We start from the raw sequence: 56,800 nt of genomic DNA, 5'->3' as shown, positions 1-56,800 counted from the left end.
CGTGTGCGGGCACCGGCTCTGTGCGGGACGGTCAGATCAGGTCGTCCCTGGTGATCTGCCGGTCCTCGATCTGCCAGGCGCCGTCCACCCGGACGATGCGGTCCTGGCACAGCGTGCTGGCCTTGATCTCGGGGCGGCCGCCGCGCGGGGTCTCGATGACCAGCGCGTAGCAGCGGGCATTGACGACTCCGTCGGTGACGCCCTCCACCGAGACCATGCCCAGCCAGTGACGGCGCTGGACGCCGGCCGCGGCGTACGCGTCGGTCGCGGCCTGCGCCGCCGCGGTGATGGCCGCACGGCCGACGGCCGGGACGGGCTGGGCGTTGGCGGCGAATACGCCGTCCGCGGTGAAGGTGTCGGCCCATTCCTCGACCCTGCCGTCGTCGAGCAGATGCATCTGCTGCGCGTAGTACTGCTGGATCTCCGTGTACAGCGCGGCGGTCGGGGCGGTCTGCGGCAGCTCGGTGACGCTCATGGGGGTCCTCTCCTCCTGGGTCCTTCTGCACCTAGAGGCTGGCGCCGGTCACTTGATCCCCGCTGGTGGGCGGCTGGGGCAGGCACCGAAGGCACCGCTTCCAGCCCGGCTCGACAACCGTTCGAGTGGGGCTCGGCATTTTGGGCGCGTACACCTACTCATTGAGGAGATTCGTATGACTCAGCCCAAGGACGCGAGCGAGCGCCGGGTCGCGCTCATCACCGGTGCGACCAGCGGTATCGGCCTGGCGTCGGCGCGGGCGCTGGCGGGGGCGGGGCTCGCGGTGTTCATCTGTGCCCGCAGCGCCGAGTCGGTGGAACTCACCGTCAAGACGCTCCGCGAGGAGGGCCTCGACGTCGCCGGCACCACCGCCGACGTTCGCAGCCCGGAGTCGGTCAAGGCGCTGGTGGCGGCAGCGGTGGAGACGTACGGGCGCATCGACGTGCTCGTCAACAACGCCGGCCGCAGTGGCGGAGGTGTCACCGCGGATGTCTCCGACGAGCTGTGGGACGACGTCATCGCCACCAACCTCAACAGCGTCTTCCTCACCACCCGTGAGGTCCTCAACCAGGGCGGCATACGGGAGCGGGGCTGGGGCCGGGTCATCAACATCGCCTCGACCGCCGGCAAGCAGGGTGTGGTGCTCGGCGCCCCCTACTCGGCGTCCAAGCACGGTGTCGTCGGCTTCACGAAGGCGCTCGGCAACGAGCTCGCGCCGACCGGGATCACCGTGAACGCGGTCTGCCCCGGCTATGTCGAGACGCCGATGGCGCAGCGCGTACGCCAGGGATACGCCGAGGCGTACAACACGTCCGAGGACGCGATCCTCTCGAAGTTCACTTCCAAGATCCCGCTCGGCCGCTACTCCACCCCGGAGGAGGTCGCCGGTCTCGTCGGTTACCTGGCCACCGACACCGCCGCCTCCATCACCGCGCAGGCGCTCAACGTCTGCGGCGGCCTCGGCAACTTCTGAGCCCGACGGCTCCCGCGCACCCCACCCAGCAGAGAAGGAATGTCCCGTGTCAGTGACCGGAACCAAGCACCACACCCTCCACAGCGTCGCCGTCGCCGCCCCTGCCGGGGTCGTGTACGGCATCGTCGCCGACGTGGCGAAGTGGCCGCAGTACTTCGCCCCCAACGTGCATGTCGAGCACCTCGAGCAGGACGAGTCGAGCGAGCGCATCCGGATCTGGGCCACCGCCAACGGCGCCGTCAAGAACTGGGTTTCGCGCCGCACCTTCGACGCCGAAGGGCTGCGGATCGACTTCCGACAGGAGGTCTCCGCTCCGCCGGTCGCCGGTATGGGGGGCGCCTGGGTGGTCTCCCCGGTGGACTCCGGGACCTCCCTGCTCGAACTCCACCACGACTTCGCGGCCGTCGGCGACGACCCGGAGGGCGTCGAGTGGATCAAGGCCGCGGTGGACCGTAACAGCGCTGCGGAGCTGAACAACATCAAGGAACTCGCCGAGCAGCACGCCGAGCTGGACGAACTCGTCTTCACCTTCGACGACACCGTCCACATGAAGGCGGACGGCGGCGACGTCTTCGACTTCCTCAACCGGGCGGACCTGTGGCCCGAGCGGCTGCCGCACGTGGCCCGCCTCGATCTGACCGAGGACGAGCCGGGTGTCCAGGTGATGGCCATGGACACCAGCACGGCGGACGGTTCGGTGCACACCACCGAGTCGATCCGGGTGGTCTTCGCCCCGGACCGCATCGTCTACAAGCAGACCACCGTGCCGGGCCTGATGACCGCGCACACCGGCCGCTGGACCGTCGTCCCGGCCGGGGACGGTGTCGATGTGACCTCGCGCCACACCGTCACGCTGAAGCCGTCCGCCGTGGAGAAGTTCCTGGGCGAGGGCAAGACCGTCGCCGACGCCCGTGCCTATGTGCACCGTGCGCTCTCCACCAACAGCACCAACACCCTGAAGCTGGCCCGCGGTTATGCGGAGGCGCTCCGTGGCTGAGTCCCTTCCCGAGGTGCCGGACCGGCTCGATCAGCTCCTGTCGCGGGGCGCGGCCGCCCATCCGGCCCGCCGCGCCGTGGTGACCGATGACATCGAGCTGGACTACGCCACGCTCGATGCCCGGGTGGACACCGTGGCAGCCGCGCTGCAGGGACTCGCCGCCGAGCCGTCGGTCGTCGCGGTCGGTTCCGTACTGCACCCCGACTTCGCCGTCGCGTACTACGCGGCCGTCCGCGCCGGACACACCGTGGCCGTGGTCAATCCGCTGCTGCGCGAGGACGATCTGCTCCATGTGCTCACGCTGAGCGGCGCCCGGGTCGCCCTCGTCGACCCCGCCCTGAACACCCGGCTGGAGCAGGTCCGCGACCGGCTTCCCGAGCTGCGCGACGTCGTCCTCATCGGCGCCGGCACCGACGGCCTCGCCGGGCTCACCGCCGGGGCCGCGCCGGCCCCCGTGGACAGCGGCCCGCAGGACACCGCGGCCCTCCAGTTCACCAGTGGCACCACCGGCCGGCCGAAGGCGGTCCGGCTCAGCCACCGCAATGTGACGGTGAACGCGGCGCAGATCGCCCGGGCGCACCGCCTCGACAGCGAGACGGTCACCCTCAACCACCTGCCGACGTACCACCCGATGCACCTCAACTCGGCGATCGCCGCCGGCGCCACCCAGGTGCTGTGCGCATCGCCGGAACCGTACGCGGCGCTGATGACCGCCAACCGGCACCACGCGACCATCCTCTACAGCCTCCCGGTGCGTCTCGCCCGGCTGGCGGCCGACCCGGACCTCGATTCCGTACCGATGACCAGCGTGCGGAGGATCGCGTCCGGCGGATCGGGGCTTCCGGTCCCGGCCGCCAGGCGGCTCTCCAAGCGGTTCGGCATCCCGGTCTTCCAGGGATACGGGCTTGCCGAGACCTCGCCGCTGACCCACAGCGACGACCCGGACAACCCGGTGCACGGCTCGGTCGGCACCCCGGTCGCCGGGACGCGGTGCCGGATCGCCGACATCGACACCCGGGCCGTGCTGCCCGCCGGCTCGGTCGGTGAGGTGCAGCTGTTCGGTCCACAGGTGATGCAGGGCTACGTCGGCGGTCCCGACGGCACGGGTCTGGAGCCGGACGGCTGGCTGAGCACCGGCGACGTCGGCCGGATCGACGAGGACGGACGGCTGTTCCTGGTGGACCGGCTCAAGGACGTCTTCAAGTGCGACAACTTCCTGGTGGCCCCGTCCGACGTGGAGCGGGTGCTGCGCCGTGACCCCCGGGTCGCGGACGTGGTCGTGGTCGAGGTGCCCGATGTCACGCACGGGGCGGTCGCCGGCGCACTGGTGGTCCTCGCCGGGACCACGCTGCCGGACGACCTCCCGGACATCGTGGACAAGGCCAACGAGGCGCTGCCGTACTACCAGCACACCCGGGATGCCATGACGCTGGACAGCATCCCGCGGTCCGGCAACGGCAAGGTGCAGCGCCGCCATCTGGCAGAAATCCTGACGAACCGTCAGCTTGTTCGCTGACCGAGGAGAGGCCCGCATGTCCTTCACCGTCATCAACACGTTCACGCTCAAGGACCCCGCGGACGCCGCGGCGTTCGAACGCCGCTTCCTCTCCCATGTGGAGTGGATGCGTTCCCAGCCGGGCTTCCAGGCGCACCAGGCGGTCCGTTCCGCCGACCGCCCGGATGTGTACGTCAACCTCGGCTGGTGGGAACGGCCCGAGGACTTCCAGAAGGTGCTCGCCAGTGCGACCTTCCAGGAGCACGCGGAGGAGTTCCATCTGATCGTCGACGTCGAGGCGGACCCCTCGATGGGCCTGGTGCGCACGGACGGCGTCGCGGGTGAGCCCGGGGACGCCCTGTTCGTCGACTTCTTCACCGTGAGCGGCGACACCGAAGCCTTCGTGGGCGCCTATCGCGCGTACGCCGCGGCCGCCGCGGCGGTGGACGGCTTCGTCGCCGCCGACCTCGCCACCTCGCTGTTCGCCCGGCCCGGCGGATTCACCGCGGCCACCCGCTGGCGGACGGCGGAGGCCGCCCTCACGGCGACCCAGCTGCCCGCATACGCGGCCGTCGCCGCGCTCGCCGATGTGCGCACCGTGCCCGCCTCCCATGTCGCCGGAAACCGCGCGGAGTTCGCGCCGGCCGGCGCCTGACCGGCGCGGCAGCAACCCCTCCCCGGAGGGACAGAAGGGATTCGCCATGGAGTACCGCCGTCTCGGCGCTTCCGGACCGGTGGTGAGCCGCGTCGCCTTCGGGAACTCGCTGACCGCGGGCAACCAGCTGGAGGACCGGGCAGCCACCGCCTGTGTACGGGCCGCGCTCGACGCGGGCATCACCACGTTCGACACCGCGGACGCCTACGCAGGGGGCCGGGCCGAGGAACTCCTCGGCCGGGCCCTCGGCGGGGTGGACCGTGATTCCGTCGTGATCTGCACCAAAGTGGGCAGGGGCGGAAAACCGGGCCCCGGCGCGCTGTCACGAGCCAGGATCGCCGAAAGCCTGGACGGTTCGCTGCGCCGGCTCGGCACCGGGCACATCGACCTGTACCAGGCTCACCTGTACGACGACTCGACGCCGCTCGACGAGACCATGCGGGCCTTCGCCGACGCCGTGGCCGCCGGCAAGATCCGCTACGTCGGGGTCTCCGAGTGGGCCGCAGACGAGATCGCACGCGCGGCCGTGCTCGCCCGCGAGCTCGGCATCCCGCTGGTCGCCAACCAGCCCCAGTACTCGATGCTGTGGCGGGTCATCGAGGCCGAGGTGGTCCCGGCCTGCGAGGAGTCCGGCATCGGGCAGATGGTCTGGTCCCCGCTGGCCGGCGGCGTACTGACCGGCAAATACAAGCCGGGCCTGCGGGCACCGGCCGGATCGCGTGCGGTGGCCGCCAAGGGCGGCGAGATCTCCATCCAGCGCTACAGCTTCCTGTCCGACGAGGTCCTGAGCGCCGTCGAACGCGTCGGCGCGCTGGCCGACGAGGCCGGACTGACACTTCCTCAGCTGGCGCTGGCCTGGGTACTGCAGAACTCGCAGGTCGCCACGGCGGTGATCGGCGCATCCGCACCCGAACAGATCGGGCGCAACCTCGCCGCCGCCGGGAAGACCCTCGGCCCCGAACTGCTCCGCCGCATCGACGACGCACTCGGCGCCGTCGTGGTCCGCGACCCCGGGCTGACCCTGAGCCGGATGCTCCGGGCCAGGGCGGCCACCGCCGCGTCGTCCCCCGCCACCCCCATCTCCTCCCCCGCCATCCTCTGAGAGGTACTGCTGTGAGCACTTCCACGACCGACAGGGAGATCCACCGCACCCGCGCCGGAATCGACGTCGACGCCCCGGCGGAGTCCGTCTACCGGGCGCTGACCGATGTGTCCGGGTGGCCGGTGCTCTATCCCTGGATCGCACACACCGAGGTCGTCTCCCGGGACGGTCAGGACGACGAGGTGAAGTTCTGGGCGGTGCGCCCGGGGCCGGAGGGCGGGCTGCGCATCTGGACCTCCAGGCGCACCCTCGACCCGGATGCGCTGCGCATGGACTTCACGCAGCAGGGTTCGGTCGGCCCGATCAAGGAACTGGGCGGCACCTGGGACTTCCTGGCGCGCCCCGACGGGGGCTGCCGGGTGGAGTCGGGGCACTGGTTCACCACCGACGCCGACCCGGCGGAGACGGCCGGCGAGCTCGACCGGCACGGCGGCCTCCAGATGCGCACCCTCAAGTCGCAGACGGAGCACAGGACCGCGCTGACCTCCGATGTCATCCGGGTCGAGGACAGCGCGGTGTTCACGGGCACGGTGGCCTCGGTGCACGCCCGGCTCCTGGACACGCTGCCGGCGCGGGACAGCGACGAGAGCGCCTGGTTCGGCGCCGTCGACGGCGTCCGGACCGTGCAGATCGGGCACGGCGGGCACACCCTGGTACAGAAGCTGCTCACCCCGCCCGACCCGGCCGCGCTGTACCGGCGCCGGTGGCGCATCACCGAGGCGCCGGGCGGCGTCCTGGTGACGGCGGACGTGCTGGCGGTGGCGTCGGCCGGCCAGGAACGGGTGACCGAACTGGCAGCCGCGGACGTGCTGTCGGCGCTCGCATCGGCCGGGCAGCGATGACCGCCGCAGCCGAGGAGCTGACAGCGGCGCCCGCCGATTCGGAGGACCGCTCGGAGGTGTGCATCGTCGGGGCCGGCCCCGCCGGTCTGACACTGGCGCTGCTGCTTCTGAAGTCCGGGCTGCGGGTGACGGTCGTGGAGCGGTCCCGATCCCATCAGCGGGAGTTCCGCGGCGAGATCATCCAGCCGGGCGCCATGACGGTCCTCGACCGGCTCGGGGTGCTCGCCGGGGCCCGGGAGCGCGGCTGCCACGAGCACTCCCGTTTCCGGCTCCTGGAGCAGGACCGGGTGCTTCTCGACATCGACTACCGTGCGCTGCCCGCCCCGTACGACCATCTCCTCTCCATCCCCCAGTCGCACCTGCTGACCGAACTCCTGCTGCACTGCGCCAGGTTCGCGGACTTCCGCTATGTGGACGGCTGCCGGGTGAACGGGCTGCTGCGGGACGAGCAGGGCCGGATCACCGGGGTCACCGCCGACGGCCACACCTTCCACAGCAAGGTGGTGGTCGGCGCCGACGGGCGGTTCTCGAAGGTGCGCAGGCTCGCCGGGATCGAGGCCGGCCGCAGTGAGGCGTTCGACCAGGACGTGCTCTGGTTCAAGCTGAAGAAGGACGCACCCGACGCCGCACACGACGTGCGGGTGTTCAGGAGCAGGGGCACCAGCCCGGTGCTCGCTTACGGGTCCTGGCCGGACCGGATACAGGTCGGCTGGACGCTGCCCCACCAGGGCTACAAGGCGGTCGTGGCCCAGGGTCTGGGGCATGTGAAGGAGCAGCTGGCGAAGGCCGTACCGGCCTACGCCGACCTGATCGACGACCAGATCACATCCCTTCGCGACCTCAGTCTGCTGGATGTGTTCTCCGGCCGCGCCGAGCGCTGGGCCGACGACGGCCTGGTCCTCATCGGCGACGCCGCGCACACCCACAGCCCGATCGGCGCGCAGGGCATCAACCTGTCCGTGCAGGATGCGGTCGTCCTGCATCCGCTGCTGGTCGAGGCATGCGCTCTCGGGGACACGAGCGCCGCGTTCCTGTCCCGGTTCGAGGAGCGGCGGTCGCCGGACATCGCGACGATGATGCGGATCCAGGGCATCCAGAGCAAGGCGATGCTCTCGACGGGCACCTTCGCGACGCGCGTGCGCCCGAAGCTGGCGGCCGTCGTCAAGCACACGCCGCTCTACGGCAAGGTGCTGCGCACGATCGCCTTCGGCAATCCGTCGGTGGCGGTGGCCGAGGAACTCTTCTCCGGCCGCTGAGCCCATCACCCGCACAACGCGGCACAACGAGAGGCGGGCCGGGTCCTGTGGACCCGGCCCGCCTCTCGTTGTGCGCCGGTCAGACGGCCGCCACCTCGGTGCGGGCGGAGTCGACGACGGCCGTGAAGAGGCCGCCCTTGACCTCGGCGTGCACCGCCATGGTCTTGGCGTCGGCGGCCATCTCAGGACTCTGCAGGACCGGCAGGTAGGCCTGGGGGCCGCTCCACCAGCCGATGTTGACGTACGCGCTGGTCTCCCGGTTGGAGTGCACCAGCTGGTGGCCGAGGAAGCCGTCGTGTCCCTTCACGAAGGAGAGGTGGCCGAGGAACGAGCTCTCGAAGGCCTGCTGATCGGCGCCCTCCCGCAGAGTGAACGTGGTCAGCGCGACGGCCGCGTCGGCCGACGGCACGGCGAGGTCGCCGATCCCGTCCGCCGCGGTCTCGCCGGCCAGCACCGGGCCGTGCACGCTGGTGATCGAGGCGAGGTAGACGAACCGGCTGCTGACGGCCGTGAAGAACTGCCAGTCGCCGACGACCGTGCGGTGCGCGTCCGCGTCCCGCCACCAGGTGAGGATGACGAAGGAGTCGGGCTCCCTGATGCCGCGCAGCAGCGCGGTGCGCAGCAGTCCGTCCTTGGTGGAGACGGCCTGCTTGTACTTGCTGTACGCCTTCTCGAACTCCGCGCCCTTGGTCTTGTGCTTCTCCTTGAGGACGAAGTGCGCGACGGCGACGACGGGGGTGTTCGGCTCGCTCATGGGGTGGGCCTTCCGCTTCTTCGGATGGAGGTGCTCGGGATGGACGTGCTGGGAACGTGCTTCGGGCGGTTCGTCACGCGGAGACCGGCTGGGGCCGGTCCGCGTAGGCGTGTACGTACTTGTCGAGGACCCCGCGGTAGTAGCCGGGGCCGAAGCCGAGCCCGTACACCGGTGGGACGAGACGGCAGAGCTTGTCGATCGAGACGGGCTGGGCGCCGGAGGCCTCCACATAGGACTTCTCGGCGCTGGTGCCGAGCAGGCCCTCCATGTGCGTGACGATGTCCTCGATGCGCGGCGCGTGGCCCGACGCGACGTTGACCACGTCACGGGTGCGGCCGTCGACGAGCAGCGTGTGCACGATCTTGATGACGTCCTCGACGTCGATCAGGTCACGCTGCGCCCCTCGGTAGACCTGGAGTCGCCCGGACACCAGCTGCCGGACCAGGGCGGGCAGCAGCTGGTGCGCCGGCTGGTTGAAGCCGACGACGTGCGACAGGCGCAGGATCAGGTACTCGACGTTCGAGGACTTGACGACCGCTTCGAGGGAGAGCTTGTGGCGGCCGTAGAGGGTCGCCGGGTAGACCGGGCCGTCCTCGCGCCCGGGCGAGGCGTCGGGCACCGAGTACATTCCGGCGGACGCCGTCGAGAAGAACACCAGGCGCTTGCCGTGTTTCTCGCAGTACCTCAGTACCTCGTACAGGCGGGCGGACTCCCGGGTGTACTGCTCGGGCGGGATGTCACCGGCGGCCGAGACTCCGGCGGCCAGCGCCACCACATCGGGGTGGTGGTCGCCGATGCCTGCCAGGTGTCCGGCCAGGAAGCCCCTGCCTACTATCTCCATGGGGTGTGCCAACTCCTTTTGTGGGGGGCGCGGTTCAGGAAGCTGTGGCCGGAGCAGGCTGGGCCGCCCAGGCGGGGATCTCGAGGATTTCCAGGACGGCGGTGGTGATGGTGTAGCCGGCTCCGCCGCCGTAGAGCATCACGTGGTCACCGGCCTTCAGAGCTCCGGTGAGCAGCAGGTTCTCCAGCCCGGCTGCCCAGTCACCGGCGCCGATGTGGCCGCTGCGGCGGGCGAATTCCCAGGTGGTCTCGGATTCGTCGACGCCGAGCAGATGGTGGATCTGGTACGGGCCCTTGATCCGCCCGGTGGACGGGATGATGACGTACGCGATGTCGTCCATTTCCAGGCCGGCGTCGTCGAGGACGGCCTGTTTGGCCTCCTGCATCACCTTGCCGAAGCGGATGTTGGTGAGGGTCTCGTCACTGACCGCCTTCTGGGCGTCACCGCGCGCCGTGAGGTCGATCTGGCGCTCGGCGGCGCGGGAGACCGGGCCGAAGGTCTCGTCGCCGCGGGCCATCGGCTCCAGCGAGTTGTCGGCGATGGTCGCCGTGGCGACGAGCCGGGCGAAGCCTCGTTCGGTGGAGAGGACGGTGGCCGTGGCGCCGTCGGCGTAGGCGTTGCCATGCCGCAGCTGCCAGCGGTTGGCACCGGGGCCGCCGAAGCGGTCGGCGGTGGTGAGCATGACCGCGCTGCCCTTGCCGTAGCCCACCCGCAGGTGGGCGGCGGCCAGGTCGAGCCCGCTGATGCCGATGTTGCAGCGCTGCTGTACATCGAGTCCCGGCACGGTGGCGCCGACGGTCCGCTTGGCGATGTAGGAGGCGGCCGGCCAGATGTCCAGGCCCTGGAACCAGGTGCTGCCGTGCAGCAGCAGGGAGTAGGCGGACTTCTCAAGACCCGAACGCGCGTGTGCGGTTCGCCCGGCGGCCACGGCCATGTCCGGCGGCGCCGTCCAGCCCTCGTCGGCGCTCTCCCTGGCGATCCGCACGGACTCGTACCCGAAGTCGTCGATCCACTCCTGGCCGCATTCCCCGGCCGCGACAGCTTCGGCGACCGGGACGGGGTCGGGCAGCCAGCTGCCCAGACCGGCGACATAGATCTCGTTCCAACGCATCCAGCTACTCCCCTGTTCGGCGGTTCCGGCGATTCCTTCGGGCACGCGGCATGGGCCCAAAGGTCGCCACCGGCTCTCGAATAGGACTTGAGTACGGCCGGGGGATCACCGCACGACGGCGGCTCGAGCGGGATTCGAGCGGCGGCCGTCACGCTGTGGCCCATAACCGAACGGGCTGCCCATCGGGCTGCCCCCGCCCCGATTCGGAGACCCGTCGTGCGCATCCTGTTCACCGCCCATGCGGGCAAGTCGCATCTGCGTCTGCTGATACCTCTGGCCCAGGCCGCCGTCCGGGCCGGGCACACCGTTGCCGTCGCCGACGACGAGTCCATGCGAGCGGAGAGCGTGAGCTACGGGCTCCGGTTCTTCCCGGCCGGCGTGGACTGGGCCAAGGACCCCTTCTGCGTCGAGGCCATCGCGCTTCCGCTGTTCCGCGGCGACCAGGAAGCGTACGAGGACGGTCTGGTCGACTGTGTGCTCGGCCCGCCCGCTCTCGTCGCCGCCCGGGACATCCTGCGCATCGCCGAGGAGTGGCAGCCCGACCTGATCGTCCGTGAGGGCGAGGAGATGGGCGGCTACCTGGCCGCCGAGGCGCTCGGCATCCCGCATGTCGCGGTGGCCGGCGGCTCCACCCATCTGCTGCCGCCCGCGGTGACGCACCAGCGGCTGAACGCACTGCGCGCCGAACTGGGACTGCCCGCGGACCCGGCCGACAACACCGCCTACAAGCACCTCCTGGTGAGCTGGCTTCCGGCCCGCTGCACCGGCGACGACCTGGACCCGCGCACACTGCGCCACTACCGCCAGACCGTCCCGTACCGCAGCGACGACAAGGTGCTGCCCTGGCTCGCCGGGCTGCCGGAGGACAAACCGGTGGTGTACGCGTCGATCGGAACCATGGCGCCCTCGATGCCGTGGCAGTCCAACGACCTGCTGCACGCCGTGATCGAGGCGGTGTCCGGCATCGACTGCACCGCCCTCGTCTCGATCGGCGTGGGCCGCGACCCTGCGGAGTTCGGCCCGGTGCCCGCCCATGTACGGCTGCTCACCGAGTGGGTGCCGCAGGACGTGCTCCTGGAGACCGCCGACGTCTTCGTCACCCATGGCGGCCACAGCAGCATCCGTGAGGGACTGCGCAGCGGCATCCCGATGCTCGTCACCCCGATGTACGACGACCAGCCGCATTCGGCCGAACACTGCGCCGAGATGGGCAACGGCATCAGCCTGCCCTCCTACTGGGCCACCGGAGAAACCGTCGGCGAGGAGTTGCGGAAGCTGCTGACCGACCCGGCGTACCGGCAGCGGGCGGCAGCCGTTCAGCGCGAGATCCTCGCCACCCCGCCGGTCGAGCAGCTCGTCGCCGACCTCGAAGAACTCGTAGCCGCCACGGCGGACCAGGAGGAGACATGCGCGTCCTAGTGACGGCCCTCGTGCCCAGCCACCTCGTGCCGATGGTGCCGCTGACCTGGGCACTCCGGGCTGCCGGGCACCAGGTTCTGGTGGCCGGCGACAAGGACCTCGTGTCGTTTGCCGCCGCCGCCGGTCTGGACACCCGTCTGGTCGGCGGCGGCGAGACCCGGCAGCGGCTGACCAGGCCCGGGGCCGTGGCGATGCCCGACCGCGCGGCGATGGACCAGCGGGCGGACTCCGAGTGGGACGCGGTCGGCGAACGCTGGCGCACCCGGCTCGGCGGCTACATCGACGACCTGGTGCGTCTCGGCCGGGTCTGGGAGCCCGACCTGGTGATAACCGACCCGGTGGAGTTCGGCGGTCTCGCCGTAGCGGGTGTACTCGGCGTGCCCGGCATCGTCCACCGCTGGGGGCCAGACGACTTCACCAGTCCGCTGCTGGCCCGGGCCACGGTGCAACTCCACGACCTGTGCACCGGTTTCGGCGCCGACGGCTTCCCCGACCCGGCGCTGATCATCGACCCGAGCCCGGCGTCCCTGCTGCCCGGTGGCGACAACACCCCTGGTCTGCTGTCGCGTTACGTCCCGTACTGCGGCACCGCCGAGCTGCCCGACTGGGCGGTGGAACGTCCCGGCCGGCCGAGGGCGCTGCTGTGTCTCGGCATGTGGCACGGCAGGGTTCTCGCCGAGACCGGTGAACTGCCGCTCGGCTTCCGGCACGTGCTCGACGCCTGCACCGAGGAGGGCGTCGACGTTCTCTTCCCGATCGACGCCGTGTACCACTCTGCGCTCGACGGCATCCCGTCGTCGGTCAAGGTCGTCGACCGCTTCCCGATCGGGCCGCTGATGCGGCACACCGACGTCGCCGTCCACCACGGCGGCAGCGGAACGAGCATGACCTCCTTCGCATCGGCGGTACCGCAACTGGTACTGCCCGGCGACAAGCCGTTTCTTCAGACCACCGGCCGGCTCGTACAGGAGTCCGAGTCCGGGCTCAGCCTCGCCACCGAGGCCGAACAGCACGACCCCCGTCGTGTCAGGGAGGCCCTGGCGGGCCTGCTCGGCGACGAGCGTCACGCCAAGGCCGCACGGGAGATCCGTGCGGAGATCGAGAACCTGCCGGCCCCCGCGGACCTGGTCAACACCTTGGAAGGGCTGATCTGACATGCGTTCACTCACACAGGAAAGGGAACAGGTGCCACCCCCCATGGCAGAACAACACGGCCCGCCCGCGGTCGTTTTCCAGGGCGTCGTCAAGGAGTACGGCAGCGTCCGCGCGGTCGACGGAATCGACCTGACGATCGCCCGCGGCGAGACGGTCGCGCTGCTCGGCCCGAACGGCGCCGGCAAGTCGACGACGATCGGGATGCTCCTCGGTCTCTTCCCGCCGGACCAGGGCACCATCGAGGTGTTCGGCAAGAAGCCCGAACTCGCCATGCGAGCGGGCCACCTGGGAGCCATGCTCCAGGAGGGGAAGATGATTCCCCGGGTGTCGGTACGTGAGCTGGTCGACTTCGTGCGCCAGACCTACCGCAAACCGCTGCCGCTCAAGGAGATCCTGCAACTCGCCGAGCTCACCCAGCTCGCGGACCGCAAGGTGGACCGGCTGTCCGGCGGCCAGGCCCAGCGGGTGCGCTTCGCCCTCGCCCTGGCCGGCGACCCGGACCTGGTGGTGCTCGACGAGCCGACGGCCGCACTCGACGTCGAGTCGCGGCGCGACCTGTGGGCCGCCATGCAGCGCTACGCCGAGCGTGGCAACACCGTGCTGTTCTCGACGCACTACCTGGAGGAGGCCGACGACAGCGCCGACCGGGTCGTCGTGATCGCCTCCGGTCGGGTGGTCGCCGACGGCACCACCTCGCAGATCAAGTCCATGATCGAGGGCCGTACGGTCAGCTTCGTGCCGCGCGGTGCGTCCCGCGACGGCTTCGACCTCCTGCCGGGGGTCAGTTCCGTGGAGCACCACGGCGGCCGGATCCATCTGCGGACCAGTGACTCCGACTCGACGGTGCACGCACTGTCGCGTGCCGACGCCTTCACCGATCTGGAGGTGTCCGGTGTCGGCCTGGAAGAGGCCTTCATCGCACTGACCCACCAGTCGCGCCACGCGCCCGCTCCGGAAGGGCAGACCACCTGATGCTCGGATACATCCGTCTCGAAATCCTGCGGCTCGTCCGCAACGGCGGCTACCTCATGATGAGTCTCGTCATGCCGGTCGGCCTCTATGTCACCCTCGCGGGGGGCGGCCCGGACCAGGAGTCGCTGATGCGGTCGATGGTCGGCGCTGCCGCGTTCGGCGCGCTCGGCGTGGTCATCACCAACGGCACCGGCATCGCAGAGGACCGTTCGCTCGGCTGGCTGCGCCAGCTGCGGCTCACACCGCTGTCGCCCGTGCAGGTCGTCATCGCCCGCGGCGCCGTGGCCACCTGCCTCGGCATCCTGCCCATCGTCGTGATCGGCCTGATCGGGAAGTTCTACCGGGGTGTCGACCTCGGCCCGGGCACCTGGCTGGAGATCTTCCTGCTGCTCTGGGTCGGCATCGCCCCGCTCGCCATGCTCGGCATCGGCATCGGCTATCTGTTCAAGGCACAGCTCGCACAGATCGCCGGCACCGTCTCGTATCTGACGCTGACGCTGCTCGGCGGCCTGATGATGCCGACCGACAGCCTGCCCAAGTGGCTGCAGCCGCTGTCCACCGAGACGCCGGTCTACCGGTACGCCCAGCTGTCCTGGGACGCGGCGGCGCATTCCGCGCCGAGCGGCACCGGGCTCGGTGTACTCGCCATCTGGACGGCGCTGTTCGCCGCCTTCGCGGCCTTCGCCTACCGCAGGGGCGGCCGCCAGGCCTGACCGGAACCGGCAGCCGCAGTACCTCTTGAGGTGCCCGCAGGGACAACTCCCTGCGGGCACTTCCGTGTTCGCTCCGAACCCGAGCCGCATTCGAGCGGGCGCCCCGATCCTTGGCCTGCCACTGACCCTACGCGATGGAGTGAGGCACCTGAATGCGCGTGTTGTTCGTGGGGCACGGCCCGGCCCATGTCCCCTGGATCATTCCCCTCGCCTGGGCATGCCGCCTGGCCGGCCATGAGGTACGGGTGGCGGTGCGGCCCCAGTGCGTGGCCCCGGTCACCCGGGCCGGCCTGGTCGCGGTGCCCATCGGCGACGAGGCCCGCACGGGCGCCGCCGCGGCCAGGAAACTCGCCCTGGGTCCCGGCAGGCTGCGGGCTCCGGCGGACTCCGTCGCGGTGCTCGACGCCGATCTGAGCGAGGCACTCATCGAGAAGATGATCGCCGTCGCCGACACCCTCACCGACGATCTCGTGGACTTCGCCCGCTTCTGGCGCCCGGACATCGTGGTGCACGACACCGCGGCCGCGGCCGGGCTCGTGGCCGCCGCCGCGGTCAAGGTCCCCGCTGTGGGCCACACCTGGGGTGTGTCCCTCGGCGTTCACTGCGAGGCCGAGTCCGCGCTCAGCCCCTCCTACGCCCGGCTCTTCGAGCGCTTCGGCGCCGACCCGGTGGTCGGCCCTTCGGTGTGGATCGACCCCTGTCCGCCGGGGCTGCGCCCGCCCCACGGGGTGCGCCGCGCGGACATGCGCTACATCCCGTTCGCCGGCCCGGCAGCGCTGCCCCGGTGGCTGCGCGGCGACCGCACCTCCGGCCGGCCGCTGGTCTGCGTCACCGGCGGGGTCACCACGAGCGCCCTGGACGAGGTCCGCGATCACGTGGTCGCCGGGCTGCGCGGTCTCGGCGCGGACGTGGTCCTCGCGGTCACCCCCGAGCAGGCCGCGAACACCGGCCTGCTGCCGGACGGTGTGCGGATGGTGGAGTCGTTCCCGCTCGACGTGCTGCTCGCGCACTGCGACGCGCTGGTGCACCACGGCGGTGTGGGCAGTGGCCTGATCGCCGTCACCCACGGCCTCCCCCAGCTGCTTCTGCCGCAGAACGCGTTCCAGGAGCACTGGTCCCACCTGGTCCGCGCGTCGGGCGCGGGCATCGCCCTGCCCGCCGGCGCCGAGGAGGGAGCGGCCGGCGCGGCCGTCCAGGACCTGCTCGCCCGGGCTTCCTACCGCAAGCGCGCCGAGTCACTGCGTGCCGAGATCGACCGGATGCCCATCCCCGACCAGCTCGTGGGCTTCCTGGAGGAGTGCGTACGAGCCGGCCACACGGACGTTCCCACGCCCGAGGAGGCAAGAAGACGATGACAGTACTGCTCGAACCCACGACGGGTGCCACCCGGTTCGTCCGGGGTGACACGATGCACGGCCTGTTCCAGGACGCGGCCCGGCGCTTCCCGGATGCGACGGCGCTGTCCCACAGGGGAGTGCACGTCTCCTATCGGGAGCTGGACGCCGCGTCCGACGCATACGCGGCACTGCTGCAGGCGCAGGGTGTACGGCGCGGCGATCTGGTACCGGTGCTCATGGAGCGCGGTACCCCGCTGATCACGGTGCTGCTCGCCCTGTTCAAGTGCGGTGCCGGGTACTCGTATCTGGACACCCGGTGGCCCGTCGAGCGACTCGAGGGGCAGATCCGTCTGCTGACCGCACCGCTCCTGGTCACCACGGTCCACGGCGACTGGTCGGTGCCGGTCTGGACGCCGCCCGCCGAGGACCTCACCGTCACCGCCGCGTGCGGGCTGCGGCCCACGCCGGTCGAGGTGACCGGGACCGACGCCTGCTCGGTCTTCTTCACCTCGGGGTCCACGGGTGCTCCCAAAGGTGTGGTCTCCACCCACGAGAACGCGGTGCGCCTCTTCGACACCGACTTCTGCGCGGAGCTCGGCCCCGGCACCGTGATGCCGCAGACCGCGCCCCCTGCCTGGGACGGCTTCACGCTGGACTGCTGGAGCATGCTGCTGACCGGCGGCAGGACCGTACTCCTCGACGAGACGGTACTGGTGCCGCGCACCCTGCGGGCGCTGATCGCCGACGAGGGTGTGAACGCCGCGTTCATGACGACCCAGCTGTTCAACATGCTGGTCACCACCGATGTGGCCGCCTTCGCCGGAATGAAGTGGGTGTCCATCGGCGGCGAACGGGCCGCGCCGACGCGCGTGCGGAGCTTCCTCACCGGGCATCCCGGCACCCGGCTGATCAATGTGTACGGACCCGTCGAGTGCGGGGCGATGGTGACGGCCCGTTCGATAAGCCTCGAGGACTGCGACGACCCGGCGGGGATTCCGCTCGGTGCGGTGCTGCCGCACACCGATGTGTACGTACTGGACGGGACGCGGGTGTGCGCCCCCGGCGAGACAGGTGAACTCTGCCTCGGCGGCCCCGGTCTGGCCCGCGGCTATCTCGGCAAACCGGAGCTCACCGAGGCGGTCTTCGTCACCGAGGAAATCGAGGGCCGACAGCAACGCCTTTACCGCACCGGGGACTTGGGAAACCGCTCGGCCGAAGGAATCTTCCACTACACCGGTCGCGGCGACCGGCAGATCAAGGTACGGGGCCACCGGATCGAGCCCGCCGAGGTGGAGCGCACCGTGGAGCGGGTCGCCACGGTGACCGGCGCCGCGGTGGTGCCGATGCCCAAGTCGGACGGTTCGTACTTCGGACTCGCGCTCTTCTACACCAGGGCCGGTGCGAGTGGCATCGGCCCCGACGAACTGCGTGAGCGGCTGGCAGGCCTGTTGCCGGAGTATCTGGTGCCGCGCCGGGTGCAGCTCGTCGAGCAGTTCCCGCAGCTCGCCAACGGCAAGATCGACCGGCGCGAACTGGGCTCCCGGGTCCATCCGGAGCAGGACCGCGATACCCACACGGCGGAAGTTCTCGAGGGCACGGTGGCCCTGGTCGCGAAGGCCTTCCGCACCGTGCTCGACACCGCCCGGGTGCCGGCCGACACCTCGTTCTTCGAGCTCGGCGGCAGCTCGCTGGACGCCGCCCGGCTGTGCCAGCACCTCGACGACGTGCTCGGCGCCGCCGTCCAGCCCTCGCAGATCTTCCGGACACCGACCGCACGCCGGCTCGCCGACTGGCTGGATGCCACGGCACGGTCGGCAGCGACCGCCGATACCCCGGTGCCAGGTCTCGGACCGGGTGAGATCCTGTTGCCACCGGAGCAGTCCGGCTTCCTGTTCGCCGCCGCCCACGACAAGGACGGACTCGGTGGACTCTGCCGACTGACCTGGTGGCTCGAGGGCCAGGTCGACGCCGACGCGCTGGAAGCGGCCGTCGGTGATGTCCATCTGCGCCATCAGGCCCTGCACGCACGGTATTTGATCCGGAACAACGAGATCGGCTACGCCGTGGTTCCGGACGATCCGGCCGCCGCGGAGCTGATCGGACCGACGGAGGCCGCCGACGAGGCAGCGGCGGAAGCAGCCTGGCTGGAAGCAGCGCTCACCCCGCTCTCCGTGGGGGACGGGAAGGTGTGGCGGTGCGCCGCCGTCCGTGCGCGGGACACCGGGCGCACCCTGTTCGGGCTGGTCGCCCACCATGTGGCCTTCGACGGTGCGTCCGAGACGGTGGTCGCCGACGACCTCTCGCTCGCCTACGCCGCGCGGCTCACCGGCCGGGAGCCGCGGTTCGCCGCACCCGCCGCCACCGTCGCCGACGTGTCCGCCGACCACCGGCGAGTCGTCGCCAGAGTGGATCTGGCGGCGCAGGCCGCTTACTGGGAGGACCACCTGGAGCTGCAGGAGGCACTCGAACTTCCCGGCCGCACCGACAACGACATCAACGCCGGGCCGGGTTACTCGTCCGCGCGGACCGTGACCGCTGCTGAGCTGGCGCGCTGGGACGAGCGGGCGCGTGCGCTCGGCACCACCCGGTTCGCGATGCTCGCCGCACAGTTCGGCCTCGTGCTGCGGGAGATCACCGGGCAGGAGGACATCTCGGTCAAGGTGCCGGCTGCCCGCCGGGGCAGCGGCGTGCTCGCCACCGCGGTCAGCTGCCGTGTCGACCTGCTGTACCTGCGGTTCTGGCCACCGCACAAGGACACCGGCGGCGGACTGCTCGAACGCGCGGTGGCCAGTGTGGACGACGCACTCGCCGCCCAGGAGACCGGCGGCGCCACGCTGGCGCGCACCGTGGTGCTCACCGGCGGCGGCGATTCGCTGCGGCCGATGCCGAGTTTCCTCACCCAGGACGACCCCGATCCACGGCTCGAACTCGCCGGCTGCACGGCCGAGCTGTCCCGGATCGGCGCTCCCACCATGTTCACCGAGCTGGAGCTCGACGTCCGCACCACCGCGGGCGGCGCCCTGATCACCGCGTCGGTACGCACCGACCGGATCCCGGCCACGGTCGCGGACCAGGTGGTGGCCTCCTACACCGAAGCCATCCGCCGCGGCCCCGCGGGACCGACGAGCCCCGCCGACCCCACCACTTGCGAGGACACCACATGCGTGTACTGATCCTGAGCAGCCCGGAGTCCACCCACTTCACCTGCATGGTGCCGCTGGCCTGGGCGCTGCGCGGCGCCGGACACGAGGTCCTGGTCGCCGGACAGCCGGACATCATCCCGATGGCCCGCTCCGCGGGCCTCAACACGGTCTCCGTCGGGCGGCAGTTCTTCGGCAAGGACCTGCTCACCCCGCCGCTGCCACCGGACAAGCGTCCCATCGAGATCGTCGGGCCGCTCACCCCCAAGATGACCATGATCGGCTCCCGGGTGTGGGTGCTCCACTCCCGCTACATGGCGCCGCGATACCTGGAGGTGGCACGCCAGTTCAAGCCGGATCTGGTGATCTCGGAGATCTTCGACTGGGCCGCGTGCATCGTCGGCGGCGCGCTGCGCATCCCGGTGGTCTCGCACCGCTGGGGCGTCGACCCGATGAGCCACCTGATGCGGGCGACGGCCGAGGATCTGCTGCGGGGCGCCTGCGAACGGCTCGGCATCGAAGGCGGGCTGCCGAAGCCCGATCTGCTGCTCGACCCGGCCCCTCCGGAGCTGCTCGTCGCGGGCGCCCCGGCCGGAGCGCCGATCCGGCACATCCCCTTCAACGGGACCGGAGCGGTACCGGACCGGCTGCGCGAGCGGGGCGACCGCCCCCGGGTGTGTGTGTCGATGGGTCGGCAGACCATCGCGCTCGGCGGTCTGCCGATGTTCCGGGGCATCATCCAGGCCTTCGGCGATCTGCCGCACACCGACGCGGTGATGACCGTGCAGCAGGAGTTCCTCGACCAGCTGGGCACCATCCCTGCGAACGTCACGATCATCCCTCCGACACCGCTCAACGGCTTCATCGACACCACGGACGCGGTAGTGACGCACGGCGGCGCCAACACACTGCTCACCGTAGCCAGTTTCGGGGTGCCCCAGCTGATCCTGCCGCAGCTGGTGGACCAGTTCGAGGGCGGCGACCTGCTGACCGCGGCCGATGCCGGGCTGTCGCTCCGTACGGCCGATGCCCAGAACGACCCGGCCCAGGTGGCCGCGGCAGTCAGCAGCCTGCTCGCCGACGAGCGGATCACGAAGGGCGCCGCTTCCCTCGCCGAGTCGATGGCCGCCATGCCAAGCCCCGCAGCAGTCGTCCGTGACCTGGAGAACCTCCGATGCGCGTACTGATCACCAGCACCCCCGTCGCCACCCACTTCCTGCCGATGCTGCCGCTGATCCGGGCGCTCGGCGCCGCGGGGCACGAGCTCCTCGTCGCCGGGCAGCCCGATGTCACCGGCCCGGCCGGCGACGCGGGTCTCGCGACCGCGACCTTCGGCGACGCCTTCCACCACATCGATCTGCGCCGGGGCGGCCTGCCCGACGGCGTACGGCCCATCGAGGTGGTCGGGCGGCCGCCGGCCCAGCAGATCGACGGCGCCGCCCAGATGTGGCGCAACCACGCCCCCTACTTCCTTCCCGACTATCTGGAACTGGCCCGCGCATGGCGTGCCGACCTGATCCTTTCCGAACACATGGAGTTCGCCGGTGCGGTGATCGGGAAGGTGCTGGGCGTTCCCAGCGTCTGGCACCGCTGGGGTACGGCCCCGACCAGCGAGTTCATGCTCGGCCAGACCAGGATGTGGCTCGGCCCGCTGTGCGAGCGCCTGGGGCTCGGCTCGGTACCCGCACCCGACCTGGTACTCGATCCCGCGCCGCCCGCCCTCGCGAGCTCCGACGCCCCCGCGTCCCGGCCGATCCGCCCCGTCCCGCACACGGACGGCGGGACTCCGCGGGCCTGGAGCGCGCCGTCCGGGCGCCGGGTTGTCGTGGCGCTCGGCGGATACACCCTGGAACTGGGTGGGGCCGCGCTGCTCCGCCGGATCGCCACCGTGCTCGCCGCGGCGGGCGGGGTGGAGGCGGTCGTCGCCGCCGCGCCGGTCCACCGGGACGTGATCGGCACGCTGCCCGACGGCATGAGCTGGACCGCCGGATCTGCTCCTGGTGTGCTCTTCCCCGGCGCCGATCTGGTGGTGCACCACGGGGGCCCGGGCTCCACTCTCGCGGCGGCCGCGCTCGGCATTCCGCAGTTGGTGCTCCCGCAGCTCGGCGACGCCTTCGTCGCCGGAGACCGGATAGCCGGCGCGGGCGCCGGGATCACCCTGGACTCGGCCGGTCTTCAGAACAGTGACACCCAACTCGCGTCCGCAGCCGGTGCGTTGCTGACCGACATCGGCTACCGGAAGGCCGCAGGGCAGCTGCGCGCACAGATCGAATCCATGCCGGACGCAACCGAGACGGTGAGCCTGCTCGAGGGCCTGAAGACATCACAGGAGGTGTCAGCGTGAGCGCGGATGTATCGGCGGGGTCCGTGGCGAAGACGGAGAAGAACGCCGCACAGAACAAGGACGCGGAGAACAGGGCCGCGGGGAACGACACCGCGAAGAACGGCGCGGGCGGGAACGGCGACGCCACGGAGAAGAAGCCCAATCCCCATGGGATGACCGACATCCAGGTCCTGGTGTTCATCGTGGGAGCGATGGCCACCATGACCCTGGCCCTGCTCGACGGTTCGATCATCTCCTCGGCCGTCCTGCCGATCGTGCGCGACCTCGACCCGGCTCACGGGATCGACCGCTTCCCCTGGCTGATCACCGCGTATCTCCTCGCCGCCACGGCGGCGCAGCCGCTGTACGGCCGGCTCAGCGACAGTTACGGGCCGCGCCGCGTCTATCTCATCGCGATCGCCACGTTCCTGGGGGGTTCCGCCCTGTGCGCGACCGCCCACACCCTCACCCAGCTGATCGCCTTCCGGGCGGTACAGGGCCTGGGCGGCGGCGGCCTCATGAGCATGACGCTGATCATCATCGCCACCCTGTACCCGCCCAAGTCCCGTGCGGGGCGCTCCAACGCGGGCGGAGCGCTCATCGCGGCCGGAATCATCGCGGGCCCGATGATCGGCGGTCCGCTCAGCGAGGAGCTCTCCTGGCGCTGGATCTTCCTGATCAATGTTCCGCTGGCCGGTCTCGCACTCGCCGGTATCGCCTGGGCACTGCGGCTTCCGGTCAAGGGCACCCGGCAGAAGGTCGACGTCCTCGGTTCGCTGCTGATCGCCGCCGCCACCTGCGCGCTGCTGTTCGGCGTCAAGGCGTACGGGGAGCACGACTCGTTCTCGGGGCCCGTGCTGCCGTACTTCTACGGCGGGCTGCTGATGGCCGGCGGGTTCGTGGCGCGCCAGCTGAAGGCGGCGGACCCGCTGATGCCGCTCGGCCTGTTCAAGGACAAGGTGTTCCGGCCCGCCGCGATCCTGCAGTTCGTCGGAGGGTTCGCCCTGCTGTCGCTGCCGGTGTTCCTCATCAACTACCTGAACATCGTGCGGGGGGTGGACCTCGACTCGGTCGGGCTGCATCTGATCCCGCTCGCCATCGGCGTGGTCCTGGTCTTCCTCGGCTGGGGCAAGGTCATCGCCCGTACCGGCAGGTGCAAGCCGGTCCTGGTCGCCACCACGGCCACCGCGACCGCCGCGGTCGCGGGGCTCGGCCTCAGCGTGGCGGACGCCCCGGACTGGCAGCTCGACGGCCTGCTCCTGCTGCTCGGGGTGGGCCTGGGCGGTGTGACCCAGATCGCCCTGTTCATGTCCCAGTCCGCGGCGCCCGCAGACCAGTTGGGCGTAGTGACAACCACCTCGCGGTTCGCCACGATGATGGGGACCACCATCGGCGGCACCGTACTCGGCGCGGTTCTGAGCGCCCGCTTCGCCTCGGCCGCCGGGGCGTCCGGTGTCGGAGACCCTGATGCCGCGGCGGCCCGGCTCGCCGGGCTCGACCCGGCCCGCCGCCACTTGGTGACGAACGCGTTCGCGCACGCCACGTCGACGCTGTTGTTCACCGCCGCCGGGCTGCTGCTGCTCGCGCTGCTGACGGCGCTGCTGATGCAGGACGTCGATGTGAACGACACAGCCGGCGAGGAGCCCGCCGGCGCATCACCCGCAGAAGCCACCGAAGTGTCTGCCGTAGAGGCCGCCCCGAAGTCCGAGGAGGACGAAGAAGATGCGCGTACTGATGCTGAGCACCCCCTTTCCGACCCACTTCACGCCCATGGTGCCGCTGGCCTGGGCACTGATGGGGGCGGGTCACGAGGTGAAGGTCGCCGCGCAGCCTGACGTGACGGACGCGGCACGCGCCGCGGGCATCTCGGCCACCGACATCGGTGACCGCTTCCACGGCCTCGACGTGCTCCAGCGGCACCTCCCCGACGGGGTGCGCCCGCTGGAGCTGATGGGTCCGACACCGCCGGAGAAGATGGCGGGCTCGACCAAGCTGTGGGAGACCCACGCCCGCTATCTGCTCAGCTCCTACCTGGAGTTCGCACGGAGCTGGCGCCCCGACCTGATCGTCTCGGAACAGATGGAACTGACGGGACAGATCGTGGCCCGGGTTCTCGGCATCCCGTCCGTTCAGCACCGCTGGGGTGTGGACCCGCTCAGCGGCCCCTCCCGTGCCTCGGCCCGTAATTTCCTGTACGGGACGGCGGAGCGGCTCGGCGTCGGGGGGCTGCCCGACCCCGATATGTTGCTGGACCCGTGCCCGCCTGCGCTGCGCCATCCCAGCGCCGCACCGGGTGCGCCGATCGGCTATGTGCCGTTCAACGGCACGGGTACCGTGCCGGAATGGCTGCGGGTGCCGGCCGCCGACGGTGTCCGCCGGGTCGTGGTGTGCCTGGGCCGCCAGACCCTGGTGCTCAACGGCACCGGTCTCTTCCGCTCGATCATCGCGGCCTTCGAGGGGCTCGCCGGTGTCGAGGCGGTGGTGACGGCGGACCCCGCGTTCCATGAGGGCTTCGGCGCGCTCCCCGAGAACGTACGGGTGGTCGAGCCGGTGCCGCTCAACCTCTTCCTGCGCGACTGTGACGCCGTCATCCACCACGGGGGCGCCAACACGACCCTGACATCGTGCTCGTTCGGTCTGCCGCAGGTGGTGCTCCCGCAGATCGTGGACCAGTTCGCGTCGGCCGAGCTGCTGGCCGCGGCCGGCGCGGCCCGGGTGCTCGGCGAGGCAGCCCCGCAGAACGACCCCGGCCAGGTGCGGGAAGCCGTCAGGGACGTGCTGGATGACCCGCGCTACCTCAAGTGTGCGCGGGAACTGCAGGCGGACATGGCGGAGATGCCGAGCCCGGCCCGGGTCGTCGAGGACCTGGAGCAACTGGCCGGCTGAACCGGCGGGCATGCGAAGAGGGGCTCCTCCCGGGGCCCCTCTTCGCATGCCCGGCTCAAGGCCGGCTCCGTATGCAAGTCTCGTATGCCCGGCTCACACCCGGCTCCGTATGCCCGCGAAGGTGTGGTGTGCGGCGCGGACGGGCAGCGCCGAGGGGCCCGTCGACCGGTCCGGTCGGCGGGCCCCTCGGCTGATGCGCTCGATCAGTTGCGGCGCTTCTTCAGCGCGTCACCACCGAACTTGACGATGAGGCAGACGACGACGGTGACGGCGAGACCGATGATGAGGTGGCTCATGATGTCCTCCTGAGGACTGTTGCTGTGCGGGTGGGGGGTCGATGTTCGGACAGGTTGAAACTCGTGGTGCGGCGGGTCAGGCGTTGGCCGCGGTGCGCTGCGCGTGCAGCACTGTCCACAGCGCCGCCGGGGTGGCGAAGGTGGCGCCTGTGAGGGTGTTCTCGGGGAACTCCACCTCGTAGGTGTCCTCCAGGCGGACCAGCAGCTCGATGGTGGCCATCGAGTCGAGGCCCGCCTTCTTGAGGTCGAGCGCCGGATCGAGCGGGCCGGAGCCCTTGCTGCGCGGCAGTACCGAGGTCAGCAGCTCCTCGAAGCCGGCGTCCCACTGAACGTCAGCGGTGGTCATGGCGGGTCTCCTTACGAAGGGGTGGTGGTCGGTGGGATACGGGCTGGCAGGTGTCAGGCCTGCTCGCGGCGCAGCCGCTGCTTGTCGGTCTTGCCGTTGGGGGTGAGCGGGAGTTCGGCCAGCAGCCGGCAGCCTGCCGGGATCTTGGCGGCCTCCAGGCGCTCGCCGAGCTGGGTGAGCACCTCTTCGGCTGTCAGCTCCGTGACGGCGTACAGCGTGAGGTCGTGGCCGTCCGCGGGAGCGAGGGCTGCGGCCGCCGTGACACCGGGGATGTCCAGGGCCGCCGTCTCGATCTCCAGGGTCCCCATGCGGACACCCTTGCGCTTGAACAGGTCGTCCCTGCGGCCCTCGAAGTACAGGTGTCCGTCACCGTCGAGGTGTCCGTAGTCGCCGGTGTGCAGGGTCACTTCGCCGGTCACCGGGTCCGGGCGGAACCGCAGCGCGGTCTGCTCGGGGGCCCGCCAGTAGCCGGTCATGATGTGTGGTCCGCGGACGGCGATCTCGCCGACCGTTCCGGGCGGCAGGAGCCGGCCGTCGTCGTCGAGGATCAGCACCTCGGTCCCGTCGAGCGCCCGGCCCACCGAGCCCGGCCGTGCGAGATCGCCGTCCGGTTCGAGGACCGTGATCCGCTTGCACTCGGTGGTGCCGAACATCGGCGACACCTGGGCCTTCGGAAACGCGCTGCGCAACTGGGCGATGACCGGTCCGGTGAGTGCCGCGCCGGTGTTGGTGAACAGCCGGACCGCGGGGGCCTCGCGCTTGTCGCGCCTGGAGAGCGTGAGCAGCATCTCGGCCAGCGAGGGCACCAGCGGGACCACGGTGACGCCGTGCTCGTGCAGGGTGCCGAGCAGCCGCACATGGCGGTCGGGCGAGGTCAGCACGGTCTGCGCGCCCGCGATCACGGACAGCAGGATCTGGTAGAGCCCGTAGTCGAAGGAGACCGGCACAGCGACGAGGACCACATCGTCCTCGCGGTACCGCAGCCGGGCCTGGATCGCCCGCGCCGCGAAGACGATGGGGGCGTGGGTGCTCATCACGGCCTTGGGCGCCGATGTGGAGCCCGAGGTGTAGATGAGCAGCCCCAGGTCGTCAGGGGCGACGGCGCGCTCCTCACCGGACGCGTCGGGGGACGCGGTGTACAACGCGCCGGCGCCCCGCCGCACCTCGTCCAGCTCGTGGACGGGGCAGTCGGTCAGTTCGCGGAGCACCGCGGTGTCCTGCGCGTCCTGGCCGATCACCAGGGCCGGCCCGCAGTCCGGCACCACGGTGTTCAGATGAAAGCGCTTCATCGCCGGATTGACCGGCACGAAGACGATGCCGCGGCGCAGTGCGCCGAACATCAGGGCAGCGAATTCACGGGTGTTGCCGGTACGGACCAGGATCCGGTCACCGTGCCCCACCCCCTGTGCGGTGAGCCAGTCGGCGTACGCACGTGACCAGGCATCCAGTTCCGCATAGGTCCACATGCCCGATGCGTCGCGCACCGCGGGTGCGCCGGGCCGGGCGGCCACGGCCGCTGCGAGCAGTCCGTGGACGGTGTCGGTGCCGGTGTCCGCGGCAACCAGCGTCTGAGTCGTCATCCAGCAACCTCGTGGTCATCGGAACGGAATTCGGTCCGTACGAGCGTCCGGTGAGCTGCTCGAAGCGTCCTGGAGTACCGGTGGACCGATGACACACCCCCGGACTCGAATCGTGCTCGAGCCGCACTGGAGCCCCGCTCGGTCCCGCGCGGCCTGCCCGGGACTCAAGTCCGCTGCGAGGAGACCGCCCCATGGTGACGCCGGGCAGCAAGCCCCCATGGTGACGACCCCGCCGCGACGACGTCCGACGGGGAAGGAGGCAGCGCTAAATGAACGCGGATTCACGGCAGACCGGCGGCCGGAGTACGGACGACCGGGCAGGTGAGCGGCCGCTGGACTTCGGTGTCTTCTTCTTCGCCGCGGTCGGCGACCGGGCACAGGAGACCTACCGGCTGATGCTGGACGCGGCCCGCCGCGCCGACGAGCTGGGCTTCGCCTTCGTGTCGACACCCGAGCGGCACTTCCACCGGTTCGGGGGTGCCTTCCCCAACCCGGCGGTCACATCGGCGGCCATCGCCTCGGTGACCAGCCGCATTCAGATACGGGCCGGCAGCGTCGTCACGCCGCTGCACCCGGCCGCCCGCATCGTCGAGGACTTCGCGATGGTGGACGGCATCTCCGGAGGCCGGGTGGCGATCTCGGTCGGCTCCGGGTGGAACGTCAACGACTTCCTGATCGCGCCCGAGAAGTACGAGATCCGGCGCGAGCAGATGATCCGGGACGTGACCGACATCAGGGCCGCCTGGCGTACGGGCCGCTGGACCGGGCCCAACCCGCTGGGCGCCGAGGTCACCCTGCCCGTCTACCCGCGCCCGGTGCAGGACGAGCTGTCCGTCTGGGTGACCGCCTCACGCAGCGAGGGCACGTTCCGCGAGGCGGGCCGGCTCGGCTGCAACATCCTGACGCACCTGGAGAACCAGGACGTCGAATCCCTCTCCGGCAAGATCGCCCTCTACCGCGAGGCGCGCGCCGAAGCGGGCTGGGACGGCCCCGGCAAGATCACCGTGATGATGCACACCTACGTCGGCGACGATGCCAACGAGGCCCGCGAAGTGGGCGGCAGCAGCCTCCGGGACTATCTGCTCTCGGCAATCGATCTGGAGGCCCTCGCGGTCGAGGCCGGCGGACGGATGAGCGGGAACAAGGAGGGCCGTGACGTGCTCTCCGCGGTGCGCGCCCAGCGCAAGCTCGCCGAACTGGGCGTCAACCGGTACCTCTCGGGGAACTCGCTGATCGGCTCGGTCGAGGAGTGCAGCGAGACAGCCCGCCGGGTCCGCGCCGCCGGGGTCGACGAGATCGCCTGCCTGGTCGACTTCGTCGCCGACCCGGAGCTGGTGCTCGGCTCGCTCGAACGGCTCGACGCGGTACGCGTCAACGCCTCGTCCGCCGCCGAGCCCGCCCTCGCCGGCTGAGCCATCCGCCGTCCCGGACCGCCGCCCGTCTCCGGCCGGCGCCTCGCCGCCGGACCCCACGAACGCCTTTCCCTTCCGCTCTCAGGAGGTTGCCTCATGCCGACGATCCTCGCCGTGTCCGGCAGTCCGTCGCCGGTCTCCAGCACCCATCAGGTACTCACCCTCGCGGCGGACCGGCTCGCCGGGCGCGGGCACCGGGTGGAGACCCTCGCCGTACGCACCCTGCCCCCGGCCGAGCTCCTCAAGGCCGACCTGCAGCACCCTCAACTCGCTTCCGCAGCAGCCCGGTTCGCCGAGGCCGACGCCATCGTTCTGGCAACGCCGGTCTACAAGGCGGGCTGTTCGGGACTGCTGAAGTCATTCCTCGATCTCCTCCCGCAGTTCGCCCTTGAGGGCAAGGTCGTGCTGCCACTGGCCACCGGTGGCTCGCTCGCCCATGTGCTCGCCCTCGACTACGGACTGCGCCCCGTCCTCATGTCGATGAAGCCACGCGCCGTGGCGGAGAGCTTCTTCGTGCACGCCGGCGGAATCCGGCAGGGCCCGGGTGGCTTCGCCGGCCTGGAACCCGCCGTGGGGGCCCTGCTCGACGAGGCGACGGACCGGTTCGCCGAACTGGTGGAGAGCCTCTCGGACCGTACCGCGCACACCGCCGCACCCCGGGTGCTGGTGTCCGCCGCCTGAAGCCGTTCCGTACGACCACCCATTCATCCGCCTGTTGATGTGCCGACCACCACAGAAGAGGACCCCATGAAGGCTCTGGTTCTGAGCGGCGGTACGGGCAGCCGTCTGCGCCCGTTCAGCTACTCCATGCCCAAGCAGCTCATCCCGATCGCCAACAAGCCCGTCCTGGAACGGGTGCTGGACAACATCCGCGCTCTCGGTGTCACCGAGATCGGCATCATCGTCGGAAACCACGTGCAGGAGATAGCCGAGGTCATCGGCGACGGCTCACGGCTCGGCGTCGAGATCACCTATATCCCGCAGGAGAGCCCGCAGGGTCTCGCGCAGTGCGTCTCGCTCGCCAGGGACTTCCTCGGCGACGACGACTTCGTGATGTACCTCGGCGACAACATGCTTCCCGAAGGCATCGCCGAGGCCGCTGCCGAGTTCCACGCGCTGCGTCCCGCGGCCCAGGTCTTGGTCGCCCAGGTCGAGGACCCGCGCGCCTTCGGCGTCGCCGAGGTCGACGCGCGGGGTGTGGTGGAACGTCTCGTCGAGAAGCCGCCGGTGCCGCGCTCCAACCTGGCACTGATCGGCGTCTACTTCTTCACCCCGGCCATCCACCTGGCCGTCGACTCGATCGTGCCGAGCGCCCGCGGCGAGCTGGAGATCACCGACGCCATCCAGTGGCTGGTGACCAGCGGCGCCACCGTCCGGGCCCAGGAGTACTCCGGGTACTGGAAGGACACCGGCCGGGTCGAGGACGTGCTGGAGTGCAACCAGATGCTCCTCGACGGAATCGAGCGCCGCGTCGAAGGCGAGGTCGACGACCAGAGCGTGCTCATCGGCGCCGTCGTCGTCGAAGCGGGCGCGAAGATCACCCGTTCGTTCGTGGAGGGCCCCGTCGTGATCGGCGCGGGCACGGTCCTCGAGGACAGCCACGTCGGTCCGCACACATCCATCGGCCGGGACTGTGTCCTGTCCGGCACCCATCTCGACTACTCGATCGCCCTCGACGGTGCGACCGTCTCCGCGGTGCGGGGCCTGCACGGCTCCCTGCTCGGCCGGTCCGCGGCCGTCACCGGCATCGAACTGGGCAACCGCCACCACCGCCTGGTGGTCGGCGACCACACCCGCGTGGAGGTCGCGGCATGAGCAAGATCCTTGTTACCGGCGGCGCCGGCTTCATCGGCTCGCACTACGTACGCACTCTCCTGGAGGGCGGCTACGAGGGCTACGAGGACGCGGAGGTCACCGTCCTCGACAAGCTGACCTACGCGGGCAACCGCGAGAACCTGCCCGCGTCCCACCCCCGTCTGGCCTTCGTCCAGGGAGACATCTGCGACCTGCCGCTGCTCCTCGAGCTGTTCCCCGGTCATGACGCGGTGGTGCACTTCGCGGCCGAGTCCCACGTGGACCGCTCCCTCGAGTCGGCGGCCGAGTTCATCAGCACGAATGTCGGCGGCACCCAGAACGTCATGGAGGCCGCGCTGCGGGCGGGTGTCCAGCGGGTGGTGCACGTCTCCACCGACGAGGTGTACGGCTCGATCGACGAGGGCTCGTGGACCGAGGAATGGCCGCTGCTTCCCAACTCACCCTATGCGGCGTCCAAGGCGGGCTCGGACCTGATCACCCGCGCCTACTGGCGCACCCACGGCCTGAACGTCTCCACCACCCGCTGCTCCAACAACTACGGGCCGTACCAGCACCCGGAGAAGCTGATCCCCCGCTTCGTCACCAACCTGCTGGAGGGCGAGACGGTCCCGCTCTACGGCGAGGGCGCGAACATCCGCGAGTGGCTGCACGTCGACGACCACTGCCGCGCCATCCAGCTGGTCCTCACCAGGGGCCGGGCCGGTGAGGTCTACAACGTGGGCGGCGGCAACGAGCAGACCAACCGCCAGATCACCGAGCGCCTTCTCGACCTGACCGGCAACGACTGGTCCAAGGTGGTCCGGGTCGCCGACCGCAAGGGCCACGACCTGCGCTACTCGCTGAGCGAGGCGAAGATAGCGGAGGAACTGGGTTACGCACCGCGTATCTCCTTCGAGGACGGCCTGGCCGAGACCGCCGCCTGGTACCGCGACAATCCGGGCTGGTGGAAAGCGGTCAAACACGCGCCGAAGGAGAACGAGAAGTGACCATGCCCGACGCATCGGCCCGCACGGCGCAGGTCCTCGTCGTGGGCGCCGGACCGGTCGGCCTCAGCACCGCCCATGAGCTGGCCCGGCACGGTGTCCGGGTGCGGCTCGTGGACGCGGCCGCCGGGCCGGCCACCACCAGCAGGGCGCTGGCCACCCACGCCCGCACGCTGGAGACGTACGACCAGATGGGCATCCTCGACGAACTCCTGCCCCGCGGGCAGCGGGTGGAGCACTTCACCCTCCACCAGAACGGGCGCAGGCTGATCCGCTTCGACACGGACTACAGCCGGCTGCCCACCCGGTTCCCCTTCACGCTCATGGTCGACCAGGTCATCACCGAGGAGGTGCTGCGCACCGCGACCGCCCGCCGCGGCGTGGAGGTCGAGTGGGGCGTACGTCTCGAGGAGTTCGAAAACCTCGGCAGCGCGGGCATCCGGGCCCGGCTCGCGCACTCGGACGGCCGCGCCGAAACCGTCGAGGCCGACTGGCTGGTCGGCACCGACGGCGGCCACAGCACCATCCGCAAGCAGCTCGGGCTGAAGCTGGAGGGCGAATCCAGCGAGACCTGGCTGATCGCCGACGCGACCGTCGAATGCGACCTGCCCAAGGACAGCATCCACTGGATGCGCACACCCACCGGCACGGTGATGATGGTGCCGTTCCCCGAGCCCGGCAAGTGGCGGCTGCTGGACACCGCCGAGACGTCCTACGGCGGCGACGACACCATGGTGGCCCGGCGCTTCTCGGCGAAGATCACCACCGGTACCGGCAAGCCGGCCGTGGTCCGTACACCCTCCTGGGTCTCGGTGTTCACGATTCAGCAGCGCATGATCGGCTCGATGCGCTCGGGCCGGGTGCTGCTGGCAGGGGACGCCGCCCATGTCCACAGCCCCGCCTCCGGACAGGGCATGAACACCGGTGTCCAGGACGCGGTCAACCTCTCCTGGAAGCTCGCGGCGGTGCTGCGCGGCGAGGCTCCCGACTCCCTCCTCGACTCCTACAGCGATGAACGCGTCCCGGTCGGTGCGGAGTTGCTGCGTACCACCCGGATGGCCACGATGCTGGTCCAGCTGCGCAGCCGTAAGGCGGCAGCGGGCCTGCGGGCGGCCTTCACCGTGCTGCGCTCGCTGCCGCCGCTGAAGGGCCGGATCCAGCGCAAGATCATGGGTGGCATGTCAGCGCTCGGGCTGGGCTACGCGGCGGGCCCGCTCGCCCACCCGAGTACGCAGTCCGGCGGTGTACGACCCGGCGAACGGGTGGCCCGGGTCACCGCCGGGACCCTGGCAGGCAGCCCCGGCTGGCAGGCGCTGATCTCCGAACTCCAGCGCCCCGAATGGCTGTTGCTCACCTTCGGCGAGGCCCCCGGGGAGCCTCCGGAGGAGACATACGGGCCGTCGGTCCGTATCCGTACGGTGAACACCCCTGGGCCCGACGCGCTGTCCGACCCCGGCGGGCATCTGTCCGCCGGACTGGGTGTCCCGGCCGGCAGCTGGCTGCTGATCCGCCCCGACGGCTATCTGGCCGCCAGGGGCACGCATACGGAGGCACCGTCGCACGCACTGAGAGCACTGGGAATACATCCTTCCAGGTCCGTCCAGCCCGCCCACTGACCACAGCAGCAGACCCGCCCCGGGAGGTACCGGGGCGGGTCTGCTGCTGTGTGGCGAACCGTCTGAGGAGCGGGGGGAGGCCGCCAGGGGCCGGGAAGGGGGCAGTGCGGAGAGGGGGCGGCGCGCCCCCGCCCACCTCAGGCGATGCTCTCCCGGACGCGCCCGTACAGCTCGAGGCACATCTCGTAGGACGGCAGCAGTCCGCTCTCGGCGGCCTCGGCCACCGTGGGCGCCGCCGCGTCCTTCTCGGAGAGCAGGGGTTCCCCGGTGAGCCAGTGGGCCCACGGCAGCGCCAGCTCCGGGTCGAACGCCCGCAGGTCGAGCTGGGTGCCCGGCTGGTACTCGGTCGAGCAGAGATAGCTGATGCAGGTGTCGTCGGTCAGCGCCACGAACCCGTGCGCGAGTCCCTCGGCCACATACACCGCCAGCCCGTTGCGCGCGTCGAGGATCGTGGTCTCGTGCCTGCCGAAGGTGGGAGAACCGACCCGCACGTCCACCACCACGTCGAGCAGCACGCCCCGCACACAGCTGACGAGCTTGGCCTGCCCCGGCGGGATGGACACGCCGTGCAGCCCCCGCACCGTGTTGCGCGCCGAGGAGGAGTAGTTGACCTGACGCGGCACGAAATGGTGCCCGGTCTCGGCGGCGAGCTGGTCGTATCTGTACGACTCGTGGAAACTGCCGCGGGGGTCCGTCAGCAGCTGCGGCATGATCCGGTACGCGTCCGGTACGGCGGTCTCTTCGATCCTCATGCGCCGGACGGTAGGCGCCCCTACTCAAGTTCCGGTAGCGCCCGCATGACCACCTGTCCAGCGGTCCACGAGCGGGACACCTCACAGTTCCGCTCAAACCGCGGAAACAGGAGGTAGGGACGGTGCCGGTGACCAACCGAAGGACAGGCGGCAGGGGTGGGGGCGCGGCTGGATCGGTGGTGGTGCTCGGTGCCACGGGGTTCGTGGGACGGCACACCTGCGAGGTCTTCGCCGCCGCGGGCTGGACGGTGACCGGCGTCGCCCGCTCCGCCCCGGTGACGGCGACGCCGTACGACGTCGTCCCGCTGGACGCGGTGGACGCCGGGCCCGGCCGGCTCACGGAGCTGCTCGACGAGCGCGGCGCCGCGGTGGTGGTGAACGCGGCGGGTGCGGTCTGGAATGTCACCGAGGCCGAGATGATGCGCGCCAACGCCGACCTGGTACGCCGGCTGGTCACCGCGGCGGGGTCGGCCGCCGGGCGGCCGCGGCTGATCCAGCTCGGCTCGGTGCACGAGTACGGCCCGGTCCCCCGCACCGGGATCACCGAGGACATCCCGACGGCGCCGGTGACCCCGTACGGACGTTCCAAACTGGCGGGCGCCCGTGCCCTGCTGAACGCCGCGGCGGCGGGCTCCGTGGAGGGCCTGGTGCTGCGCGTGTCGAACGTGTCGGGCCCCGGCACCCACCCGGCGAGTCTGCTCGGCATGGTCGCGCGGCATCTCGCCACGTCCGCCCCCGAGCCGCTGCGGCTCGCGCCGCTGCTCGCTCACCGCGACTTCGTCGACGTACGGGACGTCGCCGACGCGGCGCTCGCCGCGGCCTGCTCCGATGCCTCGGGCCGGGTCGTCAACATCGGTGGCGGCCAGGCTGTCTCGGTGAGCAGCCTGGTGGTCAGGCTGACCGAACTCGCCGAGGCGGCAGCCGAGATCGTGGAGGCGCCGAGCGCGGGCGGCCGCCCTCCGGAGGCGGAGTGGCAGCGCATGGACATCGGGCTCGCGGACACCCTGCTCGGCTGGCGCCCACGGCGCAGCCTGGACGACTCGCTGCGCGACCTGCTCGCGCAGGCCCGTGCCTGCGCCGACCGCGAGCCGTTGTCCAGCGCTCTTCAAGTCCCCCCGTCAACGATGGCCGTATCGGGTCACCGCTGAGGGCTTCGTGCCGCACTGACGATCATGGAGGCAGCCGGAATGAATGAGACCAAGGCACGAATTCTGGAGCAGGTGCGCGAATACCACCTGGAGAAGGAGCCGTCCCGCGAGTTCGAGCCGGGGACCAGTGAGATCTGGCCGTCCGGCGCGGTACTCGAGCCGGAGGACCGGATGGCGCTGGTCGAGGCGGCGCTGGACATGCGGATCGCCGCCGGCACCAGCTCCCGCAAGTTCGAGTCCAGATTCGCCCGTTACATGAAGCGGCGCAAGGCCCACCTGGTGAACTCGGGCTCGTCGGCGAACCTGCTCGCCATGTCGGCGCTCATGTCACCGCATCTGGAGGACCGCCGCCTCAAGCCAGGGGACGAGGTCATCACCGTCGCCGCGGGCTTCCCCACCACCGTCAACCCGATCCTGCAGAACGGGCTGATACCCGTCTTCGTCGATGTCGAGCTGAAGACCTACAACACCACCGCCGAGCGCATCAAGGCAGCCGTCGGCCCCAAGACCCGGGCCATCATGGTCGCTCACGCACTCGGCAACCCGTTCCAGGTCGCAGAGGTCGCCCAGATCGCCGAGGAGAACGACCTCTTCCTCATCGAGGACAACTGCGACGCGGTCGGCTCGCTCTACAACGGACAGCTGACCGGCACCTTCGGCGACCTGACCACGGTCAGCTTCTACCCCGCGCACCACCTGACGATGGGCGAGGGCGGCTGTGTCCTCACGTCGAACCTGGCGCTGGCCCGGATCGTCGAGTCGCTGCGCGACTGGGGCCGGGACTGCTGGTGCGAGCCGGGAGAGAGCGACCGCTGCTTCAAGCGCTTCCAGTACCAGCTGGGCACGCTGCCGGCCGGTTACGACCACAAGTACATCTACTCGCACATCGGCTACAACCTCAAGGCCACCGACCTGCAGGCAGCTCTCGGCCTGACCCAGCTCGACAAGGTCGACGACTTCACCACGGCCCGCCGTCACAACTGGAAGCGCCTGCGGGAGGGGCTGGAGGGCGTGCCGCACCTGATCCTGCCGGAGGCCACGCTCGGCAGCGAGCCCAGCTGGTTCGGCTTCGTGATCACCGTCGACCCGGACGCGCCGTTCCAGCGCAAAGCCTTGGTGAATTTCCTGGAGGAGCGGAAGATCGGCACCCGCAACCTGTTCGCGGGCAACCTCACCCGCCAGCCCGCGTACGTGGATGCCCCGCACCGGATAGTCGGCGACCTCACCAACTCCGACATCATCACCGAGCAGACCTTCTGGATCGGCGTCTACCCGGGGCTCACCGATGAGCACACCGACTACATGACGGCCTCGATCCGGGAATTCGTCTCCCGCTGGTGAGTCACCCCCAGCAACCCTCCAGCACAGATTTCCCGAAGAGGAGTGAGCGTCCATGTCGTCCACATTTGCGGAGCTGACCGGTTTTCAGGCGGTGGTCCAGCCCCGCGAGCCGGTGTCGGTCGGCGAGCGGATAGCCGCCTCCGCTTCCGTCACCGAAGGGCTCCTGAGCACCTGGGAGTTCCACAACTGGTTCACCGGGCGAAGGAAGGCGGGCCGCTTCAGCGTCGAACGTGTCCCGTTCTCCGAGCTGCGCGGCTGGTCCTTCGAACCGGACACCGGGAACCTGGTGCATTCCAGCGGACGATTCTTCAGTGTGGAGGGCTTGCACGTCACCACCGACGACGGCCCGCACAAAGAGTGGTACCAGCCCATCATCAAGCAGCCCGAGGTCGGCATCCTGGGCATCCTGGTGAAGGAGTTCGACGGCGTACTCCACTTCCTGATGCAGGCCAAGATGGAGCCGGGCAACCGTAACCTGCTCCAGCTCTCCCCCACCGTGCAGGCGACCCGCAGCAACTACACGAAGGTCCACAAGGGCACGGACGTCAAGTACATCCAGTACTTCACCGGCGCCGAGCGCGGCCGGATCCTCGCCGATGTGCTGCAGTCCGAGCACGGCTCGTGGTTCTACCACAAGAGCAACCGCAACATGATCGTCGAAGTGGACGGCGACGTCCCGCTCGACGAGGACTTCTGCTGGCTGACACTGGGGCAGATATCCGAACTGCTGCACCTGGACAACCTGGTCAACATGGACTCCCGTACGGTCCTCGGCTGCCTGCCCGCCTACGGTGCGGACGACGTCGGCGGGGACGGCTTCAGCCGGTCGCTTGCCCGCTCCCGCAGCCCGCGGGCCGGCGCGCTGCTCAGCGATGTCGACCTGCTCTCCTGGTTCACCGCGGAACGTTCGCGCTACGACGTACGGGCCGAGCGGATACCGCTCGACGACGTCCCGGACTGGACCCGCGACGAGTTCCGCATCGGCAAGGACGACGGCCGCTGGTTCAACGTGGTGGCTGTCGAGGTGCAGGCCGGCAACCGTGAGGTGACCAGCTGGACACAGCCGTTGATCGAGCCGAGCAGCCGGGGTGTCGCGGCCTTCGTCACCCGCTCCTTCGACGGGGTCCTGCACGTCCTCGCCAATGCCAAGATCGAGGGCGGCTTCCTCGACACGGTGGAACTCGCCCCCACCGTGCAGTGCTCCCCGGACAACTTCGACGGCCTGGACTTCCGCCCGCCGTTCCTCGACCTGGTGCTGTCCGCGCCCGCCGAGCGCATCCGGTACGACACCATCCACTCGGAGGAGGGCGGACGCTTCCTGTACGCCGAAAACCGCTATCTGGTCGTCGAGGCGGACGAGAACGAGGCGCCGGTCGAGCCGCCGGCCGGGTATCAGTGGGTAACGATCAGCCAGCTCACGGCGCTGATCAAGCATGGACACTACGTCAATGTGCAGGCGAGAACCCTCCTGGCCTGCCTCAACGCCATGGGACACCTGACGGATGACTGAAAGACCCCTGCGGATCGCTGTCCTGGGCACCGCCGACATCGCCCGCCGGCGGGTGCTGCCCGCCATGGCGGCCGACCCGGACATCGAACTGGCCGCAGTGGCGAGCCGGGACGGCGGCCGTGCGCGGGAGGTGGCGGACCAGTTCGGCTGCGCGGCCGTCGGGTCCTACGACGCGGTCCTGGAGCGGGACGACGTGGACGCCGTCTATGTCCCGCTGCCCATCTCCCTGCATGCGGAATGGGCCGGCCGGGCCCTGCGCGCGGGCAAGCACGTACTCGCGGAGAAGCCGCTCACCGCCGACCGTGCCACCACCGAGGCGCTCCTCGGCCTCGCCCGCGCGTCCGGCCTGGTGCTGATGGAGAACGTGATGTTCGTCCACCATCCGCAGCATTCGGTCGTACGGGAACTCGTGACGAGCGGCGCCATCGGTCAACTGCGGGCGTTCAGCGCCGCTTTCGCCATCCCCTCGCTGCCGGCCGGCAACATCAGGCACCGCCCCGAACTGGGCGGTGGCGCCCTGCTGGACGTGGGCTACTACCCGGTGCGTGCCGCGCTGTACTTCCTCGGCGCGGGACTGGAGATCGTCGGCGCGGCGCTGGAGAAGACCTCCGGCTCCGCGGTGGAGACCGCGGGCGCGGTACTCGTCCGGTCGCCGGACGGCGTACTCGGGCAGCTGGCCTTCGGCATGGAGCACGCCTACCGCTCCGCGTACGAACTCTGGGGCAGCGAGGGACGCATCCGCGTCGAACCCGCGTTCACTCCGGCCGCCGACCACAAACCGGCGGTGTGGATCACCGACGCGCACGGGCCCCGGGAACTGACCCTGGCCCCGCACGACCAAGTGGCCGCCACCGTAGGGGCGTTCGCGCAGGCGGTCCGCTCCGGGGCGGTGGAGTCGCCGGACGCCGGGGAGTGCCTGGAGCAGGCCACCCTGCTCGACGCGGTCCGGGCGCGGGCCACAACAGCTCCGTATCAACCATGACGAGAGGGGACCGGCCATGACCGTGACCGACCAGCCGCCGCCACAGACCGCGGCCGTGCGGGTCGCCGAACTGCACGTACTGCGCGAGCAGGCCAAGCTCGGACCCAGCGAGAAGGCGACCAGCACCCAGCACGCCAAGGGCAAGCTGACCGCCCGCGAGCGCATCGAACTGCTCCTGGACCCCGGCACCTTCCAGGAGGTCGAGCAGCTGCGCCGGCACCGTGCGACGGGTTTCGGCCTGGAGGCGAAGAAGCCGTACACCGACGGTGTCATCACCGGGTGGGGCAGAGTCGAAGGCCGCACGGTCTTCGTGTACGCCCATGACTTCCGCATCTTCGGCGGCGCCCTGGGTGAGGCCCACGCGACCAAGATCCACAAAATCATGGACATGGCGATCGCGGCGGGTGCGCCGATCGTCTCGCTGAACGACGGAGCCGGCGCACGCATCCAGGAGGGTGTCTCGGCGCTCGCGGGCTACGGCGGCATCTTCCAGCGCAACACCCGTGCGTCCGGGGTGATTCCGCAGATCTCCGTCATGCTGGGCCCCTGTGCGGGCGGCGCCGCGTATTCACCCGCACTGACGGACTTCGTGTTCATGGTCCGGGACACCTCGCAGATGTTCATCACAGGACCGGACGTCGTGCAGGCGGTGACCGGTGAGGAGATCACCCAGAACGGCCTCGGCGGCGCGGACGTCCACGCCGGCGTCTCGGGGGTGGCCCACTTCGTCCACGACGACGAGGAGACCTGCCTGGCGGAGGTCAGATATCTGATCTCGATGCTGCCGTCGAACAACCGGGAGGTGGCCCCGGCCGTCCAGCCCGACGACCCGGCGGACCGCCGCAACGACGTACTGCTCGACCTGGTTCCGTCGGACGGCAACCGCCCGTACGACATGCGCAAGGTCCTGGAGGAGATCGTCGACCACGGCGACCTCCTGGAGATCCACGAGCACTGGGCCCGCAACATCATCTGCGCGCTGGCCCGGATCGACGGCCGGGTGGTGGGCATCCTGGCCAACCAGCCTCAGTTCCTCGCCGGAGTGCTGGACATCGAAGCCTCGGAGAAGGCGGCCCGCTTCGTCCAGCTCTGCGACGCGTTCAACATCCCGCTGCTGACGATGGTCGACGTACCGGGCTTCCTGCCCGGCGTCTCCCAGGAACACGGCGGCATCATCCGGCACGGCGCGAAACTGCTGTACGCGTACTGCAACGCGACCGTGCCCCGCATTTCGCTGATCCTCAGGAAGGCGTACGGGGGCGCCTACATCGTCATGGACTCCCAGTCCATCGGCGCGGACCTCACCTACGCCTGGCCCACGAACGAGATCGCGGTCATGGGCGCCGAGGGCGCGGCGAACGTCATCTTCCGCCGGGAGATAGCGGCTGCGGACAACCCGGAGGCCGTCCGGGCCGAGAAGATCGCCGCGTACAAGTCGGAGCTGATGCACCCGTACTACGCGGCCGAGCGGGGCCTGGTGGACGACGTCATCGACCCGGCCGAGACCAGGGCCGTGCTCTCCGCCGCGTTCGCCATGCTCCGGGGCAAACACGCCGACCTGCCGTCCCGCAAGCACGGCAATCCGCCGCAGTAAGGAGACCGAGTGCCGAACCCGCCGAACGAACCCCTGTTCCGCATCATCCGAGGCGTCCCGACCGATGCCGAACTGGCCGCCCTGACCGTGGTGCTGCTCTCCCTCGGCGCGGACCTTCCGACGGCTCCGCCGGCCACGGTGGAATCGCTCGCCGCCTGGCGCCGCCAGCCCTACCAGCCCCCGGTGAGCTGGCAGCGCGCGGCATAGCGGCCCCCGCGCGACGGCGGTCCGCCCGCCCCCGGTGAGGCGCCCATCGGCACACCTCATCGGGGGCGCGTCAACGCCCCGACCGCGCCGCCCTGGCAACCGCGACGACCGCTTTCTCCAGCGCGTATTCGGCGTCGTCGCCGCCGCCCTTGACCCCTGCGTCCGCTTCGGCCACGGCCTGCAGGGCGGTGCAGACACCGTCCGGTGTCCAGCCACGCATCTGCTGCCGCACCCGGTCGATCTTCCAGGGCGGCATGCCCAGCTCCCTCGCGAGATCCGCGGGCCGGCCACCGCCCCGCGCCGATGAGAGCTTGCCGATCGCCCGCACACCCTGCGCCAGCGCGCTGGTGATGAGGACGGGTGCGACACCGGTCGAGAGGGACCATCGCAGGGCTTCCAGCGCGTCGGCCGCGCGGCCCTCGACCGCCCGGTCGGCGACCGTGAAGCTGGAGGCCTCCGCCCGGCCGGTGTAATAACGTCCGACGACGGCCTCGTCGATGGTGCCTTCGACGTCCGCGACCAGCTGGGAGGCCGCGCTGGCGAGCTCCCGCAGATCGCTGCCGATGGAGTCGACGAGCGCCTGGCACGCCTCGGCCGTGGCGGACCGGCCCAGGGCGCGGAATTCCGACCGTACGAAGGAGAGCCGCTCGGCCGCCTTGGTCGTCTTCGGGCAGGCGACCTCGCGGGCCCCCGCCTTGCGCGCCGCGTCCAGCAGCCCCTTGCCCTTGACGCCGCCCGCGTGCAGCAGCACCAGGGTGATCTCCTCGGCGGGAGCTGCCAGGTACTTCTTGACGTCCTTGACCGTGTCGGCGGTGAGGTCCTGGGCATTCCGGACGATCACGACCTTGCGCTCCGAGAACAGCGAAGGGCTGGTCAGCTCGTCGAGGGTGCCGGGCTGGAGCTGCTCGGACGTGAGGTCGCGGACATCCGTCTCGGGGTCGGCGGCGCGGGCCGCGGCGACCACCTGCTGCACGGCACGGTCGAGCAGCAGATCCTCCTGCCCGACAGCGAGGGTGAGGGGCGCAAGCGGTTCGTCGGTGGAATTCCTTCTGGTGGCCATCGCGGTCCAGCATCCCACGGTGCACCGACAGTGGCCGCGGGCCCGGCCCGCGCACCGCCTCTCCCCCGCCGTACCGGAGAATGGCCGGGTGAGCGATGTGAGACATGTACTGGTGCTGCCCGACCGCGAGACCGCGGACGAGGTGGCGGTGGAGCTCGCCGACCGCTTCGGCGTCGGCGAGACGCCTCAGCTCGTCCGCGACGCACTGGCCGGTGAGGACGACGCCGAGGACGCCCAGTGGCTGGTCGTCGTCGAGGACCCGGACCGCCGGCTGGACCCCGCGGCGCTGGACCTGTTCGCGGCGGAGTACGAGGGGTGGCTGGAAGCGCCCTGACAGCGCCTGGCGGCCCGGTTGTCTCGCTGCCCGGTTGCCTGGCTGCTGCCATGTGGTTCGGCGGGCGCGGCTGCCGAGTGGTTCAGCCGGCGCTGTCGCGCGGGAACGCGCGAAGCACCGGCACCCGGTCCAGGGCGATGCCGAAATTGTCCCGGTAGGCAGCGAGAACCCGCTCGTCGGTGTCCAGTTCGGTCGCGTGCTTCTCGCCCTGAGCGGTGGTGAGGAGCCGACCGCCGCTGAGGGTGATCCGCCCCTGCTCACTGAGCCGGGAGCAGATGAGTGACCGGGTGAAGTGGGAGTCGGGCGAGGTCCGGTGGTACCAGGCCCCGGCCTCGAAGTCGGCGAGTTCCCGCGACCGCGGGTCCACCCGGTACTGCGGCTTGCCGTCACGTACGACGTCGAAGTCACCGTCGGGGGCCTCCTGGATCCGGAATGCGCCGCCGGGGTCCTGTTGCTCCCCCTGCGCCGCCAGGTCGAGGGGGTGGTGGCTGTGGTCGCCGAAGCCGATGTCGGCCAGCCACGGGCCTGTTCCGTCCGCCGTCCCGACCCTGAGTACCAGATGGTCGTACGGGATACCGAGCCCGCCGTCCGCGCCGTGCACCCTGGCCTGGAGCAGCGTCACGCTGAACCCCAGGGCCCGCAGCAGCGCCGCGAAGGCGCCGTTCAGCTCGTAACAGAAGCCACCCCGCCGAGCGCCCACGATCTTGTCGACGAGTGGCTTCTCGGCGAGCACGATGTCCTCGCCGAGGTGGATCGCGAGGTTCTCGAAGGGCACCGTCAGCAGGTGCCGCACATGCAGCTCACGCAGAGCCGCGGCATCCGGTGCCGCCGGGTGGCGGGCCCCGATGCGGCCCAGGTACGCCTCCACCCACGGGGGTCCGGGCTGCGAGGGCTGCTGCGGCGACGAGGGCGGCGGCTGCTGCGGGGTGTCCATGCACACAGTCTTGTCCCGCTCGAACGGGTGCGCCATGCGTCCCGCGACCTAGGACCGCAGCCCGATCCGCCGGTGGTGCCGAGCCCCTAGTGTGCTCGGTCATGACGACCCCGGAGCCGGCCCGCGGCAGGACGCAGCGACGCCAGGACACTCTCGACCGGCTGGAGAAGGACGATGACGCGTGGTTCGCCTCGGCGTCCGCCGACGGTGAACCCTGCCTGGTCCCGTTGTCGTTCGTCTGGCTCGAGGGCGATCTGGTGATCTGCACCCGGCGCACCAATCCGACCGCCCGCAACCTGACGCCGACCGGACGGGTCAGGGTCACCCTCGGCCACACCAGGGACGTGGTGCTGATCGAGGGCACAGCCGAGCTGGTCGCCGACGACGGATCACCGCGGCTGCCGACGCCTTCGCCGCCAAGCTGGTCTGGGACCCGCGCGCCGAGAAGCCGTATGTGTACCTGCGCGTGACACCCCAGGTGATCCAGGCCTGGCGCGAGGTGAACGAACTCGCGGGCCGTGACCTGATGAGGGACGGCCGCTGGCTCGACTGATTCCGCTGGCCGTGAGGTCCTGCCGGGGGGAGCACCGTCCGGGCGGGAGGGGCGGGCAAGGCAGGGCAGGCCGGTAAGGCGGCGGGCCCGGCGAGCGGGGCCGGCCGGTCTGGGGGGCGGGGGCGGGCCCCCGGTGGGGGCACATGCCTGGTCGGGGGGCCTGGCCGGCGCGTGTCAGCGCCCTGCGGGTATCGCCCGCAGGGCGGGCCCGCTGCCGGTCACCGCGATGGACCCGTCCGTATCGGTGCGCAGCACCTCGGCGCCGCCCGCCCGCAGCGCCGCGACCGTACGGGGAGCCGGGTGCCCGTACGGGTTGTCCCGGCCGCAGCTGATGAGCGCCAGCCTGGGGTGCGCGGCCCGCAGCAGGTCTGGGTCCTGGAAGCCGGAACCGTGGTGGGCCACCTTGAGCACGTCCACCGGCGGCAGCGTGGCATAGGTGCGCAACAGCGCTTCCTGCGCCGGTGGTTCGAGGTCGCCGGGCAGCAGCAGGGTCAGCCCGGCGGTACGGACCAGCAGGGTGACACTTGCGTCATTCGGGCCGTCGAGGATGCCCCCGGACGGGCCCGGTGGCCACAGCACCTGCCAGCTGAGCCGCTCGATACGGCGTTGTTCCCCGGATCGCGCCGGGACGACAGGAATGTGGGCGGCCGCCGCCAGCCGATGGACGAACGCGGCCTGTTCAGGCGGGTCCTGCAGGGCCGTCGTCTCGATCGAACCGACCGCCCTGCCCCGCAGCACACCGGGCAGGCCTGCTACGTGGTCGGCGTGGAAGTGTGTGAGCAGAACGAGCGGAATCCGGGTGACGCCGAGTTCGCGCAGGCAGCGGTCGGCACGCCGTGGATCGGGGCCCGCGTCGATGACGACGGCCGAGCCGGGTCCCGCGGCCAGCACGGTGGCGTCTCCCTGGCCGACATCGCACATCGCGTACTCCCAGTGGGGCGGCGGCCAGCCGGTGACCATCCGGGTGAGGGGCGCGGGCCGCAGGACCGCGAGCAGCAGCAGAACGGCGCAGACGACGCAGGCCCAGGGGCGCCGGCACAGCCGGCGGGCGGCCGGAACCAGTACGGCCGTGACGGCGGCGAGCAACAGTGCTCCGGCCCAGCCGCCGGGCCAGTCGATCTGCGCCCCGGGAAGCGAGGCGCCGCCTCGCGCCACCGCTGCGATCCAGCCGGCCGGCCATCCGGCGCACCACGCAAGGAGTTCAGCGGCCGGCATCGCCACCGGAGCAGCGGCCAGGGCGGCGAAGCCCAGGACCGTGGCCGGCCCCACCGCAAGCTCGGCGAGGAGGTTGCAGGGGATGGCCACCAGGCCGACCCGGGAGGCCAGCACGACGACGACGGGGGCGCAGACCACCTGGGCGGCGGACGCGGCGGCGAGCACCTCCGCGAGCCGCGGCGGGACTCCCCGCGCCTGAAGTCCCGTGCTCCAGCGCGGGCCGATCGTGAGCAGCGCTCCGGTGGCGAGGACGGAGAGCAGAAAGCCGTAACCGCGGGCCAGCCAGGGGTCGTAGAGCACCAGCAGCAGCACGGCGGCAGCGAGTGCGGGGATCAGTGATCTGCGCCGGCCGGTGCCGATCGCCAGCAGGGTGACGAGTCCGCAGGCAGCGGCACGCAGCACGCTGGGATCCGGCCGGCACACGATCACGAAGGCCAGGGTGAGCGCCCCGCCCAGAACCGCTGTGCCGCGCAGCGGGATACCGAGTCGGGGAGCGAGACCACCGCGTTCTGCGCGCAGCGCGGTTCCCGGCGGCCCGATCAACAGAGCGAGGATGATCGTGAGATTGCTGCCGGAGACGGCGAGCAGATGCGTGAGGTCAGTGGTCTCGAAGTCGTCCCGCAGATCGGGCGGCACCCCTGCGGTGTCCCCCACGACCAGCCCGGGAAGCAGGGCCCGCGCGTCGGGGGCGAGGCCTTCACTCGCGGTCCGCAGCCCGCCGCGAAGGCCTCCTGCCATGCGCTGGATGCCGGTCGGTGGCCCGATGATCCGCGGAGGCTGCTTGCCGGGAACGCTCAGCACGGCCGCGATCCGGTCATCGGCGGACAGCGGAGCCGCCATCCGAGCCGTCAGGCGCAGCCGGGTGGTGGGTAACAGCCGCTGCCACCGCGCCGAATGGGCGATCACCAGCACGGGCGTACGGAGGGCGAAGACGGCGCCGTCCGGGGCCCGTAACCGGTTCGCTTCGGCTTCGAGCACGAACGCCCCGGCGGTCGCACGGTCGCCGCGCACCCGTGGATGCACCGGCCGGGGGTCGGATGTGAGGGTCAACTCCACTGTGACCCGGGCTGATTGACGCGCGAGGGCGGGCACGGGTCCACGGCGGGTGTCGGCGCCGTGCAGACCGGCCGACGCGGCGCCCGCGGCAGCGCAGAGCAGCGTCGCGGCTGCGGCCGTCGTACGCAGGCGACGGCCCGGGCGGACGAAGCCGTTCAGCAGCAGCGCCGCGGCCGCACCGGCGCAGCCCAGCACCGCGGTCAGCGCCCACCGGCCCGGCGCGGACACCGTCAGCGCCGTGGCGGCCCAGGCGGCCAGCGCGGGAGCCACCAGCCGCAGATCGGCCGGGCCCTCCTGGCGCGGATCGGCCGCGCCGAGCCGGTGGCCCGAGGCCTCGTGAACTGCCGCGCGGGTCATGGCTGTACGAGAGGCTGAAGGTCGGAGAAACGACGGTCACCGATGCCGTTGACCTCATGGAGTTCATCGACGGACGTGAAGCCGCCGTGCTGGGTGCGGTAGTCGACGATGTGCTGGGCCAGCACCGGGCCCACACCAGGGAGCGTGTCGAGCTGTTCGACCGTGGCGGTGCTCAGACTCACCGGCCCCGCCGGAGCGGCCGGAGCCGCGGCCGATGCGCCGGTGGCGGCGTGCGGTACGGCGGGGCCGCCGACCACGACCTGCTCGCCGTCCGTCAGCACGCGGGCCCGGTTGAGCCCTGCCGCGTCCTCGCCATCCTGGATACCGCCCGCGGCCCGCAGGGCGTCCGCGACCCTCGACCCGGCGGGCAGCCGCCGGACACCCGGCCGCCGGACCCTGCCGCTCACATCGACCACGATCCGGGCGGCGGACCCCACCGAAGGCACTGCTCCCGGCGACGGACCCGGCTCAGCCGGAGGCCGCGCCCCTGCCGCCCGTGCGGGCGGGCCGCCGGCTCCCCATTGCGGCGCCCGTACCGAGTGGGACTGCCCGGTCCAGAAGTGCTGCGCGGCGATGACCACGGTCAGAGCCAGCACCACGGCCAGCGCGGCCAGGGTCCTGGGCGCCAGCCCGCACCGGGCCTGGATCCACAGCGGAAGCCGCTCACGCAGCGCCTCCCCGGCTCCGCCGGGCGGGAAGGCCGCCGACGACAGAGGCTGCGGGCCGCTCCGACGGTCCGCCGGCCCGCCCACCCCGCCGGCCAATGCGGGCGGCCCGCTCCCTCGCGCCGAAGGGACTGAAGGGACCGAACTAGCCGGTGCGAACGCTGCGGCCGGCGCAAGCGGTGCGGCCGGTGCAACCAGCCCGGCGGGCCCGGTCTGTCCGGCAGGCCCGGCAGTCGCCTTCCGTCCGGTCTCGGCCCCGGTGTCCGCAGCCGGCGAAGTCGCCGGAAAGAGAGCTTCCGCCCGCAGGCGTGGTCCGGGCCGGGGTACTGCCGCACTGCCCGGTGCGCGGCGCCTGCCGTGACGGGCACGGCTGTCGGATGCCGGGGCACGTCCGGGGCCACTAGTCGCAGAGCGTGTCACAAGAGCGCGGGATGTCATGGCACGAGACGTTAGGCAATGCGGCGCAACCCTGTTGATCAACGTCAATTACGGTGGATAACTCACGAGTTGTGGACAAGTCGGCCATCCGGACGCATGACTCAGCGCGGCGAGACCACGGCCCCGAGCAACCCGGGGCCGGTGTGCGCCCCGATCACCGCGCCCACCTCGCTGAGATGCAGCTCGACAAGGCCGGGCACCCGCGCCCGCAGCCGGTCGGCCAGCGCGGCAGCCCGCCCCGGCGCGGCCAGATGGTGCACCGCGATGTCCACCTGGCCGGATCCCGCACGCTCGGCAACGATCTCCTCGAGGCGGGCGATCGCCTTCGACGCCGTGCGCACCTTCTCCCGCAGTTCGATACGCCCACCGTCCAGCTCCAGCAGGGGTTTCACGGCCAGCGCCGACCCCAGCAGCGCCTGGGCCGCCCCGATCCGGCCGCCGCGGCGCAGATAGTCCAGCGTGTCCACGTAGAAGTAGGCGGAGGTGTCCGCTGCGCGCTTCTCGGCGGCGGCCACCGCGTCGTCCAGGGTGCCGCCGGCCTCCGCGGCCTCCGCGGCCGACACCGCGCAGAACCCCAGGGCCATGGCGACCATGCCGGTGTCCACCACCCGTACCGGCACCGGTGACTCCCTGGCCGCCAGCACGGCGGCGTCATACGTACCGGAGAACTCGGCGGAAAGATGCAGGGAGATGATCCCGGTGGCGCCTGCCTCCGCCGCCTTCCGGTAGGTCGCGGCGAAGACCTCGGGGCTCGGCCGGGACGTGGTCACCGGGCGGTGCTTCTGCAGGGCCAGCGCGAGTGCCCGGGCCGAGGTCTCCGTGCCGTCCTCCAGCGCGCGGTCCCCGAGGACCACGGTCAGCGGCACCGAGGTGATGCCGTGCCGTACCAACGTCGGCTGAGGCAGGTAGGCCGTGGAATCGGTGACGATCGCGACATGGGCGGACATGAGCGGGAGATTACCCGCAGGCGGCCCGCTCCGGCAGCGCGGCCCCGCGTCGGAGCCCGCGCCGGGCCCCTCCCCCGGCCGTTCGGTCCGTTCCCCGCCGGTATCCCTCGAGCCGGTCAATTCAGCGCGTGCTCTCCGGACGGGCGGTCTTCTGCCACGGATACCGCGCCGCCGGCCGTTCCCGGTCACGTCCGGTGATCGCCTCGGGCTCACCGGGCGTACTCGGGCCCGCATCGCCGGCCGGCTCGGGCCAGGTCTGCGCCGGGGCTCCGGCGGCCGTCCGCCCGTCGGCCGGTGGCCACTGGGTCTGTCCGGAGGACCCGGGCCCGGACGCGGCCGTCCGCCCCGTACCGGTCGCGGGGGTCTGCCCGTCGGCCGCTGTCCAGTGCCGGAGGGCGCCGGCCTCCATGTCGATCTGCTCGTTCAGCGCCGTCAGATCGTCGGTGGCGAAGCGCCGCGCGCGGTCCCGCGCCGCCCAGCGGAGCGCGTCGGCGGAGCGGGTGATCTGCTCGGTGCGCTCACGGAGGGCGGGCAGGCGCCCGCCCAGCCCCGCCGTGTCGGGTTCCCGCTCCAGCCGCCTGAGCTCGGCGTCGAGTTCGAGGCCGTGCGTGCTCAACCGCTCGAACAGGCCGAGCGACTCCTTCAGGGACGCGTCATCGGCCACACCCGCGTGCAGCGCGTCCTGGGTGGCTCGCATCGAACTGCGCAGGGAGAGCCGCAGCTGAGCCAGTTCTCCGCGCACACCTGGTTGGCCGTAGCTCTTCACACGCAGCGCGGTGTCCTCGACGCTCCGCCTGGCCTGCGAGACCGTACGGTCCACACCCCGCTTCGCGGCGCCCACCACCTTGACGGTGACGTACGTCCCCACCCCGATGAAAGCGAGGAAGAGCAGCGCCAGGATCACGATCACGGCTTCCATGGGCGCCCCTCGGTCGTCGGTTGTGTCCCTCCACCGTAAACGGAACGGACGGGCGGAGGGTTCCGTCGGAACCCCCAGCCTGCCCGTAGGGGGAAACCCCCACTCCCCGCGAGCGCGCCCGGTGCCGGCCCGCTACGCCGGAACGATGTTCACCAGCTTCGGCGCGCGCACGATCACCTTGCGGATCCCCGCGCCGTCCAGCGCGGCGACCACGGCCTCGTCCGCCAGCGCCAGCTTCTCCAGCTCCGTGTCCGAGATCGAGGGCGGGATCTCCAGACGGGCCTTGACCTTGCCCTTGATCTGCACGACACAGGTCACGGTCTCGTCCACCACGTACGCCGGGTCGGCGACAGGGAACGCCTGGTGCACGACCGATTCGGTGTGTCCCAGCCTGCGCCACAGCTCCTCGGCGATGTGCGGGGCCAGCGGCGCGACCAGCCGCACCAGCTGCTCGGCCACGGTGCGCGGGACCGGGCCGCCCGCCTTGGTCAGGAAGTTGTTCAGCTCGGTGATCTTGGCAATGGCGGTGTTGAAACGCAGCCCCGCCATGTCCTGACCGACACCGTCGATGGCCTTGTGCAGGGCGCGCAGGGTGTCCTCGTCGGGCTCGGTGCCGGTGACGGTGACCTCACCCGTGCTCTCGTCGACGACATTGCGCCACAGGCGCTGCAGCAGCCGGTACTGGCCGACCACCGCACGGGTGTCCCAGGGCCTGGAGACATCCAGCGGGCCCATCGCCATCTCGTACAGACGCAGCGTGTCGGCGCCGAACTCCGCGCAGATCTCGTCCGGAGTGACGGCGTTCTTCAGGGACTTGCCCATCTTGCCCAGGACGCGGGTGACCTTCTCGTCCTGGTACCAGTAACCGCCGTCGCGCTCCTCGACCTCGGCCGCGGGGACCGCGATACCCCGGCTGTCGCGGTAGACGAAGGCCTGGATCATGCCCTGGTTGTACAGCTTGTGGAACGGCTCGACCGAGGAGATGTGCCCCAGGTCGAACAGCACCTTCGACCAGAACCGCGCGTACAGCAGGTGCAGTACGGCGTGCTCGGCGCCGCCGACGTACAGGTCGACACCGCCGTGCGGCTGCCCCTCGCGGGGCCCCATCCAGTACTGCTCGATGGCCGGGTCGACCAGTTTCTCGCTGTTGTGCGGGTCCAGGTAGCGCAGCTCGTACCAGCAGGAACCGGCCCAGTTGGGCATGGTGTTGGTCTCGCGCCGGTACTTCCTGACGCCGTCGCCCAGCCCCAGGTCCAGCTCGACATTGACCCAGTCCGCGTTACGGGACAGCGGGGTCTCGGGCGAGGTGTCGGCATCGTCCGCGTCGAAGGTGCGCGGCGAGTAGTCGTCGACCTCGGGCAGTTCCAGCGGCAGCATCGACTCGGGCAGCGCGTGGGCGACGCCCTCCTCGTCGTAGACGATCGGGAAGGGCTCGCCCCAGTAACGCTGCCGGCTGAACAGCCAGTCCCTCAGTCGGAAGTTGACGGTGCCCTCGCCGATACCGCGGGCGGACAGCCAGGCGGTGATCTCCGCCTTGGCCCCGGCAACGCCCAGGCCGTCCAGCGTGATGCCGTCGCCGGTGGAGTTGACCAGCTTGGCGTCGTGCGACACGAAGGCGTCGTCCCACGCCGATGCGTCCGTACCGCGGCCGTCGGACGGCTCGACGACACAGCGCATCGGCAGCTCGAAGGCGCGGGCGAAAGCGAAGTCACGGCTGTCGTGGGCGGGGACGGCCATGATCGCGCCGGTGCCGTAGCCCATCAGCACGTAGTCGGCGATGAAGACGGGCACCTGCGCGCCGCTGACCGGGTTGACCGCGTACGCCCCGGTGAAGACGCCGGTCTTCTCCTTGGCGTCGGCCTGCCGCTCGACGTCGGACTTCGAAGCGGCGAACGCGCGGTACTTCGCGACGGCTTCGGCCGGGGTGGCGTGGCCGCGTGTCCAGACCTCGTGGGTGCCTTCGGGCCACGCGTCGGGGACGATCGACCTCTCGCCGGAGATCAGCTCGTGCTCGGGCGCCAGCACCATGTAGGTCGCGCCGAACAGCGTGTCCTGACGAGTGGTGAACACGGTGATCTTCTCGTCACCGTGGCCGACCGCGAAGTCGACGCGGGCGCCCTCGGAGCGGCCGATCCAGTTGCGCTGCTGCAGCTTGATGGCCTCGGGCCAGTCCAGCGCGTCCAGATCGGACAGCAGCCGGTCCGCATAGGCGGTGATGCGCATGTTCCACTGCCGCAGCTTGGCCTTGAAGACGGGGAAGTTTCCGCGCTCGGAACGGCCGTCCGCGGTCACCTCCTCGTTCGCCAGGACGGTGCCCAGCCCCGGGCACCAGTTGACGGGGGCGTCCGACGCGTACGCCAGCCGGTACTCGCCCAGCAGGTTCGCGCGCTCGGCGGCGTCCAGCTCGCTCCAGCCGCGGGGACCGGGCGCCGTGCGCTCGCCGCTCTCGAACGCGGCGATCAGTTCGGCGATCGGGCGGGCACGCTCCGCTTCCGTGTCATACCAGGAGTTGAAGATCTGCAGAAAGATCCACTGGGTCCACTTGTAGTACTCGGGGTCGATCGTCGCGAACGACCTGCGCTGGTCGTGCCCCAGGCCCAGCCTGCGCAGCTGGGTCTTCATGTTCGCCATGTTGGCCTCGGTCGAGGCCCGCGGGTGGGTGCCGGTCTGTACGGCGAACTGCTCGGCGGGCAGTCCGAACGCGTCGAAGCCCAGGGTGTGCAGGACGTTGTGCCCGGTCATCCGCTGGTGGCGGGCGTACACATCGGTGGCGATGTAGCCCAGCGGGTGCCCGACGTGCAGACCGGTGCCCGAGGGGTAGGGAAACATGTCCATGATGAACTTCTTGGGTCGCGCCGCCAGCGCGGGATCACCCGCCAGGTCACCGCTCGGGTTCGGAGCCTCGTACGTGCCGTCGGCGTCCCAGAAATCCTGCCAGCGTGCCTCGATGTCGGCGGCCAGGGCAGCCGTGTAACGGTGGGCTGCGGCCACCTCGGAGGGGGCCCCTCCCGCGCCTTCGGCAGCGGGGGAGGAATTCGTCTCGCTCATGATCCTCAAAGCTCCATCGGTCGTCTCTGCCCGCGAACCCGCTCGGCTGCGGCACCAGTGGCACCAAACGAAAAAGCCCCTCGCACAGGAGGGGACGCCGCGCTGATGCCGACCGGGACGCTTCGCCGGCCGGGACTGATCAGCGCGGCTCGCTAAGCAGAAGGCGTACGGCACGCATGGCGTCAGGGTACCGCAGGCCCGCTTCTGGACGCACAGACGTACCCCGCGAGCGGGGTTACTCCGCGTACCGCCCTGTACCGGGGCAACCGAGCAAACGCCGTACTGCCCGGTATTCAGCGACTTAGCATGCGGCAACGGGACTGCATTGCCGAACCATTCGGAGTCGCCCCTATGAACCCTCGACGCACGTCGCTCAACGCACAACGCACCACCTCAATAGTCCTCCTGCTTCTCGTTCCCCTCGTTGTCTTTGCGGGAAGCAGTTCCGTACGCGCCGCGATGGATTTCATCGCCGGCGTGCTTTCGCTTGTCTCACTGACCGCCGCGGTGGTCTGGGGCCTGATCGCCACCGACCGGCTTCTGCTGTCCTCGCGGATGCGACTGGTCGCTCAGGGCGTCCACCGCACCGCCGCGGTCTCGTCGATCTTCTTCCTGCTGCTGCACATCACGGTCAAGGTCGCACTCGGCCATGTGGCACTGCTGGGCGCGCTGGTCCCCTTCGGGCTCGGTTTCAGCGGGCGGGCCGGTCTGATCGGATTCGGCTCACTCGCCGCGTATCTGCTGATCACAGCGGGTGCGACCGGCGCCCTGCGCAGCGCGTTCGCCACCCCCGGGCGGATCGCCGGACGCTGGCGGGCACTGCACATGCTGGCCTACCCGGCCTGGTGCACGGGACTGTTGCACGGGCTGTACGCGGGCCGGGCACCGGCCACGTACGTGGTCGTGCTCTACAGCCTGTCCCTGGTCATGGTCGTCGGCGTGCTGTCACTGCGGATGCTCCCGCGGCCCGTCAAGCGGCGCATCGCGGCCCGGATCACCGAACTGGCCGCGGCCGGCTCCGGGGCCGGGGCCGTGGCCGCCCCCGCTGATCCGGTCCCGCCGGCGCCCCGGCAGCCGGCGCCCCAGCCGTACGCGCAGCAGCCGCTGTACGAGGAGCCGCAGCCGCCGGCGTGGCCGCGGGCCTACGAGCCGAGCATTCCCTACGCCCCCGCCCCGCCGCAGTTCCAGGAGGCAGTCGCCACCCCCGCCCGCCCCTTGTACGACCCCCCGCCGCGAGCCGGTATCAGCGGTCCCCGCTGGCCCGCACCGGCGCCGCCGCCGCCCGCTCAGGCACCCGCCTACGACAGCCCGCACAGCGCCGGCTATCCGACCGAATTCGACACCGAACCCCTGCCAGAGCCCTTTCAACCGCCCTCCGCCGGCGAGCCCTGGCACACCCCTGCAGGAGACCGAAAGTGAACGTCCCCCTCCCCGATGTCCCCGAGGTCCGAGTGGTCGGCCTTCCCCAGCTGACCTCAGGTTTCGACCTGGTGGAGCGCCTCGATCTCTCCATGCATCTGAAAGTGCACGGCCCGCTGGAACCGCAGAACGGCGAGCGTCTCGCCGAGCTCGCAGAAGCGATATCGCTGAGAGGCCGTGGTGGTGCGGGCTTCCCCTTCGGGCAGAAGCTGCGAGCGGTGGCCAAATCGGCGATTCGACGCGGGGTGCGCCCTGTTGTCGTCGTCAACGGCAGCGAGGGCGAACCCGCCTGCCGCAAGGACACCGTCCTGCTCAACCGCGCCCCCCATCTGGTGCTCGACGGCGCCCTGCTGGCGGCGGAAGCGCTCGGTGCGCGCACTCTGATCATCGGACTCACCCGCAATTCGACGGAGTCGTCCATCCGCACCGCCCTCGCCGAGCGCGGTCTCTCCGACCGGCGCGGGCAGCGGCTGCGGGCACGGATCGTCCGCACCCCGGAGCGCATGGTCTCCGGTGAGGCCTCCTCTCTGATCCGCGCCGCGGACGGCGGCCCCGCGCTGCCACCGGGCCGCCGCACCCGGGCCGCGGAGTCGGGCGTCGGCGGTGCGCCCACGCTGCTGTCGAACGCCGAGACCTTCGCCCAGCTCGCCGTCGGCGCCCGGATCGGCGCCCGCCGCTACGGTCACACCGGGCTCTACAACGAGCCGGGCACCGTGCTGCTCACCATCTCCGGTGCGGTCGCCCGGCCGATGGTCGTGGAGGCGCCCACCGGAGTGCCGCTGCGCTACGTCCTGCAGCTGGCCGGCGCCCCGATGATCCCCCAGGGCGTACTGACAGGCGGGTACCACGGCAACTGGATCGACGCGGCAGCCGCCCATGACGCCGCGGTCTCCCGCGAGTCGCTGGCCGCACTCGGCGGGTCGCTCGGCGCGGGCGCGATCCTGCCGATCAGCCAGGACACCTGCCCGTTGGGCGAATCACTGCGCGTGGCGAACTGGCTGGCCGCCGAGACCGCGGGCCAGTGCGGCCCCTGCAAGCTGGGCCTTCCCGCCGCCGCCGGCGGCCTCTCCGATGTGCTGAACGGCGGCGGCCCCGCCGCCCTGGAGGCCCTGCGCGAAGTGACCCAGGCGGTCCGCGGCAGAGGCGCCTGCAAGCACCCCGACGGTTCGGCCCGCTTCTTCGCCTCCACGCTCTCCGCGTTCACCGACGACCTGGCGGCCCATGTGCTCGGCGGGGGCTGCGGGCGCGAGACGCTGGGTGTGCTGCCGCTGCCGATGCCCGGATACACGGAGGAGTCCGCGCCCACCGGTGAGAAGCTCGCCGTCGACTGGACGCTCTGCCAGGGCCACGGGCTCTGCGCCGACCTCGTTCCCGAGCTGATCCGGCTGGGCGCCGACGGCTACCCCGCACTCGCCGACGCCTCGGTACCGATCCATCTGAGAGGGCGTGCGCAGCGGGCCGTTCGCCGGTGCCCGGCGCTCGCGCTCCGGATAGAGCAGCCGCCCGCGGAGCGGCCCGCACGGCCGGCACTGCCCGGCAGTGACCGCAAGGCGCTGGGCAGCGGCCGGAGTTGAGCGCCGGACCGGCCGTCCACTGACACAGAGAAGTGGGCCACCCTGACCGGGTGGCCCACTTCTCTGTTTCTCACTGTGGAGCTAAGGAGAATTGAACTCCTGACCTCCTGCATGCCATGCAGGCGCTCTACCAACTGAGCTATAGCCCCGTGCTGTGTGCCATGTGCGGGGGACTCCCCTGCGGCTCCGCCAACATTACACGGTCCCCCCGGTGCTCCGCCAAATCCATTCCGGGGCGGGACGGCGGGTCAGGCGGTGGCGAAGGAGTAGAAGCGCTTGAGGGTGCAGTGATCTTCGAGGAGCCGCCCGTAGATCGGCTCGCCTTCCAGCTCACGGTACGTCTCGATCGGATCGCCCTTTATGATCAGCGCCCGCGCGCACTCCTCGCACCAGTACTGGTAGTCCGCGTTGACCGGGTCCATGTCCCGGACGATGGGCGTACCGCTGCCGCACCAGTCGCATTTCCTCCTGTGTGCACCCATCAGTCAGCTCCAGCTGCGGCAGCAGGCCGTGCACTGGGAGGGGGCCCGGACGCTGCGGGTGGGGGCGACGAGGACATGGACGCTCTCGAGCGTGCTCGCGGGCATCGCGCTTTCCCCTCCCGTTCGGGCCGTCGTCCCCCTCCGGCGTTCCGATTCTGCCATGGCACCGCAAGAGGGTCAGCGACCTCGGCGAACGAGCCTGCCCGCACCTCCGATCTTCGCGGCGGCCGCCAACACGACGGCGCACACCGGCAGTGCATGACCGGAAGCGTGCACCGCCGGGCTGTCGAGCCGATTGGCGAAGAGTGTGCCGGTGGCCGCGACACCCAGCAGACCGCCGAGTTGGGTGACGGTCATCAGCAGTCGGCTCGCGTCGGCGGCGCCCCGCCGGCTCGCGCCGCCCGGCGCACTGCCCAGCGTGGGGCTGAGGCACGAGCGACCTGCGCCGAGTCCGGCCGGGGCAGGGCAGAGGGCCGCGCCACCGTCGCCGGCTCCGGGCAGCACTCCTCCCCCCCGCCACCGGGGAGAGCGCGGTCAGCCCGAATCCGGCGGGCACCAGGGTGCGTTGCCAGGGCGCCGGTGACCGTGCGCCGGACCAGTGGGAGAACCCGCGGAATCATCAGTGCCGAGCCCGCCCCCCGCACCATGCGGAGGCGATCAACTGCCCCGAGCCACCTGCCACTCCGCAGGGGAGCGAGGAAGCGGCGAACACCACGAGCCCGGTCAGGAACATCGCGCGGTGCCCGCGCCGCCCGTCGCCGGGCCGGCCTCCGATGACGAGCGGCACGGCGTACGTGAGGGAGTAAACGGCGCGGCATGCCGGGATGCCGGATCGCGGCGTACACCCCGGCCGGCGAAGAGCAGACCGCGATCGGCGCGACTGCTGGAGGAATGCCAGAAGCTCCGGTCATGAGCAGTGCAGGACCACATGAGCAGTTCAGGACCACGGGCCCAAGGCCCCGGAAAGCCCGGACACCGGACAGCAGAAAGTCCCGCCCCCATGGGGACGGGACTTCCGGATGTGGAGCTAAGGAGAATTGAACTCCTGACCTCCTGCATGCCATGCAGGCGCTCTACCAACTGAGCTATAGCCCCGCTGTTCACCGCGTTCACCGCATTCTCTGCGGCTCCGTGCTGCGAACAAGAAGAACTTTAGCCTGCGACCAGCCGGAAAGTGAAATCCGCCCGGCGGTCTCCGCCACGGCGCTCAGTCGTCGTCGCCGAGCACCGGCTCCGGCAGGGTCCCGGCATTGTGCTCGAGCAGCCGCCAGCCGCGCTCGCCCTCGCCCAGCACCGACCAGCAGCAGTTGGAGAGCCCGCCCAGGCCCTCCCAGTGGTGCGACTCGAGCCCGAGCAGCCGGCCGATGGTGGTGCGGATGGTGCCGCCGTGGCTGACCACCACCAGAGTGCCGCCGTCGGGCAGCTCGTCGGCGTGCTTCAGCACCACCGGTGCGGCCCGGTCAGCGACCTCGGTCTCCAGCTCCCCGCCCCCGCGCCGCACCGGCTCACCGCGCTTCCACGCCGTGTACTGCTCGCCGTACTGCGCCAGGATCTCCTCGTGCGTGAGCCCCTGCCAGCTGCCCGCGTAGGTCTCCCGCAGGGCGGAGTCATGGGCGATGCCGAGACCGGTGATCGCGGCCAGCTCACCGGCGGTGGCCGCCGCGCGTGCGAGATCGGATGCGATGATCGCGTGCGGCTTCAGCGAGGCGAGCAGCCGGGCGGCACGGCGTGCCTGGCCGACGCCGTTCTCGGTGAGCTCGATGTCGGTGTT

Annotated in this window: 48 protein-coding genes, 2 tRNA genes and 1 pseudogene (1 of these 51 only partly in view); 32 read left to right on the top strand and 19 right to left on the bottom strand. The window is 70.9% G+C overall.

Annotated elements, in window-relative coordinates; translation table 11 throughout:
* Nucleotides 1-31: 31 nt before the first annotated feature.
* Nucleotides 32-475 carry a nuclear transport factor 2 family protein gene (locus OHS16_RS21370; protein WP_328538831.1) on the bottom strand — a complete coding sequence of 148 codons (444 nt, stop codon included), beginning with the start codon at nt 473-475 and terminating at the stop codon, nt 32-34.
* Nucleotides 476-650: 175 nt separating this feature from the next.
* On the opposite strand from OHS16_RS21370, the gene OHS16_RS21365 reads away from it, so the two are divergent.
* The 7 genes from OHS16_RS21365 to OHS16_RS21335 are packed head-to-tail and all read left to right on the top strand — an operon-like array spanning nt 651 to nt 7,795.
* Nucleotides 651-1,448 (top strand): SDR family NAD(P)-dependent oxidoreductase, encoded by a 798-nt coding sequence (locus OHS16_RS21365; protein ID WP_328538830.1) that lies wholly within the window; start codon nt 651-653, stop codon nt 1,446-1,448.
* A 46-nt stretch (nt 1,449-1,494) separates the two neighbouring features.
* A complete protein-coding gene (locus OHS16_RS21360; protein ID WP_328538829.1) occupies nt 1,495-2,445 on the top strand; it encodes an aromatase/cyclase in 951 nt (316 codons plus the stop codon).
* The gene (locus OHS16_RS21355; RefSeq protein WP_328538828.1) at nt 2,438-3,961 is read left to right on the top strand and encodes a class I adenylate-forming enzyme family protein; all 1,524 of its coding nucleotides are present in this window, start codon (nt 2,438-2,440) and stop codon (nt 3,959-3,961) included. Before OHS16_RS21360 ends, OHS16_RS21355 begins: the two co-directional genes overlap by 8 nt.
* Before the next feature lie 16 nt (nt 3,962-3,977).
* Nucleotides 3,978-4,595 (top strand): antibiotic biosynthesis monooxygenase family protein, encoded by a 618-nt coding sequence (locus OHS16_RS21350; RefSeq protein WP_328538827.1) that lies wholly within the window; start codon nt 3,978-3,980, stop codon nt 4,593-4,595.
* A 46-nt stretch (nt 4,596-4,641) separates the two neighbouring features.
* On the top strand, nt 4,642-5,697 hold the full coding sequence (locus tag OHS16_RS21345) for an aldo/keto reductase (RefSeq protein ID WP_328538826.1): 1,056 nt from the start codon (nt 4,642-4,644) through the stop codon (nt 5,695-5,697).
* An 11-nt stretch (nt 5,698-5,708) separates the two neighbouring features.
* Nucleotides 5,709-6,539 carry an aromatase/cyclase gene (locus OHS16_RS21340; RefSeq protein ID WP_328538825.1) on the top strand — a complete coding sequence of 277 codons (831 nt, stop codon included), beginning with the start codon at nt 5,709-5,711 and terminating at the stop codon, nt 6,537-6,539.
* A complete protein-coding gene (locus tag OHS16_RS21335; RefSeq protein ID WP_328538824.1) occupies nt 6,536-7,795 on the top strand; it encodes an FAD-dependent monooxygenase in 1,260 nt (419 codons plus the stop codon). Before OHS16_RS21340 ends, OHS16_RS21335 begins: the two co-directional genes overlap by 4 nt.
* Before the next feature lie 79 nt (nt 7,796-7,874).
* Here the strand turns inward: OHS16_RS21335 and OHS16_RS21330 are convergent, their stop codons facing one another.
* The 3 genes from OHS16_RS21330 to OHS16_RS21320 all read right to left on the bottom strand — a co-directional run bounded on the left by OHS16_RS21330 (nt 7,875) and on the right by OHS16_RS21320 (nt 10,501).
* Complete coding sequence (locus tag OHS16_RS21330; RefSeq protein ID WP_328538823.1) at nt 7,875-8,549, bottom strand: antibiotic biosynthesis monooxygenase family protein; 675 nt, start codon at nt 8,547-8,549, stop codon at nt 7,875-7,877.
* Nucleotides 8,550-8,622: 73 nt separating this feature from the next.
* Nucleotides 8,623-9,390, bottom strand: a complete 768-nt coding sequence (locus tag OHS16_RS21325; RefSeq protein ID WP_328538822.1) for an NAD-dependent epimerase/dehydratase family protein — start codon at nt 9,388-9,390, stop codon at nt 8,623-8,625.
* 34 nt (nt 9,391-9,424) lie between these two features.
* Complete coding sequence (locus OHS16_RS21320) at nt 9,425-10,501, bottom strand: ketoacyl-ACP synthase III family protein (protein ID WP_328538821.1); 1,077 nt, start codon at nt 10,499-10,501, stop codon at nt 9,425-9,427.
* Nucleotides 10,502-10,717: 216 nt separating this feature from the next.
* Here OHS16_RS21320 and OHS16_RS21315 point away from each other — a divergent pair, with 216 nt between their 5' ends.
* The 10 genes from OHS16_RS21315 (at nt 10,718) to OHS16_RS21270 (ending at nt 24,446) form a co-directional block, all read left to right on the top strand.
* Complete coding sequence (locus OHS16_RS21315; RefSeq protein ID WP_328538820.1) at nt 10,718-11,920, top strand: glycosyltransferase; 1,203 nt, start codon at nt 10,718-10,720, stop codon at nt 11,918-11,920.
* Entirely contained in the window at nt 11,908-13,074 is a 1,167-nt protein-coding gene (locus OHS16_RS21310; protein WP_328538819.1) for a nucleotide disphospho-sugar-binding domain-containing protein, read from the top strand. Before OHS16_RS21315 ends, OHS16_RS21310 begins: the two co-directional genes overlap by 13 nt.
* 43 nt (nt 13,075-13,117) lie before the next feature.
* A complete protein-coding gene (locus tag OHS16_RS21305; RefSeq protein WP_328538818.1) occupies nt 13,118-14,047 on the top strand; it encodes an ABC transporter ATP-binding protein in 930 nt (309 codons plus the stop codon).
* Nucleotides 14,047-14,760 (top strand): ABC transporter permease, encoded by a 714-nt coding sequence (locus OHS16_RS21300; protein WP_328538817.1) that lies wholly within the window; start codon nt 14,047-14,049, stop codon nt 14,758-14,760. The genes OHS16_RS21305 and OHS16_RS21300 overlap by 1 nt, the downstream gene beginning before the upstream one ends.
* A gap of 152 nt (nt 14,761-14,912) precedes the next feature.
* Nucleotides 14,913-16,115 (top strand): nucleotide disphospho-sugar-binding domain-containing protein, encoded by a 1,203-nt coding sequence (locus tag OHS16_RS21295; RefSeq protein ID WP_328538816.1) that lies wholly within the window; start codon nt 14,913-14,915, stop codon nt 16,113-16,115.
* A complete protein-coding gene (locus OHS16_RS21290; protein WP_328538815.1) occupies nt 16,112-19,270 on the top strand; it encodes an AMP-binding protein in 3,159 nt (1,052 codons plus the stop codon). The genes OHS16_RS21295 and OHS16_RS21290 overlap by 4 nt, the downstream gene beginning before the upstream one ends.
* Entirely contained in the window at nt 19,258-20,424 is a 1,167-nt protein-coding gene (locus OHS16_RS21285) for a nucleotide disphospho-sugar-binding domain-containing protein (protein WP_328538814.1), read from the top strand. The genes OHS16_RS21290 and OHS16_RS21285 overlap by 13 nt, the downstream gene beginning before the upstream one ends.
* Nucleotides 20,412-21,581, top strand: a complete 1,170-nt coding sequence (locus tag OHS16_RS21280; RefSeq protein ID WP_328538813.1) for a nucleotide disphospho-sugar-binding domain-containing protein — start codon at nt 20,412-20,414, stop codon at nt 21,579-21,581. Before OHS16_RS21285 ends, OHS16_RS21280 begins: the two co-directional genes overlap by 13 nt.
* Nucleotides 21,578-23,395 carry an MFS transporter gene (locus tag OHS16_RS21275; protein WP_328538812.1) on the top strand — a complete coding sequence of 606 codons (1,818 nt, stop codon included), beginning with the start codon at nt 21,578-21,580 and terminating at the stop codon, nt 23,393-23,395. Before OHS16_RS21280 ends, OHS16_RS21275 begins: the two co-directional genes overlap by 4 nt.
* Nucleotides 23,283-24,446 carry a nucleotide disphospho-sugar-binding domain-containing protein gene (locus OHS16_RS21270; protein ID WP_328538811.1) on the top strand — a complete coding sequence of 388 codons (1,164 nt, stop codon included), beginning with the start codon at nt 23,283-23,285 and terminating at the stop codon, nt 24,444-24,446. Before OHS16_RS21275 ends, OHS16_RS21270 begins: the two co-directional genes overlap by 113 nt.
* 372 nt (nt 24,447-24,818) lie before the next feature.
* Here the strand turns inward: OHS16_RS21270 and OHS16_RS21265 are convergent, their stop codons facing one another.
* Nucleotides 24,819-25,088, bottom strand: a complete 270-nt coding sequence (locus tag OHS16_RS21265; protein ID WP_328538810.1) for a phosphopantetheine-binding protein — start codon at nt 25,086-25,088, stop codon at nt 24,819-24,821.
* A 53-nt stretch (nt 25,089-25,141) separates the two neighbouring features.
* Nucleotides 25,142-26,668, bottom strand: coding sequence for a class I adenylate-forming enzyme family protein (locus OHS16_RS21260; RefSeq protein ID WP_328538809.1), 1,527 nt, complete (start codon nt 26,666-26,668; stop codon nt 25,142-25,144).
* Between the two features lie 269 nt (nt 26,669-26,937).
* Here OHS16_RS21260 and OHS16_RS21255 point away from each other — a divergent pair, with 269 nt between their 5' ends.
* The 5 genes from OHS16_RS21255 (at nt 26,938) to OHS16_RS21235 (ending at nt 32,494) form a co-directional block, all read left to right on the top strand.
* Nucleotides 26,938-28,080 (top strand): MupA/Atu3671 family FMN-dependent luciferase-like monooxygenase, encoded by a 1,143-nt coding sequence (locus OHS16_RS21255; protein ID WP_328538808.1) that lies wholly within the window; start codon nt 26,938-26,940, stop codon nt 28,078-28,080.
* Between the two features lie 96 nt (nt 28,081-28,176).
* A complete protein-coding gene (gene ssuE / locus OHS16_RS21250; protein ID WP_328538807.1) occupies nt 28,177-28,761 on the top strand; it encodes an NADPH-dependent FMN reductase in 585 nt (194 codons plus the stop codon).
* Between the two features lie 66 nt (nt 28,762-28,827).
* The gene (locus OHS16_RS21245; RefSeq protein ID WP_328538806.1) at nt 28,828-29,895 is read left to right on the top strand and encodes a glucose-1-phosphate thymidylyltransferase; all 1,068 of its coding nucleotides are present in this window, start codon (nt 28,828-28,830) and stop codon (nt 29,893-29,895) included.
* Entirely contained in the window at nt 29,892-30,881 is a 990-nt protein-coding gene (gene rfbB / locus OHS16_RS21240; protein WP_328538805.1) for a dTDP-glucose 4,6-dehydratase, read from the top strand. Before OHS16_RS21245 ends, rfbB begins: the two co-directional genes overlap by 4 nt.
* Nucleotides 30,882-30,883: 2 nt before the next feature.
* Entirely contained in the window at nt 30,884-32,494 is a 1,611-nt protein-coding gene (locus tag OHS16_RS21235; protein WP_328540930.1) for an FAD-dependent oxidoreductase, read from the top strand.
* 137 nt (nt 32,495-32,631) lie between these two features.
* Here OHS16_RS21235 and OHS16_RS21230 read toward each other — a convergent pair whose 3' ends face one another.
* The gene (locus OHS16_RS21230; protein WP_328538804.1) at nt 32,632-33,246 is read right to left on the bottom strand and encodes a dTDP-4-dehydrorhamnose 3,5-epimerase family protein; all 615 of its coding nucleotides are present in this window, start codon (nt 33,244-33,246) and stop codon (nt 32,632-32,634) included.
* A gap of 128 nt (nt 33,247-33,374) precedes the next feature.
* On the opposite strand from OHS16_RS21230, the gene OHS16_RS21225 reads away from it, so the two are divergent.
* From OHS16_RS21225 to OHS16_RS21200, 6 genes are read left to right on the top strand one after another with little or no spacing between them, the layout of a single operon-like run.
* Nucleotides 33,375-34,394 carry an NAD-dependent epimerase/dehydratase family protein gene (locus tag OHS16_RS21225; RefSeq protein ID WP_328538803.1) on the top strand — a complete coding sequence of 340 codons (1,020 nt, stop codon included), beginning with the start codon at nt 33,375-33,377 and terminating at the stop codon, nt 34,392-34,394.
* Nucleotides 34,395-34,433: 39 nt separating this feature from the next.
* Nucleotides 34,434-35,735, top strand: a complete 1,302-nt coding sequence (gene rfbH, locus OHS16_RS21220) for a lipopolysaccharide biosynthesis protein RfbH (RefSeq protein WP_328538802.1) — start codon at nt 34,434-34,436, stop codon at nt 35,733-35,735.
* Nucleotides 35,736-35,787: 52 nt separating this feature from the next.
* Nucleotides 35,788-37,245, top strand: coding sequence for an NDP-hexose 2,3-dehydratase family protein (locus tag OHS16_RS21215; RefSeq protein WP_328538801.1), 1,458 nt, complete (start codon nt 35,788-35,790; stop codon nt 37,243-37,245).
* Entirely contained in the window at nt 37,238-38,227 is a 990-nt protein-coding gene (locus OHS16_RS21210) for a Gfo/Idh/MocA family protein (protein WP_328538800.1), read from the top strand. The genes OHS16_RS21215 and OHS16_RS21210 overlap by 8 nt, the downstream gene beginning before the upstream one ends.
* Before the next feature lie 16 nt (nt 38,228-38,243).
* Nucleotides 38,244-39,821: an acyl-CoA carboxylase subunit beta gene (locus OHS16_RS21205; RefSeq protein ID WP_328538799.1), complete on the top strand. Its 1,578-nt coding sequence runs from the start codon at nt 38,244-38,246 to the stop codon at nt 39,819-39,821.
* Between the two features lie 9 nt (nt 39,822-39,830).
* The gene (locus tag OHS16_RS21200; protein WP_328538798.1) at nt 39,831-40,028 is read left to right on the top strand and encodes an acyl-CoA carboxylase subunit epsilon; all 198 of its coding nucleotides are present in this window, start codon (nt 39,831-39,833) and stop codon (nt 40,026-40,028) included.
* A 70-nt stretch (nt 40,029-40,098) separates the two neighbouring features.
* On the opposite strand, the gene holA is transcribed toward OHS16_RS21200, so the two are convergent.
* Nucleotides 40,099-41,088 carry a DNA polymerase III subunit delta gene (gene holA / locus OHS16_RS21195; RefSeq protein ID WP_328538797.1) on the bottom strand — a complete coding sequence of 330 codons (990 nt, stop codon included), beginning with the start codon at nt 41,086-41,088 and terminating at the stop codon, nt 40,099-40,101.
* 88 nt (nt 41,089-41,176) lie between these two features.
* Here holA and OHS16_RS21190 point away from each other — a divergent pair, with 88 nt between their 5' ends.
* Complete coding sequence (locus tag OHS16_RS21190; protein WP_328538796.1) at nt 41,177-41,422, top strand: hypothetical protein; 246 nt, start codon at nt 41,177-41,179, stop codon at nt 41,420-41,422.
* Nucleotides 41,423-41,504: 82 nt separating this feature from the next.
* Here the strand turns inward: OHS16_RS21190 and OHS16_RS21185 are convergent, their stop codons facing one another.
* Nucleotides 41,505-42,356, bottom strand: coding sequence for an arylamine N-acetyltransferase family protein (locus tag OHS16_RS21185; RefSeq protein WP_328538795.1), 852 nt, complete (start codon nt 42,354-42,356; stop codon nt 41,505-41,507).
* Between the two features lie 101 nt (nt 42,357-42,457).
* Between OHS16_RS21185 and OHS16_RS21180 the strand changes: the two are divergent.
* Nucleotides 42,458-42,909, top strand: a pseudogene (locus OHS16_RS21180) (pyridoxamine 5'-phosphate oxidase family protein).
* Nucleotides 42,910-43,083: 174 nt separating this feature from the next.
* On the opposite strand, the gene OHS16_RS21175 reads toward OHS16_RS21180, so the two are convergent.
* The 5 genes from OHS16_RS21175 to leuS form a co-directional block, all read right to left on the bottom strand.
* Entirely contained in the window at nt 43,084-45,537 is a 2,454-nt protein-coding gene (locus OHS16_RS21175; RefSeq protein WP_328538794.1) for a ComEC/Rec2 family competence protein, read from the bottom strand.
* Nucleotides 45,534-46,301 (bottom strand): ComEA family DNA-binding protein, encoded by a 768-nt coding sequence (locus OHS16_RS21170; protein WP_328538793.1) that lies wholly within the window; start codon nt 46,299-46,301, stop codon nt 45,534-45,536. The genes OHS16_RS21175 and OHS16_RS21170 overlap by 4 nt, the downstream gene beginning before the upstream one ends.
* A gap of 440 nt (nt 46,302-46,741) precedes the next feature.
* Complete coding sequence (locus tag OHS16_RS21165) at nt 46,742-47,587, bottom strand: DegV family protein (protein WP_328538792.1); 846 nt, start codon at nt 47,585-47,587, stop codon at nt 46,742-46,744.
* A gap of 121 nt (nt 47,588-47,708) precedes the next feature.
* Nucleotides 47,709-48,506 (bottom strand): hypothetical protein, encoded by a 798-nt coding sequence (locus OHS16_RS21160; protein WP_328538791.1) that lies wholly within the window; start codon nt 48,504-48,506, stop codon nt 47,709-47,711.
* Nucleotides 48,507-48,638: 132 nt separating this feature from the next.
* Nucleotides 48,639-51,554 carry a leucine--tRNA ligase gene (leuS, locus tag OHS16_RS21155; RefSeq protein WP_328538790.1) on the bottom strand — a complete coding sequence of 972 codons (2,916 nt, stop codon included), beginning with the start codon at nt 51,552-51,554 and terminating at the stop codon, nt 48,639-48,641.
* Nucleotides 51,555-51,905: 351 nt separating this feature from the next.
* Here leuS and OHS16_RS21150 point away from each other — a divergent pair, with 351 nt between their 5' ends.
* Both OHS16_RS21150 and OHS16_RS21145 read left to right on the top strand, forming a co-directional pair.
* On the top strand, nt 51,906-52,973 hold the full coding sequence (locus OHS16_RS21150) for a hypothetical protein (protein ID WP_328538789.1): 1,068 nt from the start codon (nt 51,906-51,908) through the stop codon (nt 52,971-52,973).
* The gene (locus OHS16_RS21145; protein ID WP_328538788.1) at nt 52,970-54,547 is read left to right on the top strand and encodes a ferredoxin; all 1,578 of its coding nucleotides are present in this window, start codon (nt 52,970-52,972) and stop codon (nt 54,545-54,547) included. Before OHS16_RS21150 ends, OHS16_RS21145 begins: the two co-directional genes overlap by 4 nt.
* A gap of 76 nt (nt 54,548-54,623) precedes the next feature.
* On the opposite strand, the gene OHS16_RS21140 is transcribed toward OHS16_RS21145, so the two are convergent.
* The 5 genes from OHS16_RS21140 to OHS16_RS21120 form a co-directional block, all read right to left on the bottom strand.
* Nucleotides 54,624-54,696, bottom strand: a tRNA-Ala gene (locus OHS16_RS21140).
* A gap of 99 nt (nt 54,697-54,795) precedes the next feature.
* Nucleotides 54,796-55,029 carry a hypothetical protein gene (locus OHS16_RS21135; protein WP_250298396.1) on the bottom strand — a complete coding sequence of 78 codons (234 nt, stop codon included), beginning with the start codon at nt 55,027-55,029 and terminating at the stop codon, nt 54,796-54,798.
* 177 nt (nt 55,030-55,206) lie between these two features.
* A complete protein-coding gene (locus OHS16_RS21130; protein ID WP_328538787.1) occupies nt 55,207-55,533 on the bottom strand; it encodes a hypothetical protein in 327 nt (108 codons plus the stop codon).
* A gap of 518 nt (nt 55,534-56,051) precedes the next feature.
* Nucleotides 56,052-56,124, bottom strand: a tRNA-Ala gene (locus OHS16_RS21125).
* A gap of 112 nt (nt 56,125-56,236) precedes the next feature.
* A protein-coding gene (locus OHS16_RS21120; RefSeq protein WP_328540929.1) for a histidine phosphatase family protein crosses the window boundary here: on the bottom strand, nt 56,237-56,800 show its 3' portion. The gene runs 90 nt beyond the window's last position; only the last 564 of its 654 coding nucleotides appear in the window; its start codon lies off the right edge, out of view; it ends in the stop codon at nt 56,237-56,239.

Source organism: Streptomyces sp. NBC_00344 (genome assembly GCF_036088315.1).
In the GTDB taxonomy this organism is placed as follows: Bacteria; Actinomycetota; Actinomycetes; order Streptomycetales; family Streptomycetaceae; genus Streptomyces.
This window is presented reverse-complemented; position numbering and strand designations above follow the sequence as displayed.

Excerpts from the sequence above, each read along its gene's own strand:
- rfbH (WP_328538802.1), top strand. The coding sequence starts at position 34,434 with ATGAATGAGACCAAGGCACGAATTCTGGAGCAGGTGCGCGAATACCAC.
- OHS16_RS21230 (WP_328538804.1), bottom strand. The coding sequence starts at position 33,246 with ATGAGGATCGAAGAGACCGCCGTACCGGACGCGTACCGGATCATGCCG.
- OHS16_RS21300 (WP_328538817.1), top strand. The coding sequence starts at position 14,047 with ATGCTCGGATACATCCGTCTCGAAATCCTGCGGCTCGTCCGCAACGGC.
- OHS16_RS21270 (WP_328538811.1), top strand. The coding sequence starts at position 23,283 with ATGCGCGTACTGATGCTGAGCACCCCCTTTCCGACCCACTTCACGCCC.
- OHS16_RS21175 (WP_328538794.1), bottom strand. The coding sequence starts at position 45,537 with ATGACCCGCGCGGCAGTTCACGAGGCCTCGGGCCACCGGCTCGGCGCG.
- holA (WP_328538797.1), bottom strand. The coding sequence starts at position 41,088 with ATGGCCACCAGAAGGAATTCCACCGACGAACCGCTTGCGCCCCTCACC.
- OHS16_RS21350 (WP_328538827.1), top strand. The coding sequence starts at position 3,978 with ATGTCCTTCACCGTCATCAACACGTTCACGCTCAAGGACCCCGCGGAC.
- OHS16_RS21135 (WP_250298396.1), bottom strand. The coding sequence starts at position 55,029 with ATGGGTGCACACAGGAGGAAATGCGACTGGTGCGGCAGCGGTACGCCC.
- OHS16_RS21305 (WP_328538818.1), top strand. The coding sequence starts at position 13,118 with ATGGCAGAACAACACGGCCCGCCCGCGGTCGTTTTCCAGGGCGTCGTC.
- OHS16_RS21330 (WP_328538823.1), bottom strand. The coding sequence starts at position 8,549 with ATGAGCGAGCCGAACACCCCCGTCGTCGCCGTCGCGCACTTCGTCCTC.
- OHS16_RS21265 (WP_328538810.1), bottom strand. The coding sequence starts at position 25,088 with ATGACCACCGCTGACGTTCAGTGGGACGCCGGCTTCGAGGAGCTGCTG.
- OHS16_RS21285 (WP_328538814.1), top strand. The coding sequence starts at position 19,258 with ATGCGTGTACTGATCCTGAGCAGCCCGGAGTCCACCCACTTCACCTGC.
- ssuE (WP_328538807.1), top strand. The coding sequence starts at position 28,177 with ATGCCGACGATCCTCGCCGTGTCCGGCAGTCCGTCGCCGGTCTCCAGC.
- leuS (WP_328538790.1), bottom strand. The coding sequence starts at position 51,554 with ATGAGCGAGACGAATTCCTCCCCCGCTGCCGAAGGCGCGGGAGGGGCC.
- OHS16_RS21245 (WP_328538806.1), top strand. The coding sequence starts at position 28,828 with ATGAAGGCTCTGGTTCTGAGCGGCGGTACGGGCAGCCGTCTGCGCCCG.
- OHS16_RS21290 (WP_328538815.1), top strand. The coding sequence starts at position 16,112 with ATGACAGTACTGCTCGAACCCACGACGGGTGCCACCCGGTTCGTCCGG.
- OHS16_RS21185 (WP_328538795.1), bottom strand. The coding sequence starts at position 42,356 with ATGGACACCCCGCAGCAGCCGCCGCCCTCGTCGCCGCAGCAGCCCTCG.
- OHS16_RS21205 (WP_328538799.1), top strand. The coding sequence starts at position 38,244 with ATGACCGTGACCGACCAGCCGCCGCCACAGACCGCGGCCGTGCGGGTC.
- OHS16_RS21320 (WP_328538821.1), bottom strand. The coding sequence starts at position 10,501 with ATGCGTTGGAACGAGATCTATGTCGCCGGTCTGGGCAGCTGGCTGCCC.
- OHS16_RS21165 (WP_328538792.1), bottom strand. The coding sequence starts at position 47,587 with ATGTCCGCCCATGTCGCGATCGTCACCGATTCCACGGCCTACCTGCCT.
- OHS16_RS21150 (WP_328538789.1), top strand. The coding sequence starts at position 51,906 with ATGAACCCTCGACGCACGTCGCTCAACGCACAACGCACCACCTCAATA.
- OHS16_RS21335 (WP_328538824.1), top strand. The coding sequence starts at position 6,536 with ATGACCGCCGCAGCCGAGGAGCTGACAGCGGCGCCCGCCGATTCGGAG.
- OHS16_RS21370 (WP_328538831.1), bottom strand. The coding sequence starts at position 475 with ATGAGCGTCACCGAGCTGCCGCAGACCGCCCCGACCGCCGCGCTGTAC.
- OHS16_RS21345 (WP_328538826.1), top strand. The coding sequence starts at position 4,642 with ATGGAGTACCGCCGTCTCGGCGCTTCCGGACCGGTGGTGAGCCGCGTC.
- OHS16_RS21235 (WP_328540930.1), top strand. The coding sequence starts at position 30,884 with ATGCCCGACGCATCGGCCCGCACGGCGCAGGTCCTCGTCGTGGGCGCC.
- OHS16_RS21215 (WP_328538801.1), top strand. The coding sequence starts at position 35,788 with ATGTCGTCCACATTTGCGGAGCTGACCGGTTTTCAGGCGGTGGTCCAG.
- OHS16_RS21160 (WP_328538791.1), bottom strand. The coding sequence starts at position 48,506 with ATGGAAGCCGTGATCGTGATCCTGGCGCTGCTCTTCCTCGCTTTCATC.
- OHS16_RS21365 (WP_328538830.1), top strand. The coding sequence starts at position 651 with ATGACTCAGCCCAAGGACGCGAGCGAGCGCCGGGTCGCGCTCATCACC.
- OHS16_RS21255 (WP_328538808.1), top strand. The coding sequence starts at position 26,938 with ATGAACGCGGATTCACGGCAGACCGGCGGCCGGAGTACGGACGACCGG.
- rfbB (WP_328538805.1), top strand. The coding sequence starts at position 29,892 with ATGAGCAAGATCCTTGTTACCGGCGGCGCCGGCTTCATCGGCTCGCAC.
- OHS16_RS21310 (WP_328538819.1), top strand. The coding sequence starts at position 11,908 with ATGCGCGTCCTAGTGACGGCCCTCGTGCCCAGCCACCTCGTGCCGATG.
- OHS16_RS21260 (WP_328538809.1), bottom strand. The coding sequence starts at position 26,668 with ATGACGACTCAGACGCTGGTTGCCGCGGACACCGGCACCGACACCGTC.
- OHS16_RS21210 (WP_328538800.1), top strand. The coding sequence starts at position 37,238 with ATGACTGAAAGACCCCTGCGGATCGCTGTCCTGGGCACCGCCGACATC.
- OHS16_RS21325 (WP_328538822.1), bottom strand. The coding sequence starts at position 9,390 with ATGGAGATAGTAGGCAGGGGCTTCCTGGCCGGACACCTGGCAGGCATC.
- OHS16_RS21280 (WP_328538813.1), top strand. The coding sequence starts at position 20,412 with ATGCGCGTACTGATCACCAGCACCCCCGTCGCCACCCACTTCCTGCCG.
- OHS16_RS21295 (WP_328538816.1), top strand. The coding sequence starts at position 14,913 with ATGCGCGTGTTGTTCGTGGGGCACGGCCCGGCCCATGTCCCCTGGATC.